At 53.6% G+C, this 57671-nt stretch carries 47 protein-coding genes (1 of these 47 only partly in view); 25 read left to right on the top strand and 22 right to left on the bottom strand.

Annotation, left to right across the window (positions count from 1 at the left end):
- Positions 1-10, top strand: the final stretch of a protein-coding gene (locus DTL42_RS16420; protein WP_114369899.1) for a 3-keto-disaccharide hydrolase. 632 nt of this gene lie to the left of the window's left edge; the window shows 10 of its 642 coding nt (coding positions 633-642); the start codon falls outside the window, past its left edge; its stop codon occupies positions 8-10.
- 27 nt (positions 11-37) lie between these two features.
- Here the strand turns inward: DTL42_RS16420 and DTL42_RS16425 are convergent, their stop codons facing one another.
- Entirely contained in the window at positions 38-1573 is a 1536-nt protein-coding gene (locus DTL42_RS16425; protein WP_114369901.1) for a YifB family Mg chelatase-like AAA ATPase, read from the bottom strand.
- A 252-nt stretch (positions 1574-1825) separates the two neighbouring features.
- Here DTL42_RS16425 and DTL42_RS16430 point away from each other — a divergent pair, with 252 nt between their 5' ends.
- On the top strand, positions 1826-3307 hold the full coding sequence (locus DTL42_RS16430) for a DoxX family protein (RefSeq protein ID WP_114369903.1): 1482 nt from the start codon (positions 1826-1828) through the stop codon (positions 3305-3307).
- Here the strand turns inward: DTL42_RS16430 and DTL42_RS16435 are convergent.
- Together DTL42_RS16435 and DTL42_RS16440 are read right to left on the bottom strand one after the other, a co-directional pair.
- Positions 3293-4609, bottom strand: coding sequence for a DUF1501 domain-containing protein (locus tag DTL42_RS16435; RefSeq protein ID WP_114369905.1), 1317 nt, complete (start codon positions 4607-4609; stop codon positions 3293-3295). The genes DTL42_RS16430 and DTL42_RS16435 overlap by 15 nt on opposite strands.
- 16 nt (positions 4610-4625) lie before the next feature.
- On the bottom strand, positions 4626-6260 hold the full coding sequence (locus DTL42_RS16440) for a DUF1553 domain-containing protein (RefSeq protein ID WP_114369907.1): 1635 nt from the start codon (positions 6258-6260) through the stop codon (positions 4626-4628).
- Between the two features lie 201 nt (positions 6261-6461).
- Here DTL42_RS16440 and DTL42_RS16445 point away from each other — a divergent pair, with 201 nt between their 5' ends.
- Positions 6462-7697, top strand: a complete 1236-nt coding sequence (locus tag DTL42_RS16445) for a hypothetical protein (RefSeq protein ID WP_147274308.1) — start codon at positions 6462-6464, stop codon at positions 7695-7697.
- A 137-nt stretch (positions 7698-7834) separates the two neighbouring features.
- Positions 7835-9157, top strand: coding sequence for a S41 family peptidase (locus DTL42_RS16450; protein WP_114369911.1), 1323 nt, complete (start codon positions 7835-7837; stop codon positions 9155-9157).
- A gap of 430 nt (positions 9158-9587) precedes the next feature.
- Here DTL42_RS16450 and DTL42_RS16460 read toward each other — a convergent pair whose 3' ends face one another.
- Entirely contained in the window at positions 9588-10529 is a 942-nt protein-coding gene (locus DTL42_RS16460) for a histone deacetylase family protein (RefSeq protein WP_114369915.1), read from the bottom strand.
- Positions 10530-10758: 229 nt separating this feature from the next.
- Between DTL42_RS16460 and DTL42_RS26955 the strand changes: the two genes are divergently transcribed.
- The 9 genes from DTL42_RS26955 (at position 10759) to DTL42_RS16505 (ending at position 25271) form a co-directional block, all read left to right on the top strand.
- Positions 10759-12591 (top strand): hypothetical protein, encoded by a 1833-nt coding sequence (locus DTL42_RS26955; protein ID WP_114369917.1) that lies wholly within the window; start codon positions 10759-10761, stop codon positions 12589-12591.
- Positions 12592-12721: 130 nt separating this feature from the next.
- Positions 12722-14920: a HEAT repeat domain-containing protein gene (locus DTL42_RS16470; RefSeq protein ID WP_158545426.1), complete on the top strand. Its 2199-nt coding sequence runs from the start codon at positions 12722-12724 to the stop codon at positions 14918-14920.
- 163 nt (positions 14921-15083) lie between these two features.
- The gene (locus tag DTL42_RS16475) at positions 15084-17240 is read left to right on the top strand and encodes a 3-hydroxyacyl-CoA dehydrogenase NAD-binding domain-containing protein (protein WP_114370053.1); all 2157 of its coding nucleotides are present in this window, start codon (positions 15084-15086) and stop codon (positions 17238-17240) included.
- A 66-nt stretch (positions 17241-17306) separates the two neighbouring features.
- Entirely contained in the window at positions 17307-18467 is a 1161-nt protein-coding gene (gene fadA, locus DTL42_RS16480) for an acetyl-CoA C-acyltransferase FadA (protein WP_114369921.1), read from the top strand.
- A gap of 19 nt (positions 18468-18486) precedes the next feature.
- Positions 18487-20190, top strand: coding sequence for an AMP-dependent synthetase/ligase (locus tag DTL42_RS16485; protein ID WP_114369923.1), 1704 nt, complete (start codon positions 18487-18489; stop codon positions 20188-20190).
- Between the two features lie 153 nt (positions 20191-20343).
- The gene (locus tag DTL42_RS16490) at positions 20344-22275 is read left to right on the top strand and encodes an acyl-CoA dehydrogenase family protein (RefSeq protein WP_234824236.1); all 1932 of its coding nucleotides are present in this window, start codon (positions 20344-20346) and stop codon (positions 22273-22275) included.
- A 36-nt stretch (positions 22276-22311) separates the two neighbouring features.
- Positions 22312-22998, top strand: a complete 687-nt coding sequence (gene ispD, locus DTL42_RS16495; protein WP_114369925.1) for a 2-C-methyl-D-erythritol 4-phosphate cytidylyltransferase — start codon at positions 22312-22314, stop codon at positions 22996-22998.
- Between the two features lie 106 nt (positions 22999-23104).
- Positions 23105-24397, top strand: coding sequence for a tyrosine--tRNA ligase (tyrS, locus tag DTL42_RS16500; protein ID WP_114369927.1), 1293 nt, complete (start codon positions 23105-23107; stop codon positions 24395-24397).
- 115 nt (positions 24398-24512) lie between these two features.
- Positions 24513-25271: a hypothetical protein gene (locus DTL42_RS16505; protein ID WP_114369929.1), complete on the top strand. Its 759-nt coding sequence runs from the start codon at positions 24513-24515 to the stop codon at positions 25269-25271.
- Here DTL42_RS16505 and DTL42_RS16510 read toward each other — a convergent pair.
- From DTL42_RS16510 to DTL42_RS16520, 3 genes are all read right to left on the bottom strand, one after another.
- Positions 25220-25591, bottom strand: a complete 372-nt coding sequence (locus DTL42_RS16510) for a DNA polymerase ligase N-terminal domain-containing protein (protein ID WP_114369931.1) — start codon at positions 25589-25591, stop codon at positions 25220-25222. The two genes, DTL42_RS16505 and DTL42_RS16510, sit on opposite strands and share 52 nt — an antisense overlap.
- Before the next feature lie 4 nt (positions 25592-25595).
- Positions 25596-28103: a DUF11 domain-containing protein gene (locus tag DTL42_RS16515; RefSeq protein WP_114369933.1), complete on the bottom strand. Its 2508-nt coding sequence runs from the start codon at positions 28101-28103 to the stop codon at positions 25596-25598.
- A gap of 200 nt (positions 28104-28303) precedes the next feature.
- Positions 28304-29056, bottom strand: coding sequence for a hypothetical protein (locus DTL42_RS16520; RefSeq protein WP_147274309.1), 753 nt, complete (start codon positions 29054-29056; stop codon positions 28304-28306).
- Positions 29057-29546: 490 nt separating this feature from the next.
- Between DTL42_RS16520 and DTL42_RS16525 the strand changes: the two genes are divergently transcribed.
- Together DTL42_RS16525 and DTL42_RS16530 are read left to right on the top strand one after the other, a co-directional pair.
- Entirely contained in the window at positions 29547-31436 is a 1890-nt protein-coding gene (locus DTL42_RS16525; RefSeq protein ID WP_114369937.1) for a hypothetical protein, read from the top strand.
- Positions 31437-31605: 169 nt separating this feature from the next.
- Positions 31606-32082, top strand: a complete 477-nt coding sequence (locus DTL42_RS16530) for a hypothetical protein (protein ID WP_338065628.1) — start codon at positions 31606-31608, stop codon at positions 32080-32082.
- Here the strand turns inward: DTL42_RS16530 and DTL42_RS16535 are convergent.
- Both DTL42_RS16535 and DTL42_RS16540 read right to left on the bottom strand, forming a co-directional pair.
- Complete coding sequence (locus tag DTL42_RS16535; protein WP_114369942.1) at positions 32079-32609, bottom strand: hypothetical protein; 531 nt, start codon at positions 32607-32609, stop codon at positions 32079-32081. The two genes, DTL42_RS16530 and DTL42_RS16535, sit on opposite strands and share 4 nt — an antisense overlap.
- Positions 32610-32626: 17 nt before the next feature.
- Entirely contained in the window at positions 32627-33961 is a 1335-nt protein-coding gene (locus DTL42_RS16540; protein WP_114369944.1) for a dihydroorotase, read from the bottom strand.
- 463 nt (positions 33962-34424) lie between these two features.
- On the opposite strand from DTL42_RS16540, the gene DTL42_RS16545 reads away from it, so the two are divergent.
- Entirely contained in the window at positions 34425-35321 is an 897-nt protein-coding gene (locus DTL42_RS16545) for an RAP domain-containing protein (protein WP_114369946.1), read from the top strand.
- Entirely contained in the window at positions 35318-36592 is a 1275-nt protein-coding gene (gene hemA / locus DTL42_RS16550; RefSeq protein WP_114369948.1) for a glutamyl-tRNA reductase, read from the top strand. The genes DTL42_RS16545 and hemA overlap by 4 nt, the downstream gene beginning before the upstream one ends.
- Before the next feature lie 89 nt (positions 36593-36681).
- Here the strand turns inward: hemA and DTL42_RS16555 are convergent, their stop codons facing one another.
- From DTL42_RS16555 to ehuB, 9 genes are all read right to left on the bottom strand, one after another.
- On the bottom strand, positions 36682-37755 hold the full coding sequence (locus DTL42_RS16555) for a DUF932 domain-containing protein (RefSeq protein ID WP_114369950.1): 1074 nt from the start codon (positions 37753-37755) through the stop codon (positions 36682-36684).
- An 83-nt stretch (positions 37756-37838) separates the two neighbouring features.
- Positions 37839-39053 (bottom strand): DEAD/DEAH box helicase, encoded by a 1215-nt coding sequence (locus tag DTL42_RS16560; RefSeq protein ID WP_114370056.1) that lies wholly within the window; start codon positions 39051-39053, stop codon positions 37839-37841.
- A gap of 198 nt (positions 39054-39251) precedes the next feature.
- Positions 39252-39674 (bottom strand): YraN family protein, encoded by a 423-nt coding sequence (locus tag DTL42_RS16565; protein ID WP_114369952.1) that lies wholly within the window; start codon positions 39672-39674, stop codon positions 39252-39254.
- A complete protein-coding gene (locus DTL42_RS16570; protein ID WP_114369954.1) occupies positions 39671-41269 on the bottom strand; it encodes an amidase in 1599 nt (532 codons plus the stop codon). The genes DTL42_RS16565 and DTL42_RS16570 overlap by 4 nt, the downstream gene beginning before the upstream one ends.
- A gap of 127 nt (positions 41270-41396) precedes the next feature.
- The gene (locus DTL42_RS16575; protein ID WP_114369956.1) at positions 41397-42020 is read right to left on the bottom strand and encodes a MarC family protein; all 624 of its coding nucleotides are present in this window, start codon (positions 42018-42020) and stop codon (positions 41397-41399) included.
- Positions 42021-42036: 16 nt separating this feature from the next.
- Positions 42037-42816, bottom strand: coding sequence for an ectoine/hydroxyectoine ABC transporter ATP-binding protein EhuA (gene ehuA / locus DTL42_RS16580; protein WP_114369958.1), 780 nt, complete (start codon positions 42814-42816; stop codon positions 42037-42039).
- Entirely contained in the window at positions 42813-43472 is a 660-nt protein-coding gene (gene ehuD / locus DTL42_RS16585; RefSeq protein WP_114369960.1) for an ectoine/hydroxyectoine ABC transporter permease subunit EhuD, read from the bottom strand. The genes ehuA and ehuD overlap by 4 nt, the downstream gene beginning before the upstream one ends.
- A 2-nt stretch (positions 43473-43474) precedes the next feature.
- A complete protein-coding gene (gene ehuC / locus DTL42_RS16590; RefSeq protein ID WP_234824237.1) occupies positions 43475-44149 on the bottom strand; it encodes an ectoine/hydroxyectoine ABC transporter permease subunit EhuC in 675 nt (224 codons plus the stop codon).
- A complete protein-coding gene (gene ehuB / locus DTL42_RS16595; RefSeq protein WP_234824238.1) occupies positions 44146-44997 on the bottom strand; it encodes an ectoine/hydroxyectoine ABC transporter substrate-binding protein EhuB in 852 nt (283 codons plus the stop codon). Before ehuB ends, ehuC begins: the two co-directional genes overlap by 4 nt.
- A gap of 297 nt (positions 44998-45294) precedes the next feature.
- Here ehuB and ectA point away from each other — a divergent pair, with 297 nt between their 5' ends.
- The 3 genes from ectA (at position 45295) to DTL42_RS16610 (ending at position 47620) form a co-directional block, all read left to right on the top strand.
- Positions 45295-45789 carry a diaminobutyrate acetyltransferase gene (gene ectA / locus DTL42_RS16600; RefSeq protein WP_114369962.1) on the top strand — a complete coding sequence of 165 codons (495 nt, stop codon included), beginning with the start codon at positions 45295-45297 and terminating at the stop codon, positions 45787-45789.
- A complete protein-coding gene (ectB, locus tag DTL42_RS16605; protein ID WP_114369964.1) occupies positions 45786-47072 on the top strand; it encodes a diaminobutyrate--2-oxoglutarate transaminase in 1287 nt (428 codons plus the stop codon). Before ectA ends, ectB begins: the two co-directional genes overlap by 4 nt.
- A gap of 152 nt (positions 47073-47224) precedes the next feature.
- The gene (locus tag DTL42_RS16610) at positions 47225-47620 is read left to right on the top strand and encodes an ectoine synthase (RefSeq protein ID WP_114369966.1); all 396 of its coding nucleotides are present in this window, start codon (positions 47225-47227) and stop codon (positions 47618-47620) included.
- Between the two features lie 146 nt (positions 47621-47766).
- On the opposite strand, the gene DTL42_RS16615 is transcribed toward DTL42_RS16610, so the two are convergent.
- On the bottom strand, positions 47767-48276 hold the full coding sequence (locus DTL42_RS16615; protein ID WP_114369969.1) for a MarR family winged helix-turn-helix transcriptional regulator: 510 nt from the start codon (positions 48274-48276) through the stop codon (positions 47767-47769).
- Between the two features lie 293 nt (positions 48277-48569).
- Here DTL42_RS16615 and DTL42_RS16620 point away from each other — a divergent pair, with 293 nt between their 5' ends.
- From DTL42_RS16620 to DTL42_RS16630, 3 genes are all read left to right on the top strand, one after another.
- Positions 48570-49157 carry a TetR/AcrR family transcriptional regulator gene (locus DTL42_RS16620; protein WP_114369971.1) on the top strand — a complete coding sequence of 196 codons (588 nt, stop codon included), beginning with the start codon at positions 48570-48572 and terminating at the stop codon, positions 49155-49157.
- Between the two features lie 84 nt (positions 49158-49241).
- Positions 49242-50399 carry an efflux RND transporter periplasmic adaptor subunit gene (locus DTL42_RS16625; protein WP_158545427.1) on the top strand — a complete coding sequence of 386 codons (1158 nt, stop codon included), beginning with the start codon at positions 49242-49244 and terminating at the stop codon, positions 50397-50399.
- Positions 50400-50466: 67 nt separating this feature from the next.
- Entirely contained in the window at positions 50467-53841 is a 3375-nt protein-coding gene (locus DTL42_RS16630; RefSeq protein ID WP_114369975.1) for an efflux RND transporter permease subunit, read from the top strand.
- Between the two features lie 82 nt (positions 53842-53923).
- On the opposite strand, the gene DTL42_RS16635 is transcribed toward DTL42_RS16630, so the two are convergent.
- Both DTL42_RS16635 and DTL42_RS16640 read right to left on the bottom strand, forming a co-directional pair.
- Positions 53924-54499 carry a DJ-1/PfpI family protein gene (locus DTL42_RS16635; RefSeq protein WP_114369977.1) on the bottom strand — a complete coding sequence of 192 codons (576 nt, stop codon included), beginning with the start codon at positions 54497-54499 and terminating at the stop codon, positions 53924-53926.
- A 125-nt stretch (positions 54500-54624) separates the two neighbouring features.
- Positions 54625-54822: a CPXCG motif-containing cysteine-rich protein gene (locus DTL42_RS16640; protein WP_234824239.1), complete on the bottom strand. Its 198-nt coding sequence runs from the start codon at positions 54820-54822 to the stop codon at positions 54625-54627.
- A gap of 293 nt (positions 54823-55115) precedes the next feature.
- On the opposite strand from DTL42_RS16640, the gene DTL42_RS16645 reads away from it, so the two are divergent.
- Both DTL42_RS16645 and DTL42_RS16650 read left to right on the top strand, forming a co-directional pair.
- The gene (locus DTL42_RS16645) at positions 55116-56573 is read left to right on the top strand and encodes an alkaline phosphatase D family protein (protein ID WP_114369979.1); all 1458 of its coding nucleotides are present in this window, start codon (positions 55116-55118) and stop codon (positions 56571-56573) included.
- Entirely contained in the window at positions 56573-56926 is a 354-nt protein-coding gene (locus DTL42_RS16650) for a VOC family protein (RefSeq protein WP_114369981.1), read from the top strand. Before DTL42_RS16645 ends, DTL42_RS16650 begins: the two co-directional genes overlap by 1 nt.
- Here DTL42_RS16650 and DTL42_RS16655 read toward each other — a convergent pair.
- The gene (locus DTL42_RS16655; RefSeq protein WP_234824240.1) at positions 56923-57519 is read right to left on the bottom strand and encodes a thioredoxin family protein; all 597 of its coding nucleotides are present in this window, start codon (positions 57517-57519) and stop codon (positions 56923-56925) included. The genes DTL42_RS16650 and DTL42_RS16655 overlap by 4 nt on opposite strands.
- Positions 57520-57671 lie beyond the last annotated feature (152 nt).

The raw sequence follows: 57671 nt of genomic DNA on the forward strand, positions 1-57671 counted from the left end.
CGAAAAATAAGCAACTCGTGGCAAACCACTCCGCTGCTTACCCCACCAAGCTCCGATCGAGCATCCGGTAGTTAATCGCCTCGCACACATGATCGGCTGAGATCATGGTGTCTGCTTCCAGGTCGGCGATCGTTCTGGCTAACCGTAAGATTTTGTCGTAAGCCCGGGCCGAGAGGCCGAAATTCGAGATGCTTTGCTTCATCAACGCAGCAGCGTCGTCTTCCACATGACAAAACTTGCGAACTTCGCGGCTGCTCATCTGGCCGTTGTAGCGTGTTTTGCTACCTACGAAACGGCGGGTTTGGATTTTCCGGGCTTCAATTACTGTTGCCCGCAACACTTCGCTGCTGGTTCCGTCGGTAGTGCTCGCCAGTTCCTGATAGGGGACCGCTGGGACTTCGATTTGAATATCGATTCGATCAAGCAAAGGCCCTGAGATTTTTCCGACGTACTTTTCCACTTGCGGCGTGGTGCAGCGGCAATCGCGACGAGGGTCGTTGCGGTAGCCGCAAGGACACGGGTTCATCGCTGCCACTAACATGAAGTCTGCCGGAAAGGTAACACTTCGCAAAGCACGCGAGATCGTCACCATGCGGTCTTCTAGCGGTTGCCGCATCAATTCAAGCGTGCGACGATTGAACTCCGGCAACTCGTCTAGAAAGAGAATACCGTTGTGACTGAGCGAAATTTCGCCGGGAGCCGGATTACTGCCACCACCGACGAGGCCAGCTTCGGAAATCGTATGATGAGGCGAACGAAACGGACGCGTGGCTAACAGTGGCTGATCGCTCGCCAGACGACCGGTGGCACTGTAAATACGTGTTGTCTCGACCGATTCGCTCGGCGTTAGCCCTGGCAGAATCGTCCGTACACGCTTGGCCAGCATTGTCTTGCCAGAGCCCGGCGGTCCGACGAAAAGTAGATTGTGCATGCCAGCTGCGGCAATTGTTGTTGCACGCTTGGCAAGTTCTTGACCGCGGACGTCGGCGAAATCGACATCGTAGTTCGAATGCTCTTCAAGCAGTGTCTGAATTTGAGGCGGGACCGGTTCGATATCGAGTTGCCCTGCCAAGTAGCCGACCGCTTCGGTAAGGCTGGCGACCGGAATAACTTCAATCCCCTCTACCACAGCGGCCTCCCTGGCGTTCTCTGCTGGAACAATAATTCCGGCCAGTCCTTGCTTCTCGGCTGCCATCGCCATCGAAAGCACACCTCGGATCGGGCGTGTGATTCCTTCAAGAGCTAACTCTCCCACAATCGCATATTGCCCTAGAAGATCACTTTGCAGTTGTCCGCTACCAGCAAGAATGCCTAGCGTGATAGGCAGGTCAAACGACGCGGCATTTTTTGGCAGCTCAGCCGGGGCAAGATTTATCACGACACGATCGCGTGGGCAAAAGAAGCCGGAATTCACCAAGGCGCGTTCAATGCGATGAACGCTTTCCCGCACGGCCGCTTCCGGCAACCCAACGAGGACGGTCTTGGGCAAAGCAGTTGGGGAAACGTCTACTTCCACATCGACAGGAAGGGCTTCGATGCCGGCCATCGAGTAAGTCCGCAGTTGTGCCAGCATGGTTGCCTCGATCTCTGGGTGTTCGCTCTCTGATTACAGTGCCCCCATTGTGAGTCAACCTAGTCCCCTCTTTCAAGCCGCTCAGCGAAATTTCGAAATTTACCTACCCCTTAAAGAAGGCATTTTCCCGCCCAATCAGGCCACGAATCCTCCTAACCAGGAGCGGATTCTCGCAATCCTCTCCACGAATTTTAGGCAGTGTGTTACGGTTGAACTGCGCGGCATACTTAACCCCACTCAAGTTTCCGCTTCATGGCCAACCTAGCAACTTCTTTTCACAAGAAGGTCGATCGGTTGTTGCATCGTATGCAACAACCGCTTTCCACGCTGCGCTACCGCCTGCTGATCTTGGTGGTAATCGCCCAAGCCGCCACGCTGCTCATTACGTGGCCGCTATGGCAAGTGCGCGACTTTCCGGTGCACATGCCTGCGTTCGAGCTATCGCAAATTCCTTTTGGCGGGTGGTTGCTGCTGACGTTGCTTTACATGCTAATCCAGCCACGCTGGGGCTTGGTGCTGCATGCTACCTCCTTGCTCATTTCATTCGTTTTCGATCAGTATCGAACGCAGCCTCAATTCATCGCCCTAGCGGTCTTGATGTTGGCTTTGATCGAGGACAACGGAGTGATCCTCGTCCGCTGGTTCTTAGCCACGTTATGGCTGTGGGCCGGCTTGCACAAATTGCTCTCGCCTGATTGGTTTACTCATGCCGCTTGGGATTTAGTGGGAGGAATCGTCACCGATCGAGCAGCCTATTTTCAACCGTTTGCCTGGGGCGTAGGCATTGGCGAAGTAATTGTCGGATTGCTGGCCATTTTGCAACCTCGCTGGGCCGCGATTCCTTGTTTGCTGATGCACGTTGGAATCGCGATCTTTCTATCTCCCTTGTTTTACGACCACAACATCAGTGTTATTCCTTGGAACCTCGCCACCGGAATCGTGGGTTGCTGGGTGATGCTGAACGCGCCGAGTGTCCGCCCGCGTTTTACTTGGGAATGGGGAATAGCTGCCGTTTTGCTGCTTTACCCTGCTGGTTTCTATGTGGGCTGGGTCGACCATGGGGTGGCGAGCGTACTCTACTCGAACCATCTACCCGAAGGCTTGATCACCACGCCGGAAGGAACCGAGGTAGTTCAAGGTTGGGGTGCTCTCAAGGTTCCGTTTCCTAACGAGCGTCGTCTCCTGAGAATCTATTTCGAGCAGTCCGCGTCGCCTGGCTCAAAGCTACATATTGACGAACAGCGTTCGTTATTGCCGGATCAGTATTTTGTGAAGCGAGCAGACCATCGCGTAGAAGAGATTTCCCGGCAAGAGTTCCACAATAAATTAGCGGGAGAGGTGGCTGGCATCGAAAATGATCGCCGCCGCAATCGCTTTCTATTGGCCAGGGCCGGCGTCAAGATGTTGAAACGGGACCAAACAGGCCCAATTTACGCCGTCGAGATGGATCCCAGCCGTTTTCGCCCAGAACTGCTTAGGCTACTCAATAGAATTCCCAACATCGAGCAATTGAACTTAGCCGGCTGCCAAGTCACCAACGAAGACTTGAAACATTTACCGATCCTGCCGAAGCTTGAAGGAATTGGCTTGGCCGATACCCAAGTCACCGACGAGGCAATCAGCCTACTTCGACGGCAGCCACAACTCAAATACATCGAGCACAAAGGTTCACGCATGACCCGAGAAGCGGTCCTCGAGTTCGAGCGCCAACGCAAAGAATTAGATTTCGGCTAGTACCTGTGGGATAGGCGTCCCCTGGCAAATCGCCATCGGTCGGCCAATGGGCGTTTGATAGTCTTTTTGAAAATCGATCCCCAGTGCCGAGTGAATAGTTGCATGAATGTCTTCCACACGCACCGCACCAGCCGTTTCTGACGTGATCTTAGTACCCATGGGATCGGTTTCGCCGAGTACGACACCTTTCTGAATACCCCCTCCCGCCAAAACCACACTAAATCCGTGAGGCCAATGATCGCGGCCTGCAGCAGGGTTGATGTTAGGCGTGCGGCCAAATTCTCCGCCGCACAAAATGATCGTATCTTCCCATTGCTCACTTTCTTGCAGACGCTTGATCGTGGCGGAAAGCCCTGCATCTAAGACCGCAGCCCGGGCAGATTGCAAATCGTGATTGTTCGCATGCGTATCCCAGCCTCCCAATGTGACTTGCACACAACGAACCCCTGTGGCGATTAGCTGCGTCGCGCAAAGGCAACCACGTCCGAAAGGGGTGTCGCCAAACTGTTTTTTGGTTTCTTCTGGGACATTGTTGATATTGAATGCCGCTATTTGCTCGGAACTCATCATCGTTCTGGCACGCTGGACCATCTCTCGATGCAGTGTTTTGTTCGCTTCTAAATCAGCTCGGCGGCCTTTGGCAAAAGAAGCCTCTAGAACATTCAGATCGTTCATACGAGCCTCGAAGCGTGCCTCGGAAACCCGCTTCGGCAAGTCAGGCAAAGGGCCAGCCGGATCGTACATTTTGAATGCGTTGTACTTATTCCCCAGAAAACCACCGCGGGCAGGCCAAGCTTCCGGAAAGATCGACACGTGCCGTGGAATCTCGACGCCTTCGGCAGACAATTCATGACAAAGCACCGCCCCAATTGCTGGATGAATAAGCGTTGGATCTGGCCGGTAGCCTGTTTGCATGTTGTAAGTAGCCCGCTCGTGGTCCCCTTCCTTGCTAGTAACGCACCGCAAGAGCGAGACCTGATCCATGCATTCCGCCGAGAGAGGCATCGTGTCCGCGATCTTCAAGCCTTTCACCGAAGTGCTAATGGCCTTAGTATCACCGCCGATCTTCTTCCCAGGATGCGGATCCCAGGTTTCCAGTTGGCTCGGCCCTCCTTGCATCCACAGCACGATTACCGATTTCGGTCGCGACGAGCTTCCCTTGCGATCGGCAGATACCGCCAGCAATTGCGAGAGCGGGGTGAGCCAAGCCAGCCCTGCTCCCGCTCCTAGTAGTGTGCGTCGGCGGAAGTGAGCCGATGTACCACAACCTTCAGGTCCTAGGATCGATGAAAAACGGTTCATAATGCGATCGTTTCTGTTAGTGATTCCAGGCAAACTCGGTGCAATTCATCAAAGCCCAGTAGATGTCCTCGAAGTCTTGCGAACGGCGTGTTTGTAAGGCTTCGTTGTTTAGCTTCGCCAGAAAGTGCTCGCTCTCCTGCGATGTAGGGCGGCGGGTAAGCACGCACAAGAAAGCGGTTTCGATCGCCGTCTGGTTGTCTGGCGCCAACTGCGAAACCTTGGTTGCCGCATTGCGGATAAAATTGTCTTTGGTCCGTTCTTTCACCAAGTTACCATTCATCAGCAACAACCGCTGCGGAATGGTTCCGGCATCTTGGCTAAATTCGTCTTCGCCGGCATCACCGTAACGCTTCAGGAAATCGTTCGTTTCGCCGAAGGTCACCAAACGAGTCAGAATGTGGCTTTCGGCGTTCAAGGTGTGCAAGGAAGATGCCTGATTGATGCTGCCGATGACTTGCTCTGGCCGCAACCGATTCACAGGAAACACTGCCCAAAGCTTTTCGTGCTGGGGGGTCACTTCATGTTCTGCACGGCTATCTAGCTGAAATGCTTCCGTAGCTGCGATCAAGCGAACCAAGCGTTTCATGTCAAAGTTGTGGTCAATAAAGTCCTCGACCAGGGGTTCCATTCCAGCAGGCAACGTTCTTTCCGCAAAACTTCCATCCAAAGGGATATCGTCGACCGGTTCGACCAACGGGCGTCCAGTCATAATCGCCCACATCCGATTGACGATCGCTCGGGCAAACGGCCGGTTCTCTGGGTGCGTAACCCAATTGGCAAGCCGCTCTCGCAACGTCCCCCCTTCTTCGTCCATCAACTGCTGATTGAAAGGAACTTGGGCCGGTACCGTGACTGTTTCATTCGCATAAAGATATTGAAACTCGTAAGGACGCCCTTTTTTGTCGGTGATACCAACAAACGAGTTCTCTGCTTCGCGAAAAAAGGAAGCTAATTCGTGAAAGTCGCTCTGCTTCAAATCTCCCCCGAGATTGTCGTCGTGACACTGAACGCAATCGATTCGCGTGGCTAAGAAGGCCCGCGTTAGTCGACCCGCCAAGCGTGCAACATCGGGTTCCTTCGTACCATCTTGATCGACCGTTGCCGTCACAAAGTTGACGGCTGGGTGATCGGTCCAAAGTCCCGTCTCGGCAATTAGATCGTGTGTCAATTCGTTGTAAGGACGATTTGCCATCAATTGGTCACTAAGCCAAGTGACAAATCGTCTTTTACGAAAAATCAGAAATGGGCCACCCTCGGTCCCCACATATGCACGCGAAAGACGTTCAGCGATGTAGTCGCCATAGCGGCGATCGTTGAGAAGGTAATCGACCCACCACTGTAAACGGTCCGCCTCCGGACGCTGCTCTAGCATGCGGATCTCTGCCAGCGAAGGAATCGTTCCTACCAATCCCAACGAAAGACGGCGAGCCACCGTTAAGTCCTCCGCTTTGTGGGCAGGCTGCAAGTTCTCTTCAGCCCACGCCGCGTGAAACTGGCGATCGACCGCTTGGCGGGCAGAATCAAAATCGTTTGAACGCAATACAACCGGCTGATCGAGGGCTTGCACCTTGGGGGGCATCAACAACCAGTTGGCTAACGAGGCCAGCCCGATCGTTACTAGCGAGAGAAACGCAATGTTCTTTAACCACATTGTCTTTAGACCCAAAAGAAACAGGGGCGGCGCCGATGAGGCCAACACCCATTCTTACTGCCAAGCAGAAGGGGTTGTTTCTCTATTGCAGACAAAAGTTTGCTTTTTCTTGATTTTTACAAAACTCAACGCGAGGCATCCCGAGTAGAAAAGGGAAGGCAGCAAGCAATGCGCGTTTGTTCACAGGATGTCACCAATCTCATGTCGACAGCGAATTCAGCCTGGGATACGAAAGAGCGGCTCCTTTCTCAGCCACGCATGAGCCCTGGCGGAATTGTTTCGGCCGAGCCTGTTTGGGCAACCGAGGCAACCGTTTGTCCGCCTCAAGCAAGTTTGCTGGTCCGGGCAGCTACCGGCTTTATGAGCTTGTGGGAGTGGTGTTTCGGGGCGATTTCGATGATCGTGATCCTTGCCTTTCTGGCGACGGTCCCTATTCTAAATTTAATGAGCCTCGGGTATTTGCTGGAGGTTGGAGGACGAATTGCTCGAACCGGCCAGTTCACCCAGGGCTTTATCGGCATTCGCAAGGCAGCTCGGATTGGCAGCATCGTAGCCGGAACGTGGCTCATGTTCCTGCCACTTCGTTTGCTTTCCGATGCTTGGCAAAGTGCTTGGTTAATTGATCCTGATAGCCGATCAACCAAGATACTGTGGTTGGTTACGATTGTTGCGACCGGGCTGGTTGGATTGCATGTGGCCTGGGCTTGTTACCGGGGCGGTCGTCTCCATCATTTCATCTGGCCCGCCCCCATTCGTTTTTTCAAGACAATCTTTCACGGTGGCATGTATGCGTATGCCCGTGAAGGAACGCTGGCATTTATCAAGGAATTGCATCTATGGCATTATTTCTCGCTGGGAGCACGCGGATTCTTCGGTACTTTGGCCTGGCTGTTGGTGCCGGTGTTATGGATGATTGGTGCTCGACAAATTACCGAGCCGGGAATCGCGTTTTTGGTCAGCCTGCCCGGTATGGTCGTCTTCGCCTTTGTCCTGTTGTACTTACCGTTCCTGCAGGCTCACTTCGCCGCTGAGAATCGCTTGCGAGCGTTATTTGAAGTGGGAAGGGTGCGGCGCATGTTTCGTCAGGCGCCGCTGGCTTGGTGGTCGGCCTTATTAATCACGTTGCTATTCGCCCTGCCGCTCTATTTGCTCAAAGTCGAGATGATCGACCGCGAGATTGCCTGGCTCCCCAGCTTGTTCTTTGTCGTGTTTATCTTTCCGGCACGCGTACTCGCTGGTTGGGCTTTGGCTCGAGCAAAAAAGCGAGAAAAGCCCGCCCACTTCCTCTTTCGTTGGCTCAGCCGTCTGGCCACGGTCCCCGTCGTTGTCTCTTATATCTTCTTTATGTACTTGTTCCTGTACATTTCCTGGCGTGGGGCAGATAGCCTGCTGGAACAACATGCTTTTTTGGTTCCTGTGCCGTTTCTGGGGGCATAGGTTCTCCAGCAATACCTGCTTGAAACCCGTACGGCAGTAACGCGATATCTGCCCTGGCACTAGGACCGCTTCCCCTGAGCAGGTAATATTGAAGGTCTGCCTTATCTCCTGGTTCCTGCAAATAGGCACGCAATATTATGCCGCGTGGAAATCTGATCGCGATCTGTCTGGCCTTTGTCGTGTCGCTCATCTGCTATCAATCTACGACACACTCGCGCTATGCGTTGATGTTTCAGCAGGGCATGCAAACGATTTCCGATTACTATGTGCGTCCCGTCGGCGAGGAAGAGCTATTCAATGCCGCCATGGCAGGGCTGACCTCGCCTCTAGATCAGAACTCGGTTTATATCGCTCCCTCGCACTACCCCGACTTTAGGCGAGAATTAGGTCAAGAATTTGGCGGCATCGGCGTTCAGGTCGAATTCAATGAAGACAAACGACAGATGATCATCATCACTCCGCTTGCTGGGGCACCTGCCTATCAAGCAGGAGTCCAAGCCGGCGATATCGTGCTGGCGATCGATGGTGTTGAACTCAACGGCGAAGATTTCAAAACTTCGCTTGAACGACTCCATGGCACTCGTGGCACCCCGGTCACCCTAACCGTTCAACATATCGGCGAAGAAAAACCGGTCGACATCACCGTGACACGAGCCAACATCATGGTCGAATCGGTGCTGGGAGACAGCCATGGCGAAGGTGGCAAATGGAATTTTTATCTAACCAATCACCCAAACATTGGTTACATCCGCGTCGATTCGTTTGGAGATCATACGGCTGATGATTTTCAAGCGGCACTAGAACAGATTCCCAAAAATGCAGAAGGCCTGATCGTGGACATGCGGGGCAACCCTGGCGGTTATCTGACGGCGGCCGTGGAAATGGTTGATATGTTTATCGATTCCGGTGTGATCGTTACCACGCGTAGTCGCGATAACGAAATCCGTGAAATCGCCAAAGCGACAAACGGCAACACCATTGTGCCGAAAGACATGCCCGTCGTTGTCCTGGTGAATCGCTTTAGCGCCAGTGCGAGTGAGATTTTCGCTGCTGCCCTGCAAGATCATCACCGTGCGACGGTAATCGGTGAACGATCGTTCGGGAAAGGGACCGTCCAAAGCATTTTCCCCTTCCCCTTGGATAGTGACCGCCGAGCTTTGAAGATCACGACGGCAACCTATTGGCGTCCCAACGAAACCAACATCCACCGCTTTCCCGACGCCACGGAAGAAGATGACTGGGGCGTTCGTCCTGACGAGGGGTGGGAGTTGGATCTGGAAGACGAGATGTTGAAGAAAGTCAACCAAGCCCGGCGATTACACGATGTCGATCGAACGAACTTCTCCGATCCAGCCCTCGCCGAGAGTCGCGAGATCTCTGAAGAAGAGCAATCGCTACTAGATTTCGAAGATCCCCAAATTCAAATGGCAATAGAGGCGATCCAAGAGGCCCATAAGTAGCCTTTTCGTAGGTTTTGCAAAGGGCTTTTGCAAATTCTACGATCGAGTCAAACGGTAAATCGCACTACGAAATTGGGGCAAACTTTGCCGTTGCCCTCTCTCTTTTCAAAAACCCTTGATCTAGCGTACTTGAAGAAAACTGACCACTTTAGCCAACATTTGGCACTCTTGTTGCTAATTACAACGGCGAATCTCTCTCCTCCCCCGGTTTGTTGAAAGACGCATCGATGGTTTGCAACGTTAACCACTTTTATTGGCCTACCAACAAGACTTCGACTATCGTCGAAATCGAATCCATTTCGCGTCCCCTATCCGTTCAACCTCACGCCAACACACCTTACGTGGTGGTCTTGTTGAAAATGCTTAGCAAGGCGGATGAGAAGTCGGATGAAGACAATATCCGAAGGTAGTGCGGCCTCAGCAGAAGGAACTATGCATCGTCCTTAAGTTCACGTAAGTGCATTTCGATGCACTCTGCCAACCTTGGCGGGTTATAGCCACCTTCTAACAGGCTGACAATTCGCCCGTGACTCCACGTGTCGGCTATTTCCTTGACGGTTTGAGTCGTGGCCAGAAAATCCTCCGCCTCTAAGCCGAGATCTCCGACAGGGTCATCCTTGTGGGCGTCGAACCCAGCACTGATCAGTACCAGTTCAGGGCGAACTTTATCCGCGAAATCCTGTAAGCGGTGGGCAAACTCGTTCAAAATCGTCTGGCGATCGGTTCCGTAGGTGATCGGTAAATTGAGCGTATATCCCAACCCAGGCCCCTCGCCACGCGCATCACGATCACCGCTATCAGGATAAAATGGGTACCGGTGCATCGAGAAAAAACCGACGTTTTCGCTTCGCCAGAATATGTCCTGGGTTCCGTTGCCATGATGCACGTCCCAATCGACGATCAACACCCGGCTAAGCTCTAGTTCCTCAATCGCCGTAGCCGCTGCCACCGCGACATTGTTAAACAGACAGAAACCCATCGCCTGATCACGTGTTGCGTGATGCCCAGGGGGGCGAGAAAGGCAAAAAGCACGCTTCGCTTTCCCGCTGATCACTTGTCGAGTCGCATCGCTGGCCGCACCAGCGGTAAGTAACGCTACCTTGTAGGAATCGGCTGAGGCGAACGTATCTTCGTCGATTTGCCCCCCTCCGTGGGAGGTCATGTCACGCAAATACTTAATCAACCCTGGGTCGTGTACCAACTCTAATTGTTCTTCGTTTGCCGCAGAGAAGTCGGGATGTTGCCACTGATCCCAGATCCCACAAGCCAGCAAGTGATCTTTGGCCGTGGTCAATCTAACCGGTACCTCTGGGTGGCAAGATCCTGTTAAGTGCTTCAGAAAGCGGTCGTGATAATAAAGTAGATTGGACATACGCCTCGCCAGTCCTTATTAGGGGTTTGTACCAATTCGTTGACACAGGTTCACGAGAGCAACTATTCTTAACCTTAGTGATCTTTGACGGTATGATTAAATTACTCGTCGATTGGGGAACGAATCTCCCCTAGAATACATTCGGATTACGATCTCATCTCGTCCCAACCGTCCATTGCTTCCGCTGGTAGCGGTGGGTAGGTCTTAAATTGCATAGGAATTTTGTGGCATGAAATGGCTTGCTTGTTGTACGCTCGCTCTGGCGACGATTGCCATGGGGACTCAAGTCGCTCGGGCGCAAAATTACCGAGAGATTCCAGTAACCGCCACCGATATCGATCCTGATGCCACCGACTTACAAGGCAAACTCCGCTTTCAACAAACCCAGGCCAATGTGGCCGAATACCTTCGCTCCAAACCATTGGATGACCAAGGGCAACAACTGATCCGCAGATTCTTCGGTGAGGCCTACCTTAAGAGTTGGACCAAACGTTCTAACTGGCAACACGCTGGTGCCAATCGCCAAGAATTTCTGAAGCGATATTATGGTCCGCAAAATTCCCAGCGAGATGCTCGTCGGCTAGTCAACGAAATCATGCTGAGGTATATGCAGGAATACGTTAAACCGGAGTATCACCCGGTCTTGCGCTACAACGCCGCTTTGCTGATCGGCGACCTGCGTTCCCAAGATATGGACGCGTTTAGCCAAACTCCTGAAGTCCCTTATGCTCCTTCGTTGCCTGTTCTTTTGAGCTTGATTGAAGACAAACAACAAAGCGACGCAGTGAAAGTAGCCGCCTGGGTGGGTCTCCTCGAACAGTGCGAATTGCACGGTGTTAATTTGGGGAATATTCCGCCTGAAGAAAAAAATCGTATTTTGACCTTAGTTATCAACACCTTGAAGCAGGAAGAAGCTTCCGAAGGGCAGAGCGAAGACGCTCATATTTGGATTCGTAAACGGGCGATCGACCTTGCCTCAGTCATTGGTAATGCCGGACGCGATGGCACTCTGGCTGCCGCTTTAGACTCGATCATCCTCAACCCAAACCTGCCAATCGAAATGCGTTGCTCGGCCATCGCCGCCAAGGGGAACTTAGCCTTCGACGACGAAACCGCCAACAAAATGGATGTGGTCCGTCAATCGACGGATATTGGCAAGATTGCCCTAGAAGCAGTCGCAGACGACGTCACCTGGTTTGATGAGTCCCTCAAAGAATATCAAAAGAAGATGCTTGGAGGTGGTGGGGCCTATGGAGGAGGCTATGGCGGTGAATATGGTGGTTACGGCGAAGCAGGTGGGGGCGGTTACGCTCCAACCCCCTCAGCAGGCCCCTCGTCTAAATCAAGCTCTGGATCTTCCAGCCGTGGTCGCCGTAGCAACCGAGGCCGTGGTCGCGGCAACTCGAGTGGTTACGACATGTATGAGGATAGCAGCATGGAAATGTCTGCTCCCCCTGAAATCGTCCGCGACCCTGTTCTCGTGCGGATGGAAAACAACTATCGTCGCCGCGTTAAGACACACCTCGACTTTGCCAAGCAAGGACTAGCTGGCCAGATCACCCAGGTTCCTAGCGACCTGGGCGCCATGAAGGAAGGCCTCATTCAGTATGCCAAGAATGACGAAGAACGTGAGGCGATTGCCAACCTAACAAAATCGATGATCGCGATGCTCAACGCGGTCGACGATGAAGATTCCGAGGAAAAAGAACTGCTGAAAGCATCCAAGAAACGTCTGGAAGCGATGACCACTGCAGCTCAGAAGCTGGCGGTCAAAGCAGCGGTTGAGATCGATGTTCCCGATGCAGTCCACGACACACCGGATGATCTACCAGGTGCAGACATGCCCGGGGCAGGTCGTCGTGGTGGCACGCCAGTGGACGGGCCTGGTGGTGAAGCAATGCCAGCAGATGGCCCGGGCGGAATGCCTGTGGACGGGCCAGGAGGAGCAGCTCCGGTTGACGGCCCAGGGGGTAGCCCCGAGCCGGTTGCAGATGATGGGCCAGGTGCGATGCCTCCGGCAGATGGCCCAGGGGGAGAAGGACCAATTCCCGATTCTCCATAATCCCCGGGGCAATTCCCCACTTGGAATGATCTTGTCTTAGCGGTCGCTGCTCGTTAAAAGCGACCGCATGTTGAATGTTTATCCTCGCAACCGATCATCTTTCATTGCGTTGCTAGCATTCCTCGCGATAATGCTCGGAGGGATCACTGGCTGCCGCACGGTTGTTGATGCGCAGCAGGAGCTTGCGGAATTAACCGATTTATCCCCGTTGCAGGTTCAATCCACGGCTCCTGCGGCGGAAGTTCGTCCTAAGTCTTCAGCCAGCCCCAAGACAATAGAAGCTGCCGAGGCTGCTCTTTCTTCCTCAGTGATCCAGAACGATCCCAAAGCGATTCGCCCTCAGCGGGTTGATTCGCGGGGTTGGTATCTCGATAGTAGCGTGCCCCTCTATCTTGCATTCCACTTGCGAGAACCTCGTTGGCATCACCGGGCGTTAGAGAGTTTGCTCGACCAACCGATCTCTTCCCAAGAAGTTCTAGAGGCTGGCACCGAATCACTCGATCCCGAAATCAAAGCCACGGCATGGATCGGCCTGGTACGCAGTGGGGCCGAAGTCCAAGATGCTGACCTAGCCGAACTAATCCAAAATCCTCAAGTCACAGCCACCACTAAGGGTGCATTACTTGAAGCGATTACCGACACCACAATCATAAGTCAATTGTTCGCCGAACGGGACAACCTGATTGCTGATACCGAGTTGAAAGACGATTTTTCAGGACAACAGCTTCAAGAGCAGTTTTGGTACAGCTTGGCAACGACGGTTCCCAGCGTCCGTTCCGACGAACGTTTCACGGCTGATTTCATCGAGCAACCAGCGGAAATTCAGCAGACGCTGCTCGACTTAATGCTGACCGATTCGACCAGTGAAGTTCCGGCCAGTGTCACGCAGCGTTTCGAGAATCTCTCGCCAGAAGTCTTGCGACGAGTCAATTTGTGGCACAGTTATTTGCGGACAGTAGCTCCGATTGATGTTCTATCAGATGCCAGCCGTTCGCCCAATTTTTCGACCCGAGAAAACGCTACGATTGGGCTCGGTCGCGAAGGTTCTCATGCGGCGGAGGCTCTTTTATTAGATGTCTCTGATAGTGCCCCCACGCTTCTTCAAACGGCGGCCATCGTGGCTTGGGGCCTGATGCCTCAACACGAGGAATGGCCACGCTTGGCGGAAACCACCTCTTGGCGCGTCCGCTTGGCGATTGCTCAATGGATCCCTTTAACTTCACGCAACTTGGAAACCATCCAGAAACTAAAAGAAGACAACAGCCACTTGGTGCGTCAGGCCATGCTCGCCCGAAGCACGACTCCAGCAGAACCTGTCGTCGAGCGCAAGCCTCCTGCCAAACCAAAACCACTCCTCAAGAAAGAGATGGATCTCTCGCCGGAGGAAGTCGTCGGCTTGCTCGATCAAATCGACCAAGCCGAGCATGCCACAGATGCTGCGGCCCGCACCACTGCACGCGAACAATTACTACTTGCTCCGGACAAAGTCCTGGCTGCGGTCGATCAGGTCGCCCGAACTTTGGTCCAGTATGAGAACGACTATTTGTTCGAAGTCCTTCTTCCCCAGTGCGATCCTGCTTTCCTGCGGTTACAGGAAGCGACGCAAGGGAGTTCGCAAATGACTTTGATTGCTTTGCGAGACCTGGAGCTTCGAAGCGAACAAGCACCGCTGCCCGAGTTGATTCTCTGGCGGTTGGGCCAGCACACCCATCGATTCAATTCGCTCGATTGGCAAACAATCATGGGCATCGTCAAACAGGACAAACGCCCCGCTACGGAATCCCTCGTTCGCCAAGCGATTGGGCATGACGATCCCCTGGTTCGCATGCGGGCCTGCGAGCACGTTACTCAATTTCCTCTGCCCGATGTTGTTCATCCTTTAGAAGACAGTCTCGAGCATGAATCACCGGACGTCCGTTGCGCGGCGATTCGTGCGCTTTCCAAGCTTGATGGTCCTAACCATCGAGAAATGTTCGTGACGATGCTGCTTGATCGAGAAGTCGACGTCCAACTTGCTGCTGCTCAAGCACTGGACGAGGCCAACGATCCACGTGGTGTCCAGCATATCTACCGCATGACCTATTCCTCTTCGCGCGAAACGCGATTGAAAGGGGCACGAGCGATTGCCGCTCGCCAGAACCAAGTTGACCTTCCTGAATTGATCCGTCTGCTTGACGATGAAACGTCAATTCGCAAAGCCGCCCTCGAAGGACTGTCCAGCTTAGTCCCTGCAGAAAACAACCCACCGCCCAAAAATACGGTAATATCGCTTGAGGCCCAGTCAATCGCCTGGAAAAACTGGTTCGACCGGCAGTCGCTGAAGCGGTAATCCCTTTTCCCCACCACTTCTTCTTCGCCTACTCAACCCGAGATAGGTCAGCGCGTTATAATTCCCATGGTAGGGAGCACCCCACATGTAACGCTCCCCAAACAAGTTACGTGGCACAAGCGATTTACCATAAATTTGCCGCCCGGACGAAATGGACGGAGACATGGCCTCGACCCCCAGCATCAAGCTCAGCTTCCCCGCACAGGACATCGCCCAGCTAACGTTCGACCTACCGGACAAAGGAGCGAACATCCTGAGTCATCCGGTCATGGAAGAGTTGGCGAGTCATCTCGATACGCTTTCACAGCGGGACGACATCGTCGGTGTCATTCTCGATTCGGCCAAGCCAACCATCTTTATTGCTGGTGCCGATATCAACGAGTTTGCCGCTTCGATGGAGGTCGACACCAAGCGTACCTACGAGATGTCTCGTTGGGGGCAAAAGCTATTTGGCCGTTTACATGCCAACAAGTGGGTGACCGTGGCCGCAATCAACGGCACGTGTGTTGGTGGCGGAACGGAACTGGCGTTGGGTTGCGATCGCCGAATCGTTTCAACGCATGAGAAAACCGAGATCGGCCTTCCTGAAGTGAAGCTGGGAATCTACCCTGGCTGGGGCGGAACGGTTCGTCTTTCGCGGCTGGTTGGGCTGGGCAATGCTGTCAAAATGATTACCTCAGGCGAAAGTGTCTCGCCCCAGAAAGCTCTTGAACTCGGATTTGCCGATGACTTAGTTCCTCCAGATCAACTGGTCTCTGCCGCGATTGCTCTGATACGAGAAGAGCAAAAAACCGAGCAGTACTTGGCCGATCGAACCGAGGGTCAACAACGGATCACGATTAGCGATACCGAGCTTGGTTTCCTGGGGGCAACCGCTTCCGCTTACATCCAGCAACAAACCAAGGGACAATATCCCGCTCCGCTGGCAGCTCTCGAAACGCTTCTTGGCGGGGCAATGGTCTCTGCCGAAGAGGCCTTAGAGCTGGAAGCCCAGGGGATGGCCGAGCTTTTTGGCACGCCCGTAAATGCGGCTTTGATCAATGTCTTTTTACTAACCGATCGCAACAAGAAAGACAGTGGCGTCGAAGGAGAAGGTCCCAAGCCGCGCAAACTGCAATCGGCCAGCGTCATTGGGGCTGGCATCATGGGCAGTGGAATTGCAGCGGCCAATCTTAAGCGAGGCATATCGGTCAAGCTGAACGACGCCAACCCAGAAGCCCTCCAGCGTGGCTCAACGGCGGTTCTGGACGAAGTGTCTTTCGACAAAGCGACACGCAGCAAGAACGTCGAACGAGCAATCGAGTTCGCTGGTCGCCTCCGCACCACAACCAACAGTGATGAACTGCTCGATACCGAAATCATCATCGAAGCGGTAGTCGAAAACCTGGAATTAAAACGGAAGATCTTCGCCGGGCTCGAAGAAAAGCTTCCCGAATCAACCATCTTGGCCAGCAATACCTCGACACTGCCCATCACCAAGCTGGCCGAAAACCTCCAGCATCCAGAGCGTTTCGTCGGCATTCACTTTTTCAACCCCGTTCGCATGATGAAGCTGGTGGAAGTGATTCGGGGTGAGAAAACCTCAGATGAAACGGCCGCAACCGCCGTTGCCTATGCCAAGGGGCTCGGCAAATTCCCGATTGTGGTCAACGACGGCCCAGGCTTCCTGGTGAATCGCCTGCTTTTTCCCTACATGAACGAAGCCACGCAGTTGCTGCAAGATGGCGTCGACATGAAGCGAATCGACAAGGTCGCCCGGAAGTTCGGCATGCCGATGGGCCCGATTGCTTTGTACGACATGGTCGGCATCGACACGTCCTTCTACGCCGGTCGCACCATGTACGACGCGTTCCCTTCGCGTACGCTGGTTTCCCCGATTTTGCCTGCCCTGATCAAACGAGACATGCTTGGCAAGAAGAAGGGAGTTGGTTTCTTCAACTACCAAAACAAGAAGGGCAAGCCGGAAGTCAATGCCGAGACCGTTGAATTGATTCAAAAGTACGTCGATGCTCCTAATCGTGAGATCACCGACACCGAAATCGAGCATCGTTTAATTCTCCCAATGCTGCTCGAAGCGACGCGTGCCCTTACAGAAGAGATCGTCCGAGATCCACGTGACGTCGATCTCGGTTTGATCTTTGGAATCGGTTTTCCGCCGTTCAAGGGTGGGCTGCTCTTTTGGGCAGATACCGTTGGGGCGAAGACGCTGATCGAGTGGCTCAAGCCGTTAGAAGAATTGGGGCAACGATTCGTCGCGACGGAAATGCTGCAAGAGATGGCCCAGCAGGACAGTAAGTTTTACGATCTCACTTCGGCCTAGACTTCCTTGGTTTGCCCCACACAAATCACGAAGCAGAACCGAAGTCACCATAGAGAAAGTCTCACCATGAATCAGGCGGTAATCATTGATTGCGTGCGAACGCCCATCGGTCGAGCCCATCCCGAGCGGGGCTACTACCGCGATGTGCGTAGCGACGACCTGGCAGTTCACTGCGTCGAAGCGTTGCTCCAACGAACCGGCATCGATCCCGCAGAGATCGAAGACGTTCTGTTCGGCAATACCCAGCAAACGCTCGAGCAAGGTCTGAACGTTGCCCGGATCATCGGTCTAACCTCAGGTGTTGCGGCCACAGCGGGCGGCACCACCATTAACCGGCTTTGTGGCAGTAGTCTGCAGGCGTTGAACCAAGCAGCACACAGCATCATTGCTGGTGCCGAAGACGTGCAGATTGTGGGAGGGCTCGAGCACATGACCCATGTGCCAATGGATTATGCCCTGAATATCAACCCCAAGCTGTACCATCACACTTCGGAAGCGGCCTTGCACATGGGGATTACCGCTGAATTCCTGGCCCAAACGCAAGGAATCTCGCGTAAAGCTCAAGATGAGTTCGCCCTGGCAAGTCATCAGAAAGCAAGCGCCGCGTTCGACGCAGGCAAGTTCTCTAACGAAGTCATTCCCACCCATGGCCGAGACGAAGAAGGTGCACGCCAACTTCTCATTCGTGACCAATGCGTGCGGGCAGATACCAGTTTAGAGGCTCTTGCCGCTCTGAAGCCGGTCTTCATGCCCGATGGCGGAACGGTCACGGCTGGTAACGCCTCGCCTATCAACGACGGCGCGGCGGCCATGCTAATGATGTCAGAGGCCTCGGCCAAACGCCTGGGGCTCAAACCAATGGCCAAAGTCGTTGCCACGGCAGTTGCGGGAGTTGATCCTTCGGTGATGGGCACCGGCCCAATTCCAGCCACACAGAAGGTCTTGAAGCGAGCAGGCATGACGCTTGATCAAATCGATTTGATCGAACTGAACGAAGCGTTCGCCTCGCAGTCGTTGGCCTGCATCGGCGGCCTAGGCTTCGATCCTACAAAGGTCAACGTGCATGGTGGGGCGATTGCAATTGGGCACCCCCTGGGCTGTTCCGGGGCTCGAATCAGCACCACACTTTTGCATGCCATGAGAGACCGGGGCGCACGCTATGGCTTGGCCACCATGTGCATTGGTGTCGGGCAAGGCATAGCCACCATCTTCGAGTCCATCGACTAACGAAGCCGGAGCCTCTCGGATGGAGACGGGACAACCGTGCCCCCAGCACGACTCAATCGCTGGGCTATTCGTTGAACGGGTCGAGGCCGATCGGTCTCAAGTCGCTTTGTGGACTCGTTCCGAGAATCCGGAAGCTTCGTTCGAGCCCTCGACCTGGCAAGACTTGCTGCAAGATGTGTGGCAAATGGTTGCCTGCCTGCAGCAAGTTGGCGTGCAGCCGACCTCCCGCGTGGTTCACTATGCCGAGAATTGTCGGCATTGGATCGTGGTTGACTTGGCGTTACATCTGCTCGGTGCGTGGCATGTCCCGGTCGGACTGCATGGCTCGCAAGAGTTGCGAGACACCATCCACAACAACTGCCAGCCTGACTTCTCGATCTTCGCCGACGAAGATCGAGCCGATTCTCTGCGCTGGCGGATTCGCCGAGAAGACGGCCCCCAACCTGGCGAAGTCTTTTCGCTTCAGGAACGAATCCAAGAGCTTTCCCCTGCCGCGCCCGATACCATGCTGGCCGAACTACGTCAGCGATGGTCCGCTTTGGATCCCGATGCCGTTTGTTCCCTCGTATACACTTCCGGCACCACTGGTGGTCCCAAGGGCGTGATGCTAACCCACCGGAACCTGGCTTCCAACGCTATGGCTCTGGTAAAAACCTACGAGGAAAAACCGGTCGACCGGCGGCTGAGCTTTCTTCCCTTTAGTCATTTGTACGCAAGAACGTGCGATCTTTACACCTGGATCGCTCGTGGGTCGCAACTAGTTTTAGCTGCCTCGCGCGAAACGATCCTGGCCGATTGCCAAGCCATGCAGCCAACGCTAATCAACGGCGTCCCCTACTTCTATCAGAAGGTTGTGGAAGGCTTGCAGCGGAAGGGGAAGTTAAGCGAACCGGGTGCCCTGAAGGCTGCTTTGGGGGGTGAAATTCGGATGTGTACCAGTGGTGGTGCCCCCCTCCCCCAACTGGTCATCGATACTTTTACGCAGCAGAACATTCTTCTCTGCGAAGGCTACGGGCTAACCGAGACCTCACCGGTGATCACCGTTTCGACCGAGCAAGCACACCAACCTGGCAGCGTGGGCAAGCCCCTTCCAGAGGTTGAAATTCGAATCTCAGAGACCGGCGAAATCGAAACCCGTGGTCCCCACGTGATGGCAGGCTACTATCGAGATGACGACGCCACACGCCAAATCATGAATGGCAATTGGCTGTGCACCGGAGACCAGGGGCTTATCGATCCTGAAGGCTTTTTGTGGATAACCGGGCGACAAAAAGAAGTCCTGGTTCTATCGACCGGACGCAAAGTTAGTCCTGCCGCCCTAGAACTTGCTATCGGCAGTGATCCGCTAGTCGCTCAGGTGGTTGTTTGTGGCGAAGGGCAAAAGTGCTTGTCCGCTTTGATCGTTCCCGATCCTGATCATCTCCGCCGTCGCATTCAAGAGGCGAAGTTGTGGGTATTTTCCAAACATCAAGCCCTCAAGCATCCCACCGTTCGGATGTGGTTTCGAGAAGTGCTTGAATGCCGCTTGGCCAATCGAGCCGACTACGAACAGGTGGGCCCGTTCACCATCCTGGGACAAGGCTTCACCCCGTCCAGCGGCGAAATGACCTCGAAATTAAGCCTCCGAAGGGAACAGATTTTGAAAAATTACCAGGGTACTATCGAGCAAATGTACCTAGGCAACGAAGTGTCGCCGTCCTGGTGGCGATCGTTGTTACCGTAACCGTATAACAGATAGCAAGTTATCGCAAATTACTGTTTTCCGCAGCGATACCCTAGCGGAATAGTAAGGTACAATTAATTTGCCTGGAAGCATTGCTAATGGGGACTTGTGTCTCATTACGCGAACCATTCACCCCTGGCAGGAGCAGCAACGATGAGTAGTGACACGTCGAATCAAATGCCTCCGGAAACGAAGCCGGAGCCGCAGGAAACCTCTTTCGCCGAAACCGCACTTACCTTGGGTGGCAAAAGTGCCGACGAAGCTCGCCGCACAGGGGCAATCGATACGGCGGACGACCAAGTCGAGAAGTTGTTCCAGCCGCAATACCAAACGGCCAATAGCCCAGCGCATCGCGCGGTGTGGGATCGTGGTATTCCGGTCGAATTATTCGAATCGACGCCACTTAATACGCCTACCGAAATTCGCCAGGTGATGGACGATAGCCTGGAAGTGGTTCGCGGCTTCAAAAAGAATAACGCCGTTACTGACGACAAAGGCAAGATCCGCGACGAGGTTTTAAACGGCTTGGGCGAAGCTGGTTATTGGGGTCTCTTGGTCGATAAGAAGTACGGCGGCAGTAGTACCCCGTTTCGGTCGTTCGCCCCGTTCTTAACGGAAATGGCAATGGTCGACCCAACACTGGCTGGGCTGGCCTCGGTGCATGGCTGTATCGGTGCCGTCGATCCGGTTAGTACGTTCGGCAACGAAGAACAGAAACAACGCTATCTACCAAAGCTTGCCAGTGGAGAACGCCTCTCCGCGTTCGCGCTGACTGAACCGTGTGCAGGTTCCGACCTGACCGCCCTCCGAACGACCGCCAAGCTCGATGGCGATCACTATGTGCTTAACGGTGAAAAATTGTTTATCACCAACGTTGTGCCTGGCCGCACGATTGGTGTGGTCTGCCTGATCGACGAAGTGCCTGCCGTGCTGGTGGTCGATTTACCACCGGAAGAAAACGAGAACTTTCAGCTCCGCAAGTATGGCATTTGGGCCCTGAAACACACCTACAACCAGGGCATCATCTTCAATAACTTGCGGGTGCCGAAAGAAAACCTTTTGAATCCTGGCAAGGGAACCGGCCTGACGATTGCCTACCATGGCTTGAACCTAGGCCGAATCGCACTTTGTGCCAACGCCGCAGGAACGATGCGGCTGATGATGGCCAGCATGATCCCTTGGGTTCACTTCCGCGAGACCTATGGCGAACCCATTTCCAAACGCGAACTGGTGCAGCGTCGCCTCGGCAAAATGGCCGGAATGATTGTCGCTGCCGACGCCCTGGTTGCCTGGTGTTCGACCTTAATCGACGCCGGATATCGTGGCGAAATGGAATGTATTATTGCGAAGATCTTTGGGAGCGAATCGCAAAAGACCGCCGCGATTGAACTGTTCATGAAGACCCACGGTGGCCGCTCGTTCCTGCATGGGCACATGTTCGGCGATAACGTGCACGAGTATCTCGCTCCTTGTATTTACGAAGGAGAAGGAGAAATGCTCGGCATGGCGTTCTTCAAATCGCTGGTGAAGAAACATGGCACGCAGTTCTTCGAGCCCATCGGCAAAGCCCTGCATGCGGCAGGAATCAAGAAGCCGAATCCATTCAACCCAGCCCATGCCTGGGCCCTCAAAGGGGCATTGGGTCCGTATGCTGGTTGGATGATGAAGGAATACATGGGGGGCAAACCTCGTCCCAAGTTGCCGCAAATGCCAGACGATCTCAAAGCGCATGCCCAATGGGCAGCCGATCATCTGCAAGACATGCCACTGAAAATCTCTGGCACAATGCGCAAGCATCAACTGAAATTGGCAGACCGCCAATGTCGGATGTCGTACCTCTCGCAGAACGTGCAAGACCTAATGACTATCCTCTGCACGGCTTTGTACGCTGCGAAGCAAGATAACGAAACCGTCCGAGCGGCTGCGGATATCGCCTGTCGCGATCTGAAACGTGGCATTCTGTTGACGCGCCCCAGTGATCGCTACTTCCGCCGTGTGACCGAAGTGGGGGCGATGGTCGCTGAGGGGAATTTCCCCGGGGTCGGTGTGCCTCCCGATGAAATCATGATGCGGTATGATAAGTAACTCCACGTTACTTACCCAGCGAGAAGGACTGCCGCATTGATTCATTTCAGTGTTATCTTGCCTGCCGCCGGACGCAGCACGCGTTTCGGCGGAGGCGAACTGAAGAAAGTTTTTGTTTCGCTACTCGGCCAGCCCATCTGGCTGCACAGTGCCAAACGTTTCGCAGCGCGACCCGATGTGAACGAAGTGGTAGTCGTTATTTCAGCTGATGACGAGCCGTATTTCCGCGAGCAGTTTGCCGAGGTTTGCCAGGAAAATAACATTCGCTTCGTCTTAGGGGGCGAAACACGGACCGATTCGATTGCCAATGGGATTGATGCGTTAACCAACCCAGGCGACTTCATTGCGATTCACGATGCGGCTCGGCCAGGAATCGACGATGCAATGATCGACGAAGTCTTTAGTACGGCGGCGGCAAGTGGTGCTGCCATCTTGGCCTTGCCGGTTCCTGGCACGCTGAAACGAAGTGCCGCCGATGGGACCATTCAAGCGACCGTTCCTCGTGAGGGAATCTGGGAGGCCCAAACCCCCCAGGTTTTTCGTCGCGCGCTCATTCTGGAGGCTTACGAAAAGTTCCGCCACGAGCCTGCCACGGATGATGCCAGCTTGGTTGAACGTTTAGGGCACCCCATTCAACTGGTGAAGGGAGCTTTGCGAAATCTCAAGATCACCACGAAAGAAGACCTCGAAGTGGCTCAGAAGCTTCTTTCTCCGGAAGTTTGAACCAGGCTCGCAGCTTTCGTGTCGTCCCGTAGTGACCTGGGGCATTTTTTCTTAGAATGCCCGTTTCACTCTTAATTATTCCTCGAACGGCGGCGATTCTCGGCTGATGAAAGATATTTACGCAGAACTGTCTTGGCGGGGCCTAATCAACCAAACCACCGGCGACGACAAGTTCGCCTCTTGGCTGAACGAAAAGTCGCGTACCGTCTATGCCGGGTTCGACCCTACGGCCGAAAGTCTGCACGTCGGCCACATGTTGCCGCTTATGCTGTTGCGGCGTTTTCAAGCAGCCGGGCACAAACCGATTGCCCTGGTGGGTGGTGCCACTGGGATGATTGGCGACCCCAGCGGTAAAAGTGCCGAGCGAAACTTGCTGTCGGTCGATCAACTTCGCGCCAATGTCGACGCCATCAAAGTGCAGATGCGAAACTTCCTCGACTTCGACGAAGCAGGCAGTGGCGCCGTTCTGGTCAACAATTTCGACTGGATGCAAAGTTTCAGCTACCTCGACTTCCTGCGCGACATTGGCAAGAACTTCCCGGTCAACGTGATGATGGCCAAAGACTCGGTCAAAGGCCGTTTAGAACGCGACGATGCCGGGCTGAGCTACACCGAGTTCAGCTACATGCTGCTGCAAGCTTACGATTTCGTCCATTTGTTCGATAAACATGGCTGTCAGCTTCAAATTGGCGGTAGCGATCAGTGGGGCAACATCACCGCTGGGATCGATCTAGGGCGGCGGATGCGTTCGGCTCAGCTATTCGGCATGACTTGCCCGCTGCTAACCAAAAGCGACGGCACGAAGATGGGCAAAACTGAATCGGGTGCCGTCTGGCTTTCCGCAGACCGCACCAGCCCTTACGCGTTCTATCAGTATTGGATTAACGTTGCCGACGAAGATGCCGGAAAATGCTTGCGTTTCTTAACAGAACTCGAGCAGGAAGAAGTCGAATCGCTCGATAAATCCCGCGAGGAAGAACCGCACAAACGCCAAAGCCAAAAGCGGTTAGCGGAATCGTTGACGGAATTGGTTCACGGCCCAGAAGGCTTGACCAGCGCCGAGCGAGCCACACAGATTTTCTTTGGTGGAGAAATCGATAACCTGAACGATAGTCAGCTGTTAGAGATCTTCGCAGACGTTCCCAGCCAAGAACTTAACCGCGATCGCCTCATTGGTGATGGCGGGTTAAATGTGATCGACGCCTTAGTCGAAGCAGGCCTCTGCAAGAGCAAAGGGGAAGCCCGACGGGTTATCTCGCAAGGCGGAGCCTACGTCAACAATCGCCGCGTTGACGATACAGAAACATCACTAGGAGCAGAGCAGCTGGCTAGCGAAACCGTGATGGTTCTTCGTAGTGGCAAAAAGAAATATGCCCTGCTTCGGTTTACTGGGAAATAGGATTAATCCTGCTAGCGGTCCCGATTCAAATTGACGTCCGGCCTGCAAACTCCTACGATTCCTCCAGACGTATAAGTTTAGGGGCGAGGTGTTTTCCCTCACGGTCAGGTCTTCGGTGGCGCGTAAAAAGACGTTTATCGTTGTGTTCTCTCTGGTCGTCGCACTTATTGCGGCGATCACAGGGACTGTTTACAACGCCACTCAGCAAGTCCCTGAGTTCTACACAGCAGCCCTTGAATTCGAGCCTGCTGAGGCCAGCGAAACAGGCGAGATCCTAGAAGAACAGGTTTTTGCGTTCTCGAACCAAGTTAAAAAGCCGCGTCGCTGGTCGTTGCATTTAACCGATCGCCAAATTAACGGCTGGCTGGCCTCTGACTTGAAAGAGAAGTTCCCCAGTCTGCTACCAGAGACCATTGAAGAACCTCGCGTTGCCGTGCGGGGCAAAACGCTTTTGGTTGGTTGCAAATACAAAGGCCAGTCGCTCAATTCGATTTTGGCAGTCTCGCTCGACTGCTTCCTGGTGGAAGGCCAGCCGAATGTGGTTGGAATTCAGTTGCACAACGTCACCGCAGGCTCGTTACCAATTCCGATCGGCAAGCTGGTTGACGAGATCAATACTTACGCCGAAAAGGCCAATCTCCCACTCCGCTGGCAACAACGCGATGGCGACCCAGTTGCCTTGATTACCATTCCGAGCGAAGGGTCTGAGATTGAAGGGGTGATTCGAATCGACGCACTAGAACTTAAAGATGGCGAGATTCTGCTCTCTGGCCAAACCCTGAAGACGGAAGCCGAAAAGCAAAAAGAAGCAGTTCTAGAAACTCAAGAGGAAGTTGTTGAAGCCGAGCCTGTCTTGCCCGTCGAATCGTCCTGAAGTTCCAGCGAAAGCACACCTTGCCAACGCAGGCCAGCAAGTTGCACCTCGATTCGGTTAGCTTCTCTTAAAATCCAGGCAAACGTTCCGGCATCGGCCTGAGTAACATGGCCTCGATCGTTTGAGACCGGCCCTTCGTATTCGAGGTATTCGCGGCGGTGGTCGAAGTCGGCCAAAGCAGCTACCGGACCACTAAGATCAGGTAACTGCCACAGCGTGAAGGTCTTCAACACTTCCCCATCTTCCAGCATCAAATCGTAGTGATCAGGCTTGGCAGCGTGAGAAGGCGTTTGATGGTGCAAAATTACAAAACGAGGCATGTCGTTAGTATACCGTCGTGTCAGCTTGGCCTGAAACACCTTGGGGCGACTGGCTACTTTGCACGTCGGCTCGGATCACCTTTTTGCCCGCTGATGACATTTGCACTTCAAGATTGAACCGCAGCGTTTCTCCAGGTTTCACGTACTGAATAGGTTGCACTTGAACCGTGAGACGATCGTTCGAGAGACGCGGCTGTTGAGTAACCGGCCCAGATAAGTCGGTCAGGTTCATCCCTTCGGAAAGTCGTAGTGTGACCTGGACGTTCTCGTCCGCGATGTTTCGACCATTGCGAATCGTCAGAACGTATTTCACCTTCGTGCCAACCGGCACCACATCGTTTAGGTCATTCAGCGAGACTTCTAGGTCGCCGGTAACTTGCTGACCACCGAGATTGCCCTGGCCAACCGTGGGTGGAGGCTCCGGAGGGGGTGTCGCCCCGGCTACAATTTCGACACACGTTTCCGCTCGTCGAGAGATTCCTTCGTCGCACGTGGCTTCAACGATGTTACAGGCACGCTGCACCGGACGTTCGGCCACGCATTCAAGCTCCAAAACCGCTTCTTGGTTTGGCAGAATTCGGGGAAACGTCCAGATGATACGGTTACCTTCCCTTACGGCAGGACTTGTGGCCTGCAGTACCTGGAACTCAGGATCGACCGACTCGACAACGCGTACATTGCTTAACGGTGAAGGCCCGTTGTTGTACAGTCTCGCCCGGAACAATACTCTTTGCCCAACCACTTCTCGCTCAATTGAGCGAAGTTCCAGCGTAAACGTTGGTTCCGGTGGCGGAGGATTGACCGTTACCCAGGCCGTCTTCGATTTTCCGGCAACACCATCAGCAGCCACCGTCAGTGTGTGATGGAAACGACCAGGCACTTTCGTTTGCAGTTCGAGTTGCAGTGTCTTCTCTTCGCCAATGGCCAAGCTTCCTAGCTGATCGTTCACGATTCGACCATCAACACCTAGGGGGTGGCTGAGACCGTTATCGAAGACATCTTCAAGCCGTAAACCCACCAACGGACGATCGCCGGTGTTGCGAATTGCGATGTTATAAATTACCGGTTGACCCACGATCACGGCTTCCGGGCCTTGCATGGAAAGCTGAATCGCGTCGACGTTGATTTGGGTTTCAACACAATCTTCACTTCGCAGCCCTGCTTCAGCCGTCGCTAAGGCACAATTGCGGAGAACGCCTGATTGCTGAACGCGTGTCGTCACCGATATCTGACGGAAACCACGGGCCTCAAGTTCGCCAATGGACCACACCAACTGATTCCCGATTTGCTGGGCAGCCGGGACGCTACTTTCATAAGCTAAACCGCCAGGCAGGATGCAACTGACTTCCGTTCCCCGTGCCGCCACATCGCCGCCGTTTTGCACGTTGATATTGTAAACGGCCTGGGCTCCGTACTCGGCAACCTGTGGGCCTGTCATTTTAAGAGCAAGCTGAGGGGCACTCCATGTGACGGTAGTAACTCCAGAACCTAGCGTTAAGTTTTCAGCATTGCTTTGTGGATCGAGATTCGGCTGAATGATGGTTACGCGAACCTGGGAAGTGCCTGATTGATTACTAGTAAGGGGCACGAGTTCGACCGTGGCGAACCCATTGGAATCGGTCCGCGTTTTGATGCCTGCCCCTTGCTCGGCGGGACGTCCATTCACCAGGAACGCAGCCGGCGGACCATCTAAGATTTCGTATTGAACCTCCCAGTCAGCCACCGGCTGACGGTTGGTTTGTCGTAAAACAGTTGTGGACAGCACGGCTTTATCTCCAGCCGGCACGACCATGGGGGCCGGGAATTGCCACTGCGCATCGACCCAGTAGATCGTAGCCGTTTGTTGCCGGGCAGGCCAATTTTCAAAGGTCGGCGCCAACGCAGTAATACGGCTAACCCCTGGCGAAGCGGAACTCACGGCCATCCATGTTTGGCCGCGCAGCACGCGCACGTCATCGCCAGGCAGATCGGTTCCACGATCGATGGTTTTATCGCACATCAGAGTGCTGCTGGTGGCATAGTCTGGGCCTTGGACGCCGTAATTTCGACTCGAAACTAGATCGAAGTAGTTGTAGTCTCTCCCGACTTCGGTGATATAACCCACACTTTCACGAGACAGAATCCAGTTCACCGGACGTCCTGATTCATGCAGATGCCGCTTGCGATTTAAGCCCGCAACGAGAACCACTTCCGTCCCGACCGGGGCCACTACTCGCGAGGGCGAAAGCTGTAAAGCTTGGGGATCGGCAACGTCTTTCGGAGCCTCAGGAAGCGGAGTTAGCGGCGTCACCCCAGGAGCCGGGCAAGGCGAAAGCGGGGCAGGCTGCTGGAAAGCAGGCTGTTGATTGAAACAGCCGATGCTGCATTCCACTGGTTCCGCATCGCGGGCAAAAATATGTCGTCCCGTTGGATCGATTCGTGGCACACGCAACGGAGCGCAGCCTGATCCGACGAACGCAAATCCTAGCGTCGTAAGGAGCAATAATCGCTTCGTGCTTGCTGACCACCACATGGCTGATTCCGTACCTCGGGCGTAGTTTCCATGTCATAGCTTGCCCAGAATGACAAGCCATGCAAAGTTAGCACGCGGTTAGGCAACATGCGGTGTTTTTTCAACGTGGGATGTTGGAAAAAAGCAACGCGACCCGTGCGGTTGGATAAATCGCACGGGTCGCGTCAATATTTCAGAATTTTAGGGCAAGGCCCCAGCGTTTAGCGGTTACGAGCGAAAATGCCGGTGGCATACCACACACCATTGCGGCCTCGCTTCATATCGTAGCCGTAGTAGACGTTGTCGGCACTGACAGCCGACCAATGCCCTGACGAGTGACGCCAACTGCGAACACACTCAATCGCAGCATCTTCCAGGCGTTGACCTGGCCAGCTTTCCGCACAAACTTCCGTTGGCAACAAGTTGCCAGGAAGCTGCGCTTTGATCTGATGGAAACGAGATTCCCATTGATGATGTCCTTGCAACTGCATGCTGGCCTGATTACGGCTGTGGCGAAACGTTTCCAAAGCGAGCAAGCGGCGGAAGACCCCCTTGGTGCTCTTGGGTTTCTCTGGGTGCATTCGCACGGCATAGATCAATGTTCGCTGTGTTAACGAACCTGGCGGAAGCGTCAAGATAACTTGCATCTGCTCAACCGTCCGTCCCTGTGGACCACGCAAGTTGAACTGACTAACCACCTGACCAAAATCGGCAGGCGTATTGTTGGTGTAATCAACAATCGCAATACCAGCGGCGCCGTACATGTAACCAAAAGCCGCATGGTTCAAAATCCGCGTTGGCTTCTCTTCGATGGTGACATTGGCATCCACCGAAAGCTTGGCCAAGGTGTAATTGCCCAACAACTCTTGAACGTTACGATCGGTCAACACCTCGTTTTCAAAGCGAGACGCAGCTTCTGACTCGTCGTAGAAATAGATCACCAACATCTTCTTGTCGGCGGTTGCGGCCTTCACGGCACTCGAGTAATTATCGTGCCACGTAAGCTCCGAATTTTCTGCATTAGCAATGCTTGCCCATCCCATGAGCAACATGAGGTTGGCAAATAAGCAAAGACTGCGAAAGGAGATGATCATGGGCCCTATAGACGGTTTCCAGGAAGGGGAATGGCAAGCATCGTTTGCGGCACTTATACCAACAAAACGAACTATACCGGTTAATTCAATTACGTAAGCCTAAAACTGGCGGATGTATCAGTCAATCTACTAATAGTGACAAGGTGGCAGTTCTCCTTGAATTTCCTCGTATCTTTGCCCGGCGAACAAAACAGTTAAAATGCGAGATATAAACAAGGGGAACTATCTCGGAATTGTTCGGGTTTTGGGTGTCTTTTCCCAGGAATGGCGGCAATGAAAGCTTCACGAGATCGCCTAGACGGTATATCTTGTGTACTGCCCAATCCCTCACAGACCGTAAACTGCCCCTCCACCACGGATGAGGAACATCATGAACTGGAATCCACGGCGTGCTGCGGTGCACTCGCTTCTGGCATGTCTTACTGGGCTACTAGTCCTTCCTGGGCTCACTTCAGCTCAAGCCCCCCCTGCAGAGCCAGACCTCTCGGCAATCGTCGCAGAAGCAAAATCAGGCTTCCAGCCGGTAACCGGTGCCGATGTTGCTGCGGCCAAGAAGAAGCTCGAGGGCAAACTAGCCAAGCTGGAAAGCCTGCTTTCCAACGGAAGTACCGAAAACAAGCATGCTTGGCAGGAATACCTGCGTTGGAACGACCTACAAACCCAGCTTACGGCTGAACAGCCTGATTTGCGGACTCTCGAAGAAATCTATTTGAAGTACCGTGGCTCTTACGCAGGCCTAGATAAAAAGCAGCTGGTCGAGGCACGGCAAGCATTACGACACTACATCAACTTGGCCTATTTCGCTCAAGTTGATCAGTACTCCAAGCAGTTTGACATCCAGCTAAAAACCCTGGAAGAGGCCGTCAAACGTTACTCTCAGACCTCGGCCGATGCCGACAGCAAGATCATCGGGGCGATCCTGGGCTGGCTCGAACAGGGCAACCAAGTTCCCGATCTCGTTACCAAGCTTCGCCAAGAATTTAATTCCCCCAATCTTTATGCTTCGGTTTCCCGTGAATTCATCGCGGCAGGCATTCGTCGCAAGGTAGATCAAACCTCTCCGGTTCATGAAGTGATCTTGGGCACGAACGTCCGAGGAACCGCCCACATGGTGGGTGAAGTCGACGTGAATCTCCTGCCGAGCAAAACCAGTGCGATCATCGAACTCTCGCTGACTGGCGAGGTGACCTCAAACAATGTCGGTGTAAATGGGCCGGCTACAATCTATTCCACCGGATTCAGCACGATCTCGGCCAGTAAAATCTTGGAGTTCACCAAAGAGGGTCTGCTGGGTAAGCCAACCACCGCCAACGCGACGACTTCGACGACCTTCAACGCGATTTGTGCGAAGCTGAAGCTGATCCAAAAAATCGCGACCAAACGTGCCTATCAACAAAAGCACCAGGCCGAAGCGATTGCTTCCGATCGCACCGAATTAAAAATCGAACAGCGATTCAATGACGAGTCGATAGACCTGATTGCCGATGCCAATACGCGTCTGCATGAAAAGCTGTTCCGTCCGTTGAATGGTCGAGACGAGTTCCCTGATACGCTCAAGTTCTCGACGACCAAAGACAAGCTGAACTTAGAAGTCATGCATACGAGCCAGTCGCAGTTAGCAGCTCCTGGCCCTGCTCCTGATTCGGATGCGCAAGATGCCGATTTGACGCTCAAGTTGCACGAATCGATTATCAACAACTACGGCGAAACGTTCCTGGCTGGCGTTGTCCTCACCGATGAGAAGCTGATCGATATTCTCAAGCAACGCGATGCCGAAATCCCCGAAGAACTGAAGATCACCCCCGATTCCGATCCGTGGTCGATTACCTTTGACTACAAGAGCCCGATTCAGGTGATCTTCGATAACGACACCGTTAAGATCGGTGTCCGTGGTCGGCAGTTTACCCGTGGCAATACCGAGGTCAATCGCACCATTTCGATCAGTGCTGATTACAAGATCGAAAAAGGGGAAGCAGGCACGCTGCTCACGCGAACAGGTGAAGTCATCGTCGATTTCCCCACCCAAGAACGTCTCGGCCCCTTGGATCTGACTGCCAAAACGTTTCTCCGTAAGAAGTTCGAGGCGGTCTTCAAGCAAGAGATCGTCGGCGAGGGCATCAAGCTGGAAGGCCAATGGGAGAAAGCGGGCACCCTCCGCATTTCTTCCCTATCCGTTACACCTGGCTGGTTTGTCGCAAGCTGGAAGCTTGAAGCCCCTGCCAAAGCCGATGCGGCGAAAGAAACTTCTGTGGTAGAATAAACCACGTCGCTAGTTTTCAGCTTGAAGCTATTAGTTTTCAGCAAGAAGAGGCTGCTTCGTCAGTATGCAGACGAAGCAAGCCCAGCATTGCAGGACAGCTGATTTCTTTCTACCTCTTCGCTGAAAACGGTACACGGAAAACTTCAAACCGCTCCGAAGGAGCCCCATAATGTCTCGCTGGGTTGAGATTCAGTTCGATTGCCTTCCGCTGCGTTCCATTGATCGGATGGACATTCCGCTGGACGCTTCCCCCAAGTTTCAGCAACATTGCTTACGGGTCAAAGCGGCCATGGAGAAACATGGTTCGCACAACACCTATTACTTGCACAACGCCATGTGCACCTATCACTTGCTGAACGATCCTGTCGACGGAATGATTCAGTTCCGTTTTCATGGAACCGTCATTACCGACGAGTCAGACATGACCACCCGGGGCACCGATCTGCAAGTGGAACTGGTCAAGGAAACCTGCACTTGGCTGTCCGAACCGATTGTCCATTGGTTCCAAGAAACCGTCCAACGCAGCGTTGCCTACGAGTTCAACCACTATATCCAAGCAGGCGACCTGAAGAAGACTGAAGAGCGAATCGCCAAAATTAAAGCCGAGAGTGAATCTGGCGAGAGCTTTCTGGGGATGTACCTCTAGCATTCATTCCACCAAGCTGGAATCTGATTTAGCGAATTCGCGACATCCTGATCTTGCCACAGCCCTCCCAAGATTTCGCGCACCAGAACAATCACGCGTCCTGGCGAAAAATCAGCCCACGCGGTGAGTGCTTCGGTCAGATGTTGCTCTAGCCAACGATATTCGTCCGAATCATTTACATTTCGCTGGACCGAATCTTCGGCGCTGACACGCCACAAGTACACTTCGTATTGCACGGTAAGAAGTTGGAGGTTCGGCGTTGCCCCCATCGCGTTCTGAAAGAGATCTCCGCGAGACCACAGAGCGACATGCTGCGATCGATAAAGAACCGGCGGAGTAAATGCCGCATTTAGCAAACAAACAGCGAAAGCGTTAACCTCTGCCGTAGTTTTTGCTGGCCATTGCTCGGGTGCCCATTCGCTAGGATCACTACATGAGCGTTGGCTGCTCCAACGCTCGGCTTTATTCCAAATCGCGTCGGCCAATTTTCCGCCGATCGCGAAGATGGTTACCCTTTGGCTCGCCATGGAAACAGACCGAGAAACTAATCCTCGACCCCTTCCCAGTACCCGCCACGCTTGTGGTCGAACATGACTTCGACGCCCATGCGGGATTCGTCGAACTTGCCATCGTGGTAAACTTCTTTACCACAAACCCACGTGCGTACGGGCCATCCGGTAACCTCACGGCCCTCGAAAGGTGTCCAGCGGCACTTGGTTTCCATATTAGGGCTGCGGATAACCTGGGTCTTGTTCATGTCGACTAGGACCAAGTCGGCATCGTAGCCAACTTCAATCCGCCCTTTTTCCATGATGTCCCAAATCAGGGCCGGACCTTCACACATCCAATGCACGACGTCTTCGATCGTACACTTGTCCTTCGCTACTAGGTCAAGCATCAACGGAAGAGCCGTATCAACGCCAGGGACACCGCTAGGGGTGTCAGGGTAACGACCACACTTCTCTTCAAATTCATGAGGGGCATGATCGGTGGCGACGATTTGAATTTTGTCGTCCAGCAACGCCTGCAGCAAAGCTTCGTTATCTTCCGCTGTTTTGAGCGAAGGATTCATCTGAGCCAACGTGCCCAGGTTCATGTAGCTGTCAATATTCAAAAACAGGTGATGCGGCGTTACTTCTGCCGTGATCACGTCGGCATGATCCTCAAACACCTCGACCGAGGCACCAGCACTTACGTGGCAGATATGAAGCCGATGCTTGTATTCGCGGGCTAAAGCACATGCTCGCTTCACAGCGGCGACTTCCGCTTCGACACTGCGAATCCGGGAGTGGTCGACTACGTTGCGGGTGCCAGCCAGTTCCAACTTCATCTTGTCGATGATCGACTCGTCTTCGGCATGCACGGCGATCGGCAGCTTCGTTTCGGCAAAAATGGCTTCCAGCAAGCCGGGATCGGTCAGGGCCATATCGCCGGTGCTGCTACCCATGTAGATCTTAATGCCAGGTGTCCGCTTGGCATTTTTAAGTTCTTCCATGTTGGTGAGGGTAGCCCCCATGAAGAACCCATAATTGACGATGCTTTTGTTAGCCGCCAGCGTCAACTTCTCTTCCAGCAACTTTTGGGAAATGGTCGCCGGGTTGGTATTGGGCATGTCCAGAAAGGTGGTGATTCCCCCTTTGGCACACGCTCGGCTGCCAGAACGAAGGTCCTCTTTACTGGTTAGGCCTGGATCTCGCATATGGACGTGGGCATCGATTACCCCAGGAATCAGCGTCATTCCGTACGCGTAGACCGTTTCGTCCACCTGCACCGATTCGGCCGGATCGATATCGGCAATCTGAGCACCATCGATCAGCACGGAGGTCTTCTGAGGGCCATCCGGCAAAATCACCGTAGCGTTCTTAATTAGCGTTTTCATTCAATATCCTGCGGTCGAAAACGAGGGACCCACGCGAAAGTAGGGGGTGACCGACTCGAAAGAAGACGTCGGCGATGTACGTGGGGCGCTAGATTGTGTTCGATACGGCCTAGGCGTGGGGCGCATAGCAGACCCCCGAATCCAGAACGTAAACGACTACTATAAGAAGTTTCGCCCCCCTATGAAAGCGGCCTGACCTACGTAGCAGGGTCGCCGGTGGGGTGAAAATAGGCGATTTTACCCGATCGTTCCGTACCAACCGCGATTCACTTAGCCGATTCTGCCTAAAGCCGCGATCAAGGGGAGTTACCCAGGGCTTGCCTTCGCAACTACAATGAAGAGTTCACTTTACCAACCATTACAGGCCAATCGCTCGTTTGTTTGCCCGTGACGATGACACGAGCGATTCGCTAAATCATTAGACGAGCCCTTTTCGTCAACAAAAGACCTGATAAGTACGGTCATGCTGTCTGGGATTACTCTGTTTATAATTGCCGCCTGCTACCTTGTTACGCTCGGGCTAGAGATTGCGCGGATCTTTGTCAGAGCTCGTACGCGGGCCGTATTCTCGCTCGGCTTTGCCGTGCTTGGGCTGATTACCCATACCCTCTATCTGATTGGCGAACAGCGGGGATTAATTGAATCGGGGCCGATCTCCTCTTGGCATCAATGGTGCCTAATGGCGGCCTGGGTTTTGGTTTCTCTGTATGTCATTGCGGCGTTTGCTCAACCAGGTACATCGCTGGGCTTGTTCTTGCTGCCGCTGGTTCTGTTGCTGGTTGGTGTTGCCTATTTGTTGGATCGCGTTGCTCCGTTTGCCACGACCACCTCGACCGAGACCTGGGGAGTCATCCATGGCACGGCTCTCTTAGCCGGAACCGTCGTCGTGATGCTGGGCTTTGTGACCGGGATCATGTATCTGATCCAGTCATACCGTCTGAAGCACAAGATGCTCTCCAACGAAGGATTCAAGCTGCCGAGCTTGGAGTGGCTGGAGATCACCAATCGACGGGCTCTCATCGTTTCAACAGGACTTCTAGCAGGCGGTTTGTTTGCCGGGATCTTGCTAAAAATCAACCACAACAGCTTTCCGTGGACTGATCCAGTCATTTGGAGCTCGGCAATTCTGTTTCTGTGGTTGGTTGCCTCCATGATCTTCGAGTTGGCATACCGTCCGGCCCGCCGTGGCCAGAAAGTTGCTTACCTGACCCTGGCGAACTTTGCGTTCTTGGCCTTTGTGCTCGGGTTGGTCCTATTTGGCCCTTCTCAGCATGCTCGCAATACGCCGTCGAGTGTGGAAGGGACACCGGCGGCGGAAAACTCCGAGCCTGCTACCACCGATAGGAGCGTCGCCCGATGAAGCTCCACATGATCGGCTGTAGCCACCACAACGCGAATGTCGAAGTCCGCGAGCGATTGGCATTCACGCCAGAGCAAGCACGACGGGCCATGCTCATGTTGCGGGACAACTTCCCCGATATGGAATCGGTCATCCTATCCACGTGCAACCGAACCGAGCTTTACACCGCTTCCGTCGATTCAACCAGCTTTCCCACCCATCATGACATTGTCGATTTTCTCGCCCAGTTTCATCAGCTGGAATCTGAAGCGATCTTCGACAACGTACTGGAACGAACCGGCGAAGATGTCGTGCGTCACTTGTTCACCGTGGCTGCCAGTCTCGACAGTATGGTGGTCGGTGAAGCCCAGATTCTTTCCCAAGTAAAACAAGCCTACGAGATGGCGACCGATGCGGACTGTGCCGGTACGCTCACGCACAGCGTATTTCAAGCGGCCATCCACGTCGCTAAACGGGTTCACAACGAAACGAACATCCATCAAAAACGCGTCAGCATTCCCAGCGTTGCCGTCGGCGAATTTGCCTCCAGCATTTTCGATCGCTTCGACGACAAAAAGGTGCTGATCATCGGTGCTGGCGAAATGGGGGAAGAAACCCTCAACTATCTGCGAGACTTAGGCGTTCACGATTTCAGCGTTGTGAATCGTAACCTCGAACGGGCCGAAAAGTTGGCCGTCAAGTTCGACGCCAAAGCGTACCCATGGACGGAACTAGTCCCCCAGTTGGTCCGCGCCGATGTGGTGATCAGCACTACCGGCGCGTCCGAACCGATCGTCACTTACGATCAGTTTCAAGAAGTCGAAACGAAGCGGTTTCAAAGAACCCTTTTTGTTCTCGACCTGGCGATTCCCCGCGACTTCGATCCTAAAATTGGCAGTTGCGTTGGTGTGTATCTTTTCTCGATCGACGACCTGCAAAAGGCCTGCGAGAAAAACCGCAAGGCCCGCGAACTGGAATGGCCCAAGGCGGAAAAGATCGTCGAAAAAGAAACTTTACGTTTCATGACCGACCTGCACCATCGTGCTACCGGTCCGACCATCAAGCGTTTAAAACAAGCTGCCGACGAGTTAAAGCAAGACGAACTCCGCCGCTTACTTAACAAGCTATCCGATCTCGATCCCAAACTGCAAAACGAGATTGAACGCTCGTTCGATCGCTTGGTGAACAAGATTCTGCATCCGCCACTCGAATCGCTGCGAGACGACATGGAAAGCGGTGCCCCAGGCGGCTTACTCGACGCCCTTAAGCGTCTATTCCGCTTGTACGACTAGAGAGCGAATCGGCACCAAATATTCGTCCCCTCTCCCTTGAAGGGTGAGGGATTAAAGTCCAACCCCGCCAACGGATGCGATCTTGAACCCTAATTCATCAGCACCGAAGACGTCTCATCTTTCGATACAAAGAAGTCCGCGAACTCAGGAGCATCGACCGCAGTTCCTTCCATATCGTATTCGTCGGAGATGAGACTGCCGATATAGGCTTGCAGTGTGCGAGAAGAAGCTTCGTCGGCGTGATGGGTGGCAATCTCGCTGGCGAAGTTAACCAGATCATAGACGCGGCATTTGGCTGGTAGCACCCGAAGGCGTTTCTCGCTCAGTGCGTCCAGGTTCGTAAGTCCATACAGCTGATTCATCTGCCCGGTCAGGCGATGGAAGTCGGTCAGCACGGTCGGTCGGTTAAACCCTTTTGCCCGATCTGACTTAAACAGCAGCTTATACAGCTTGTTGCACTCGTTCAGCGAAGCCCACGAAGTTTGCGAACTGGCAAATCGCTGCCGGAGTCCGGCGTACCCTTCTCCATTGTCATAGCTTTCTAACGCCCGCGAGATACAGTGCCCCATGTCCTTGCCGAGGCTGATATCGCTACGAAAAGCCCGGCTGTAACCGATCGCCCCGTTGCTGCATAGCATTCGCAGAAACGAAAGATAAATCTTCGGCTGACTGAAACCATCAATTGGTGTTTCCATCACAAAGCGATGCTTGAATTTGTCGCCACCAATTTCAAAATCACAATCGCCACTTCGAGGGCGATGGGTGCTGGTGATCACACCTTCTGTGTACTTAATATCCTTTCCACCATAATGTTCCAGCAGACCTTGTACTTCTTCGTGCGTGATCACAGGGCGTTTTGGGTTACTAACCGAAAGCAGACGCGTGCCCTTTGCCCCTCCTCGTTCTAAGCAGAAACGAACCGTATCGTTGGGAGCCTTCTCCGAAATTCGCTGAAAGACTTCACCATGATCGAAGTAACGAAACACGCTCTCCGAAAATCCAAACCGCATGAACATCGATTTCCAGAATCGACGGGTTGGTCGCATCGTTTCGCCGTTGAGTTGAATGCCGGTCACGGCAACGCGGCCTGACTTGTCATCGCGCTGGGCTTCGACGCGAAAATCACTGACGCGGGCATATCCGTATTCAAAATTCCATCGCATTTTTCAGACTCCAAGACTTAGTGGCTATTCGGTTCAAGCTGCAAAGAAATGGGGGGAGGAGAATGTTCGGCTGCATGGTTTGCTTAGAAGCGACTTCTTGATTGTTCCCACATCGGACGAGTTTCCTTGAGGGCAGCGACCAGCTTAGGTAATTGCACCTGAGTTCCGGCTATCAGACGACGCGAGCGTTGGCTGATCTCTTCGATCTGTCGATTCATCTTCAAACTGTTCCACTGCTCGCCCGACCACACATACTGTTCGTTTGCAGCGGCCGTTTTCAAAATTGGGTGTGGAGTTGCTTGGCACTGGACAACTTGTTTGAAAGGAATGTCTGCATGGCGTCGAAAGACGCGTCCACACATTTGAATGGTGCAGGCCTTACTCGAAGGGCGGCAGAAAACCGTTTTCAGGTCGGGGCAATCAAATCCTTCGGTGAGGATATTCATATTGATTAGCACCTGAATCTTTCCGGCCAGAAAGTCGGCTAACTGCCGGTCGCGGTCACTTTTGGCGGTGACAATCTCGCTGCGAATACCACGTACTGCGAGCTGCTCCTGGCATTCGACACATTGATCGTGGCGATGGAAGAAGACGATCGCCTTCCCCCATCGCTCGGTATCCATCGCATAGGTTTCAGCGACGGCACCCGGGGTATATTCAGGAATGGTGTAATGATGGTACTGGCTGAGATAGCCGTCTTGAATCAGTTGGTGAATGCCTGCATCGCGGATGACATGATCGAAGCAAAGCTTTACCCGGTCGCAGCGAAACGGAGTCGCCGTCAGGCCAAGGATATACTGCGGGCGAATATTGCAGTGCAAATTGGCCATGCTCATCGCGGCATCGTGCTGGGCTTCGTCGACAATCAGCATGTCGACCTTCGGGGGATCTTTATCGAACATCGAAATCAGTTCGAGCTTCACATCAAAGCCCCGAGCAATGTTTTCTTCTTGGGCTTGCTTCAACAGATTGCGTCGCATTGCCACCCAACCGATCGACAGCCCGTAGTGTTTTTGCATCCACTGGGCAATCGCCAGCCCCATGACCGTTTTGCCGCTGCCGGTTGGGCTTTCGATCAACACCGAAGCACTTGATCCGGCAAATTCATCAAATGGATCAGCGTGGTGATTCAACAGTGCCTTGACCGCTTTGGTCGCGATCCGCTGTTGATAAGGACGCGGCTGGGCATCGACTCCCTCGAACAAATCGTCCAGCAGATTCAGTTCGGCGAAAGCGGTCTTCGATTCGGTCGCTTCTTCGATCCAATCACACGTTTGCAGGCCAGTTCCCAAAGCCATGATCGACTTCTCCATATCTCAGCAAAGTGATTTATTCGTGTCGTGTGCAGCCCGGCGGAAGACATTCCTAACCGCGACACATGTACTATCGATTAGGGCGATGACACGTTGGGTCACACGACTTGAGCTGACGGAAAAGATTTTGAGAAAAGGGGCACCATCCACCGCAAACAAAGCTACTACAACAGGTTACAGCAATCAGGAAAACATCTGAAATTGCCCGGTCGGTTCGAAGGCATTTTCAATATGGCGAACTTCCGGCCGCTTTGCCCCTTCTGGCCAAACCAAAGAAATAACATCGAATCGGGCTTGGCAGTTGCCTAGTAGATCATGCTTGCGCATGTAGCCCAAAGCGGCCCTGGTAAGTCGCTGCTGCTTGTCACGATTCACTGCCTCGTCCGGGGAGCCCTTCTCTTCTGCGGTTCGGGTCTTAACCTCGACAAAGACAATCGTCCGGTCCTGCACCGCGATTAGGTCGATTTCTCCCAGCCGCGATCGATCTTGTCGCGCGACGATGGTGTAGCCCTGCTTTTTCAGATAGTGAGCAGCAAAAGCTTCTCCCCGCTGCCCCAGCGTTTGGGGCTTCCGCCAGCAACGGAACCAAGCAGAAAGCCAACTCACGATGCGGCCTGACCGAGGGCAGGAAGTTGGTTGATATCGGGGTAGTCAGGCAGCGTTCGGTAATGTTCTTCCAACACCTCCAGAACAGCCAGGACCTGATCCTCTCGCCAGAAACGCCCCGCCACCTGAACGCCAATCGGTAATCCGGTGCTGCCAAATTCCATTTGCTGGGCCAACGCGTACGCAGCATCCGACTTGATTTCACGGTCGGTTTCTTCGTCTGAGCGAACTCGTGTGGCTGGCACGGTCCCACACGGAACCCCCAGCAAGTTCATCACCACGCTATAGCTTGCTGCAGGAAGCATATCAACCGCGCAGTTGGGCTTCAGTGCAGGGGTCGCATGGGCAGGACAAAGAACCACGTCGACTTTGGCTTTGTCCCAATCTTCGAACACCTGCTTAACTTGGCAGATCGCCTCCCAGGTCACTTCCCACAATGAACTCGCTGAGCGAGGCCCCGAAGCTTTGAAGATCGCTGCCATCTTATGCTTGCCCCACGACGATAAGGCCAGCTGCGATACCAACGGACGCAGCCAGCGAGGCATTGCCGCCAAGCGAACTAAACGCCCAACCTCCGGTTCTAACTGGCTCCCTTCCAGTAGCCTGCGAAAGTCCTTTCCTCCGTCGGCACTGGCAATCGCGAAGTACGATTTCAACAAGGCCAAAGTCGGTGGCGGATCGAGCTCAACAAGGGTGGCCCCGCGTGCCCGCAGCCCTTCTGCCCCCTCCGCAATGGCCCTACGTACTGCAGGGCAAGGCGAGAAGAAACCATCGTCGGCATAAACGCCCACTCGCAGTTTACTGATATCGATCGGCTGGGAGTCGTCGAACCCAAGCGATGGGTCGTCCGCCGCGTTCCAACTGCTGGAATAGCAATCGCGGGCAAGCACTTTCATCGCCAAACGCAAGTCCGCGACATGTCGGGCCATAGGGCCTGGCTGGAACTCAAGCCACGACATTCCTCGCAGGTTAGCTGCCGTTCCTCCTCGGGAAAGACGCCGGGAAGTCGGTTTCAGCCCGGCAACTCCACAAAAGTGAGCAGGCAGGCGAATACTACCGCCTAGGTCGCTCCCCAGACCAAGAGCTGTGCCTCCTGCGGCCAGAATCGCTGCCTCTCCGCCACTGCTTCCCCCAACACTGCGTGTCAGGTTCCAAGGATTTTGCGTGGTTCCGTAAGCCGGGTTGCGTGTCTCGTGAATGATCATCAGCTGAGGAATATTGCTGATCCCCAGAATGACTCCACCTGCTTGGCGCAACTTCGCGATAAGGGGACCGTCGGAAGGAGCAATCTTCGGGGGCGATGTCATCCCCAGCGTCATCTTGCCGCCGACGACATGGAAACATTCTTTGATCGAAAGGGGAACGCCCCGCAACAGCCCCCCTTCCGCCAAGTGGGAGTCGTCGTCGAGTCGTTTCGCAGTGGCAATTGCTTCGTCAAAGAACGTTTGAACGATCGCATTCAGCTGCGGATTAACTGCCTCGATCCGTTCGATGTGCGCAGCGATGACCTCGCTGGCTGAGACTTCTCGGCTGACAACTAAATGGGCCAACTGCGCAGCGCCGTGCTGCCAGAGCTTAGGGGATGTGCGTTGCATCGCATGATTTTAGCGAGAACATCCGTTGCTGTCGCCAACTTTCTAGAATTCTGCCCCAAGAGGGCCTTGGGCATCTCCACCATGCCGAAACATCCTCGCACTTAAGCAGCCGCCCTGCAGCGAGAACTTAGCTAATCCCTGTTTCCAACCACTTCCCCAGGCCGCTCAGGATCATATCGACCGCGATCGTGCCGGTTAGCAGGGCCATAATTCGGCCGATGGTGTCGAGATAACGTTCCATGATCGGTTCGTAACGTCGGCGGATCAGATCGTGAACCCACTTCAAAAGGATCAAGGAGGTGACGCAGATAAAGACGGAAAACCCGATCGCTCCCGCCGCTTCAGGGATGCTGACTCTCGATCCGGTCACGATCGCGGCACTGATGGTGCCTGGGCCAAGCATGAACGGCAACGCGGTCCCCTCGGCCCCTTGCGGCGCATCGCCACGCAGGCCCCTCAATGCCGAGCTGCCAACCATCACCAAGCGAATCGAGACCAACAGAAAGACGATTCCACCGAAGATCAAGAACGATTCGTAGCGAACCTTAAATGCGTAGGTGAACAGCCGATCGCCAGCAACGGCGAAACCAAAGTAGACCGCAGCACTCATCAGCCCGGCCCGAGTCATCGTCTTGGCGAATGCTTTTGTATCTAATCCCTGGATTAAATCGAGCAGATAGATACAGAGTAAAAACGGGTTTAAGAGAACTAAGAGCAAGATCGTCGAGTCGATCAATTCCTGACTCAGCATCGTTGGTATTCGCTTCCTATGCTTCGAGAACAGTCTTCAAAAATTCCTGGGTGCGTGCTTCTTGGGGAGCGGTAAAGATCTGACTCGGTGGTCCTTCTTCTAAGATGACACCACCATCGAAGAAAAGAATTCGATCCGCAATCTCGCGGGCGAAGTTCATCTCGTGCGTGACTAGCAGCATGGTCATATCTGACTTTGCGGCTAACTTTCTTAAAACGCTGAGCACTTCATGAACCAACTCGGGGTCGAGCGCGGAGGTGACTTCGTCGAATAGCATTATCTCGGGCTGCATCGCCATCGCCCGGGCAATCGCGACCCGCTGCTTCTGGCCGCCTGAAAGCTGGGCCGGATAGGCATCTGCCTTTTCATCCATGCCCACCATCGCCAACAGCTCCATAGCTCGCTCTTGAGCTTCGCTGGGGGACACATGATTCACCAGCATCGGTGCTAGGGTTAAATTCTGCTGAACCGAGAGATGCGGAAAGAGAAAGAAGTGCTGAAACACCATCCCCAGTTTGGCACGCATTCGATGTAAATGAGCTTCGCTTGCCTTCTGCTCGTTAGCCCCATCGGTCATCGTCCATACCGATTCCCCCTCTAGAAACACTTCGCCTCCGTTGGGGGCTTCCAAGGTCATGAGAATCCGCAGCAGGGTCGACTTGCCAGAGCCGCTCGGCCCGATAATAGCGATCTTTTCGCCTGCTTGAATATCTAAGTTCAGCCCTCGCAAAACCTGGTTCTCACCGTAGATCTTCTTCAAGTTGCGAATGCGAAGTTGCGGTAGGGATTCGTTCATGAGGTCATCGCCGCAGTACGTTTGCGAAGCCATTCGACCGATAGACCAGCCAAGAGGCTCAAGAGAATAAACAGAACGCCAACAATTGTCAGCGGTTCCAGATAACGATAATGTTCGTTGCCAAACACCTGGGCAGCACGCAACACTTCCAGCACCGTAATCACCGAAAGCAGGGGAGCCTCTTTCAGCATCGCGATGAGATAGTTGCCTAAGTTCGGCAGAATAGGCGGCACAGCCTGGGGCAGGATGACATACCGGTACGTTTGATAGCCATTCAAATTCAGAGCTTTGGCCGCATTCCACTGCCCTTTGGCAACCGCGTCGAGTCCGGCTCGATAAACTTCCGCCGTGTAACAGCTGTAATGCAAACCCAAGACAAGGATTCCAGTTAACAGCGGCGAGAGGCCTCGTCCCACAACATCGGTCATCACGTAGTAGACGAAAAACAACTGAACCAGCAGTGGTGTACTACGAATGAACTCGACGAAGGCCCATGTAGGCCAACTGACGAACTTGACCTTCGTGCGACGCAGCATGGCCCACAGCAACCCCAAGATCAAAGCGATTGCCATTCCGCCAGCCACTGCTTCGAGCGTCACGACCAAGCCTTCTAAGATTTTCGGCATCACCTGCCAGGCAAATTCCCAATTCCACATTGCTACCGCCCTCCTCCATAATCGCGACCATGCGAAAGACGACGTTCCAGCACGCGAAAGCCAAATGTAATTAAGCTCGACAGCAGAAAATAAATCACCAACAACAAGCCGAAGATTTCTAACGATCGATGGGTATCGGCCCGTAGATACATACCCTGCATCGTCAGATCCGTAACCGTGATGGTCGAGACCAGAGCGGTCCCCTTGAGTAGCTCGATCATGAGATTACCAAACGGCGGAATCATGCTGAGTATGGCTTGTGGAAAGATCACGTGCCGCATCGTTTGCCAGCGGCTAAGGTTCAGCGCGGCGGCAGCTTGATACTGACCTTTGGGGACCGATTGAATACTGGTCCGTACAACCTCTGCCCCATAAGCCCCTACATTCGCCCCCAACACGAAAATGCCGGTAGTGATCGCATCGAGCCCGAAGCCGGTAAGCTCCGGCATCACAAAGTAAAACCAATACAACAGAATCAACGCGCTCGCACCACGAAAAACGGTGATGTAGGCGGCACTGAACCAGCGCAGGATGGGATCAGAAGACTTGCTCCACAGGCCAAACAGAACCGACATGAATACCGCCACGGCGGAACCGCCCAACGCGATAATGACAGTAATGTGCAGCCCTTGCAGCAAAAAAGGGAGCAGATCAAAAGGTCGGGGGAGGTCGCTCACGGTGCTTTCGTCAATTCCTTGGCAGTTACCTCGCCAGGTAGGGTTGATTCGTCAAAGCCAAACGGCTGGATCAGCGTCAAATGTTCTGGCGAACCAATGAACTTCGCCAGTTCTTCGTTAAAACGTTCTCGCAGGGCTACATCTTGTTTTCGAAAGCCAAACGCTCCGTAGCCGCGTGTCTCCTTCCCATCGATGACGGGATCTCGAAAATCTTGGACCTGCTCGATATCAGAGCTATCTTGCTTTCTCAGGAGGTCTTTCACCGTTAAATAGGTGGCAGCTACCGCATCGATTTGATCTCCCTTTAAGCCCTGCAAAGCACTGGCATAATCCGCAAATACCGAGATCTTGCTTTCATCGATCCCCAGCTTCTTGGCGTAAACCAGCTCGATACTCCCCCCCATCACCCCTAGCCTGGCCTCGGGGTTGTCGCGAACGTCTTCGTAACTGTGCAGGCCCAGCGGATTACCCGCCAAGACAATAAAGGACTCGCCAATAGCGTAAGTGGGATTGGAAAAAGCTATTTCCTTGCCGCGATCCGGCGTGATGTACATTCCGGCGGCAATCATGTCGAAACGCTTCGCTTTCAGTCCAGGAATCAACGAACCAAAATCGGCCACGACCGGTTCGATATGATCTACCCCCATCTTTTTCAAAATGTAGCGAGCAATCTCAGGAGCTTCCCCGGTCACCTTCTGGGCCTTGGTGTCGAGATACCCGTAAGGGTTTTCATTAGCAAAACCGATGCGGATGGTACCGGTCCTCTGAATCCGCTCTAAGGTCGTCTCTGTATTAACGTTGGGACGGTTTGCTTGCCACACAATTACGCCAGCAACTGCCACAAACATTAGCAAAACTAATACACCCGTTAGTGATATTTGCGTTTTATCTTCATTTATCATTGACGAGAAATAACCGTAATTAGTTACACCAAAATGAGTTGCGTGTTACTGCAAATCCTTTTGAAAAGACGTGATCGCACGTTGATCACCTGAACCAAATGTGCTAAATTGTAAAGCCAATTAGTTGCAGCAGCAACCATTGCTGCAGTAATTTTCGCAATTCCCATATACGGGAACTCTTTCGGCTCTTGTTGACCTGAGAGATGCGATTCAGAGGAACTCCAGCGGAGGAATCAGGCCCGGATGAACTTCCGGAAACCACGCGTCGAAGATGGCGCGAAGCTACGTGAATTGGTTGCTAACAGCCAAGAGATGGACGACAACTCGTGCTATCTGTATTTGCTGTTATGCCAAGACTTTGCCGATACCTGCGTGGTGGCGGAGTCTAACGAAACCATTGTTGGCTTTGTGACCGGTTACACTCCGCCACAAAGGCCTACGTCGCTGTTTGTTTGGCAAGTTGTTGTCGCCCCTGAAGCGCGAAGACAAGGATTAGCCAAACGAATGCTGGACGTCCTGATTCAGCAGTTCCCCGGCGAGAAGCTGGAATTTGTCGAGGCCACAATTACGCCTGACAACGTGCCTTCTCGCAGTCTTTTTAACGCCCTGGCACGTTCCTTACACACGGAAATCAACTACACCCCGTATTTCCGTGCAGATCATTTTGGAAACTTTGCCCATGACCCGGAAGAACTTTGCCGGGTCGGCCCGATAGGCCCCAAACGAGAAAAAGCATGAATATTGTTGACCGAATGGAATCAAACGTACGCAGCTATTGCCGGTCGTTCCCTACGACATTTAGGACGGCAAAAGACCACTTAATGATCGATGAAAGCGGGAAGGCATACATCGACTTCTTCGCTGGCGCTGGTTCGCTAAACTACGGACATAACAACGAGACCCTCAAGCGCGCCTTGCTCGAATACATTGAAGGCGACGGCATCACTCACGCGTTGGACATGACCACCGTAGCCAAGAAGCGGCTCTTGCAATCGATGCAAGACGTCCTTTTTGCACCACGCGGCATGGACTACAAGGTTTTGTTCCCTGGTCCAACGGGAACCAATTCCGTTGAAACCGCGCTAAAACTGGCCCGCAAGGTTACCGGTCGTCGCAATGTGATCTCCTTCACCAACGGCTTCCATGGCATGACGCTTGGTTCGCTGGCGATCACCGGCAACGCTGGCAAACGAGCTGGGGCTGGTGTTTCGTTGCACGATACTACGCACATGCCGTTCTGCGATTACTTCGATGCCGAGACCGATACGATCTCGATGATCGAAAACTACTTGGCCGACAATAGCAGCGGTATCGATAAACCAGCTGCTTTCATCCTGGAGACCGTCCAGGCCGAAGGGGGCGTGAACGTCGCCTCGAAGACTTGGCTCCGCCGAATTGCGGAACTTGCCAAGGCATCGGGTGCGTTGCTGATTCTGGACGACATCCAGGTCGGCTGCGGTCGCACCGGCCCATTCTTCAGCTTCGAGTTTGCGGACATTCAACCAGATATCGTTTGTTTGTCGAAATCGTTCTCAGGCTATGGTCTGCCTTTGGCGGTAACGCTACTCAAGCCAGAATTCGACGCCTTTAAACCGGGTGAGCATAACGGTACCTTCCGGGGGCATAATCCATCGTTCGTCACCGCAGCGACGGCAATCGAAGCTTACTGGCGTGATGATCGGCTCTCGAAGGAAGTTCATGAGAAAGCCCGGATCATCAAGGATGCTTTCTTGGAAATGGCCGACCGCTACGATGGTAGCGTGCGTGGCCGCGGCATGATCCAAGGAATTGAATTCCCTGACCATACGTTGGCCAATAAGATCTCGAAAACCGCTTTTGGCCGTGGCCTAATCGTGGAAACAGCTGGTCCAAACGACGAGGTCCTTAAGGTCTTGCCACCTCTGACCATCGAGTACGACGCCCTCAAGGAAGGCCTACGGATCATCACCGAAGCTATCCACGAAAACCTGCGTTCCGAGGTGAGCACCAAGACTACGGTTGCCGCCAAACAAACGCAATAAATCTACCTGCCCGTCAGCGTCACCATTTCGTGACGCTCCGGATGGATTTACCGGGGGCCTCTACCAAAGTAGAGTGCCCCTGCTTTTTTTGACCCAACCAGCAATGGCCAAAGAACGCGAAATCAATTGCGTTCTCAGTGGAGAATCGAACAATGCTAGTACGCAGTTTAGAGGAAATCTTAGGTACCGATCGCGATGTCGAAGGAGGCAACTGGAATAGCCGCCGCTTGCTTCTAGCCGGCGATGGTATGGGTTTCTCACTGCATGACACGATCTTGCGAGCCGGCACCACCACACCGATCCATTACCAAAATCACCTGGAAGCCGTTTATTGCATCGAAGGCCATGCCACGGTCGAACTCGTTCCCAGTGGCGAGAAATTCGAAATCAAGCCAGGCACCGTTTATGCCCTTGATCTGAACGACAAGCATTTGCTGACCGCTCATGTCGATACCCGCATGGTCTGTGTCTTCAACCCGGCAGTTGTCGGCAATGAAGTCCATGACGAGAACGGTGTCTACCCTGCTGCGGCCAACACCACCAAGTAAACTCCCTCGACGCATCATGCCACGCTCAGCGGCTTCCGAACGTCGCTGAGCTTGCGTCGTGAGTCGTGACGGCCCCTGAAACGGTCGCGAATTAATTTCCCCCTTAACCGAATTGAACCCAAGACCGCTTCGGTATAGCAGGGATGTTAAGAAAGCTTGCGATCTTCGCGGGCCTCGAATTCTGCGGAGATCACTGGCTCGGCATCGAGATCCGCGGCTTCCATCAATTCGACGACCTTTTCCAAGGAAGCCACTAAATTCCACTGCTCCTCTTGGGCGAGCGAAGTCACTCGGTCGACGAATTGTTCTTGGAGTGGCGTTGGAATACCAGCAAGACGCTGCTTGCCGGTCTCGGTCAGATGTATCAATACGCGACGTCGATCAGGGCTATTCCGAATCCGTTCGATCAACTGAGCGCGTTCCATGCGTTCGAGGATGCGTGAGACGGTAGCAGCGGCCAGTCCAACTCGGCTGGAAACCTGGGCTGCGGTCACTTCATCTTGTACTTGAGCCAAGTCGCGTATCGCACGCAGACAAAGAAGCTGCGGGAGAGTAAGTCCAGAACTTCGCGACAGACTTCGCGAATAATGAGACGTCTTCAGAATCACCCGGCGAATTGCTCGCAGCATTCGCTCGACTAGGTCCTGTTCTTCCATCGAGTTAAGGCGATTTTTCCCAAGCGTCGGATCATTGAAAATACAAACCTCAATCTAGCCCCGATCCCCAAGAGTGTCGATACCGTAACCCCTTTGATATTACAGCCATTTTGGATCATTCCACCCTATCGAGTTGATACCGTGGCCGTCTTCACGCTTCCCGCTCTAAGAAAACCCCACCTAAACCCCACTCAGCAAGTGTTTCTTGCTTTCCCAATGCGATAGCTTGCCTTCACTAGACGACTGGTCTAATATGAAATCACCCTCTCACTTTTTTGACGGCGAAGTAGCACGTGGCCCACGAAACCAAGACGCAGATCATCGAAGCTGGCCGCAAGGCCATGATTGCGAAGAGCTACAATGGGGCTGGACTTAACGAGATCCTAAACGAAGCCGGTGTCCCCAAAGGCTCGTTTTACCACTTCTTCAAATCGAAGGAGGAACTCGGAGTCGCCGTAATTCAGAACTCTTTTGTGGAAAATACGGAAAAACTTCGCCTCGCTCTCGAATCCCCTCAGCTAAGCCCTTTAGCTCGCCTGGAGGACTACTTTGTACGGGCTCGAGACGAAATCAACTCGCGTGAATTACGGCAAGAATGCCTCATTTGCAAGCTAGCTTTGGAGCTATCTTCCCTCAGTGAGCCATTAAGGCAGGCCGTTCGCGATGGCTGGGAAGAATGGCGTTCGATCATCTCGGACTGCCTTCGATCCGCCCAAAAAGAGGGGGAAATCAACCCCGATCATGACCCAGAAAGCTTGGCATCTTTTATCATTTACTCCTTTGAGGGGGCGATGATTAGGGTGCAAGTGAATAATAATATTCTACCAGTGAACCACTTCCTGCACTTTGTCTTCCATGTATTACTGAAGGCAAACGCATGAATCCTTTTGATGTTTCTAGGCATCCCAGCCCAAGACGACCGGTCTACTACATCAAGGGGGGGATTTAATCGGATGGAGAAGACGATGCGATTCGCGAGCTTAGTATTGGCTGGCCTAGTTTTGATGACTTCGCCACTTGCTGCCCAAATGCCCCCCACAGCAGTACGTGCTGTCGCGGTAAAGCAGCAACAAGTCGAGCCTCACCATCGCTTCACCGGCAGCCTCAAAGCCGTAGCACGTGGGAGCGTGGCCGCCTTGGAGGATGGCCGTGTCATGGAAGTCACGGTAAAGGAAGGGGCTACGGTTAAAAAAGGGGATGTGATTGCCCGTATCGATGCACGTCGTTTGATCGCCCAAAAAGGCGAACTAGAAGCTGCCCTTGAAACCGCCGAGGCTTTAATCGCTCAGCGTAACGCAGAACTTCGCCAAGCGAATCTCGATATGGAGCGATCGTCTTCCTTAATCCGCAACAACGCAATCTCGCAACAACAATTCGAGCGAACGGAAACGGAACTTACGATCGCCCAGGCCAAACTGGAAACCGATCGTCGCCGCGTTGATGAAATCCGCCGGCAACTAGATCTTATCAACGTGCGTCTAGCCGATACAGAAGTTCACGCTCCCTACGATGGCCAAGTCATCATGCGGCATACGGAACCAGGTGAGTGGATTCGTGCTGGTGAACCGTTTGTCACGCTCGTTTCGATCGGACAGATCGAAGCGTGGCTCGAAATCCCCGAACGCTATGCCGGTACCGTTAGCAAGTACGCTCAAAACGTCTCGATTGATATCGTGGGGACCGATCGTAAATTCGAATCGGCTTCCGCCAAGCGAATTCATGATGTTCACGCTCGGACTCGCACGTTCCAATACGTGCTAACCCTGAACTCCGACGATGCCATTCTGACTCCCGGGATGTCGGTAGTCGCCTGGCTTCCGACCGGTCCTGCTGAGAATCGATTGACCGTCCCCAAGGATGCGGTGATTCGTTCCGCAGGTATCTCTTACGTCTACAAAGCCGTTCCAGGCGAGAAGGGTGCCACCACGGCCGTGCGGACCCCGGTCACAGTTAAATTCGAGACCAACAAACTGATTGTCATTGAATCGCCGCAACTGGCCGACGGCGACCTCGTAGTCGTCGAAGGCAACGAACGCTTGATGCCGGGAATGCCGATCGCCGTAACCGTTGAATCTGGCAAGACTTCTCAAACAGCAGCCAATATGGCCGTTCAACCTCGTTAACTCCAAAGTTCACGCTAAGTAAGCCGGCGAACAGCAGAGATTCGGAACAGAGCAATAGGACTTCTTCATGAACTTCATCCAACTTGCCGTTAGGCAGCCCATCACCGTCGCGGTGGGTGTGATCTTGAGCATCATGGCCGGCGTGCTGGCCTTTACGAAGATGCCCATCCGGATGACGCCAGAAGTCCAATCGGTCGTTATTTCGGTGATGACCTACTGGGAAAACGCTTCGGCCCAGGAAATCGAATCCGACGTGATCGAAGAACAAGAGCAGCGTCTAGGCGATCTATCCGGGCTTGTCTCAATGACCAGCATTTCTCAGGCCGGCTCAGGGCAAATTCGCCTCGAGTTCATGACCGGAACCGACATCGACGACGCAATGGCCGAAGTCGATCAGAAGCTGTCCGAAGTCTCTGGCTATCCTGCCGAAGTCGATCAGCCGCAAGTGGAAGACTTCGACCCAGAATCGGTCGACTACATTGCCTGGATCGGGCTTGCTTCGACCGATCCCAACTTCGATGCGACCACGCTCTACGACTTCATGGAACGCCGCCTGCGTCCGCGGTTTGAACGAATACCAGGCGTTTCCCAGGTCGGCATTCGGGGAGCTCGCGAGAAAGAAGTTCAGATCAAAGTCGATCCCGTTGCCCTTTCGCAGCGTGGCATTACCTACCAGGAACTTGTTAACGCCCTGCAATACAACAACGGAAACTTCTCTGGCGGAAAACTACCAGAAGGTAAAAGCGATATTCGGGTACGAAGCGTTGGTCGTTTCCGCGATGCCCAGTGGGTAGAAAGCTTGGTCATTCGCCGTGAAGCGACCGGCCCGATTTACCTGCGCGATGTCGCCACCGTGGAAGAAGCCCACAAAGAGATGACCGAATGGGTTCGTGCTCGCGGCCAAACGATGCCGTTTTTCAGTTTCATGCTGGAAAGCGGCGGTAATCTCTTGCAAACCATGGATGGCATCAAGCAGGAGTTGGCCGATTTGAACCAGCCCGGCGGCGTGCTCGAGCAAGAGGCTAGGCGGCTTGGCATTAATGGAACGCTGGAACTGGTTCAAACCTATGACGCCACTTCGTACGTGGTCGACGCGATCGCCCTGGTGGAAAGCAACATCATCATGGGCGGTATCCTCGCCATTCTCACGTTGCTGTTGTTCCTCCGTTCACTGCGTACCATCGGGATTATTGCGATCGCTATTCCCATATCGACAGTCGTTGCCGTGGTGGTGATGGTGGCCATGGGACGTTCAATGAATATTATTTCATTGGCCGGCATGGCGTTCGCCGTGGGGATGGTGGTGGACAATGCAATCGTGGTGATCGAAAACATTTTCCGGCACATCGAAATGGGCAAGTCAGCGACTCGCGCGGCCGTAGACGGCACCCAGGAAGTTTCTGGAGCGGTGCTTGCCTCGACACTTACCACCCTGGTTGTGTTCTTTCCCATCTTACTTATTCAAGAACAAGCCGGACAACTTTTCCGTGACATTGCCTTGGCCATTATGGCGGCTGTGGGTGTCAGCTATATCGTTTCGACAACGGTCATTCCTTCCGCCGCCGGACAGTGGCTGAAGGCGAAGAACATTCAAGAGCATGCCCACGAGCCAAAGCCTTCGCCGCAGCCAGGCAAAAAGAAAACGGTGTTCCAAAAGGTTTGGGGATTCCTTCTAAAGCTAACCGATATGCCGACGCTGGTTGGCAACACGGTCTACGCGTTGATCGGCAATTGGACGACTCGCTTGGCGGTTATCGGTGGCTTCGGCGTGCTGACGATTGTCGGCATCGTGCTTCTTATCCCTCCGCTAGACTATCTTCCGACAGGGAATCGCAACATCGTGATCGGCATTTTAATGCCACCCCCTGGCTATAACGTCGAGCAGTTGACCGAGATCGGCGAGCGCATGGAGTCGAAAATCAAACCTGCCTGGGAAGCCGCCGGCGATAAGTTTGGTGCCGAAGCGGTCGTCCGTGGCGAAGAATGGGATGGTGAAGACCATCGCGTTCCGGTCCCTTTGTTCGGGACAGACCAAACCATCATGCCGCCACCTTTGGATCATTACTTCCTGGTGGCCTGGGATGGCCGGGTTCTTCAGGTAGGCATCTCGAAAGACAAGAAGCGGGTCGCCGATACGCCGTCGCTGTTTAGCTATGCAGCTGGCGGAGATCAAGCTCCAGGAGTGATTAACTTCGCATTCCAGATGCCCCTGTTCCGAACGGGTGGTACAACCGGTTCTGCCATCAAGATCGACTTGGTCGGTGACGATCTTGATCGGGTCAGCGGGGCGGCTGGGGCGCTACTGGGAACCTTGATGGAAAAGTACGGACCGATGGCCGTTACTCCTGAACCGGTTAACTTTGCCTTGCCAACGCGAGAAATTCGTATCACCCCAAATGACGAGCGTCTACAAGATGTCAACATGACCAGGCGAGACATCGGCTTGGCCGTGGCGGCAAATGGGGATGGTATTTTGCTGCCACGTTCCTTCGATGTTGGTGGGGAATTAAAAGACTTGAAAATTGTTAATGTCGAAGCCCTGCAGTCCGACCCCACCTACTCGATGCTGAACTCACCAATCGCTACGCCGGTTGGTTCCGTTGTCGACCTCGAGCATCTCGCACACGTTGAAAACGTCGAGGCTGCCGACCAGATCAAACACGTCGACCGTCAACGTGCCGTCACCTTGCAGTTTACGCCTCCGCCAGGGTTACCACTGCAAGCTGCAATTGACGATGTCAATGAAACCGTCGCCGGGCTTCGCGAAGCAGGCGTGATCGCGCCTGACGTGGAAATGCGTCTGGCGGGCTCGGCAGGTCAGCTCTCGCAGATTCGCGAGGCATTGATGGGAGATGGTTCGCTCGTGGGAACCTTGGGGAGTTCGCTCTTCTTGGCCTTAGCGATCGTCTACCTACTGATGGTCGTGCTGTTCCAGAGCTGGACTTACCCACTGGTGATCATGGTGAGCGTGCCGCTGGCACTCTTGGGTGGCTTTGCTGGCTTGGCTTTGGTTCACTACTGGAGCGTTGTCGACCGTTACATGCCGGTACAAAACATGGATGTGTTAACAATTCTCGGCTTTGTGATTTTGGCCGGGGTGGTGGTGAACAATGCGATTCTCATCGTTTACCAAACCATCAACTTCCTGCAAGGCACAAGCGAAGAAGGGGAAGATGTGAGCAACTTGACGCCGCGCGAGGCGATTGCCAAAAGCGTGGAGAGCCGCGTACGCCCCATTTTGATGAGCACGTTGACCTCGGTCGGCGGCATGTTGCCGTTGGTGCTGATGCCTGGTTCCGGCAGCGAACTTTACCGCGGCCTAGGTGCCGTGGTGGTGGGCGGTCTGGTCGTTTCGACGGTGTTCACGATGTTCCTCGTACCGGTGCTGCTCAGCGTTCTGTTTGATATCTGGAAGCCTACCCAGGTTGAACTCGACGTATAACGCTTTGCAAGCCCCCGCGAAAACAGCTAATTCGCCAAGGCTGCTCATCCACCAGATGGGCAGCCTTTTTTCGTGGAATGATTTAGGCTTCGCCCAGCTTGGCCTGTTCTTCCAAAAGCTTGATCCACGGTCCAACAAAATGACCGTTATCATGAAAGGTACGCCCGCTGACAAGATTGCCATCGATCACACACGGCTCGTTCACGAACGTTCCACCACAAATTTCCAGATCAAATTTACACTTAGGAACCGTTGCCATCCGGCGGCCTTTCACACAGTCGGCATAAGCTGGGATTTCTACCCCGTGACACACACTGGCAATCGGTTTATTTGCCGCGAAGAATGCCTGAGTCGCCGCCACGAGGTCTTTATCGTATCGAATGTATTCCGGGGCTCGCCCCCCGCTGAAGAAGATCCCCAGATAGTCATCGGGCTTGATTTCGCTAAACGGAATGTCCGCTTGAATTGTGTACCCTTCCCACTCTTTGGTAATTGTCCAACCAGGTTTCACTTCGTGAAGTACCATCTGGTACAGCCTTTTCTCCGGAGCTGCCACAACCGGCGTGAATCCTGCTTCTACCAAGCGATAGTACGGGTACATCGTATCGAGGGTCTCAGCAGCATCCCCAATAACAATCAAGACTTTTCCCTCAGGCATCTTGGTCCTTTCCCAAGCAGAAGGTAGGTGGCACGCTCAAGCGAAACCAAGTACAGCGTTTCTCAGCGAGAACATCATCGCGTTCATTGGCCGCACCTGACCAGGCAGTTCTTAACACAACGATTTTAGTCGTAGTCTTGCTCTGGTTCGGCCCAGGCACGAGGATGCCCCTCGTCGTCGATTTCGACATGAATCACATGCGGGCGACAACACACAGGGCAGTCTTCCACAAATTCCTGCATGCTTCCTTGAGAAGGATCGAGAGGAATCACGATGTCTTCCCCGCACGCATTGCAGACGTAGGTAATCTCGGTTTCCATCATGGCAAGTTCCTTGTCACCGGCAGTTGAGCGTTTCCCATGTTTAATAGACATCTGCCCACGCAATCTATACCTGAATGGGCATTCGTTGTTTGCCCTGGCTAGATTGGCTGCGTGGTTCTTAATTTTCGGTTCCCCCAGCGAGATGTTGTTCCGCTACCCGTCTCCCTCTATTCTAAAGATAAGCTTACCTCGCACGCGAGCGGTAACCGACCACTTCCCCCCAATACAACGATTGGCGGGAAAATTCGCTTTGTACCTCCTGCCAAAGTCCTCTCTTCTTAGGATCCAGACCGATGCAAACATCACGCCGAAACTTCCTGCAAGGAACCGTGGCAACAGCCGCCATGCTGGGCAATGTCGAGAGCTTCGCCGCAGAGACTAACACCCCGCCAATCTATCAAGCTACCGGCCTCCGTATTGGTGAGGTCACCTCGGACAGTGCGATTGTCTGGACACGCCTTACCCAACAAGCGACGAGAAACAACAAGGGAGTCGTCTTTACGAAGCGGGGTAAATCGGAGGAAGCAAAAAACACGCCGATTGCATCGATTGAAGGTGCTTGCCCTGGACAGCCGGGCAAGATCCGAATTGTCTATTGGCCGGAAGCAGAAACACACCAGGCGATATCCACCGCTTGGGAAAACGTTGATGAAACAGGTGACTTCATTCACCAGTTTCCGCTGAAGGGGTTACGACCGCAAACAACGTATCACTTGCGGAGTGAAACCTCAGTGACAGACCAACCGCCACATGGCGCATTAACTGGTTCGTTCCGTACAGCCCCCACACCTGAAACGCCGAGCCCCGTTCGCTTCTGCGTAATGACCTGCCAAGGCTACCCCGACCGCGACCACCCAGATGGACATCCGATTTATCCCGCAATGCAAGCCAAAGACCCCGACTTTATTTCGCTAACGGGAGATCTCGTCTACTACGATAACGACGCTCCCAGCGCGATGACCGCCGACTTGGCCCGCCTGCACTGGCAACGCATGTTCAGTTTGCCCCGCCTAGTCGAAACGCTGCGAAACACCTCCACTTATTGGCTAAAAGACGACCACGACACACTCGACGACGACGCATGGCCAGGCCAGAAGTATGGAGAGTTTACTTTTGCAGAAGGGCAAAAGATCTATCAGCAGCAGGCACCATCAGGTAGTCAATCGTACCGCACGTTTCGCTGGGGGCAGGATCTACAAATTTGGCTTACCGATGGCCGTGACTTCCGATCTCCTAACAAAATGAAAGACGGCCCCAGCAAAACCATTTGGGGGAGCGAGCAAAAAGCTTGGTTCAAACGTACGGTTGCCGCGAGTGATGCCACATGGAAAGTGCTGATCAGCCCCACGCCGCTGGTTGGACCAGACCGCCCAAGCAAAAACGACAATCACTCCAACGCTGGCTTCAGTCACGAAGGAAATGAGATCCGTCAGTGGCTCCAGAAAAATGTGCCGAACAACTTTTTTGTGGTATGTGGCGATCGGCATTGGCAGTACCACTCGGTCCATCCAGAAACCGGCGTCAATGAATTCAGTGTCGGAGCCGCAAGTAATTCGCATGCCGGTGGCACGCCAGGCAGGAACCCCCAATATCATCGTTTCCATAAAGTCCAAGGTGGTTTCCTAAACGTGCTTGTCGCTGACCATGCCGACCGTTCGTCAATTACTTTTCAACTTTGCGACGTTGACGGCAAGGTGTCGTACGAGCGGCAGTTTGAGACCGATCGCACGATACCGAAGGGAAGAGCTTGATGGAACTTTTCGCAATTGAAATTCGCACCACCCAGTGGCAGCCGATGCTCCAGTGGTACAAGTCGGCACTGCAACTCGACTCAAGACTACGACGTGATGAAGATGGCTACGCACTGCTGACGGGCGATGGCTGGAGAATTTCTTTAATTCAACGGCAAGACGATAAGCCACGCGACCGTTCTGCGATTAGCCTGGCAATCGAGGTGGAAGACCTGAAGTCAGTGCAGCGTCACGTGCAGAATTTCTTAACCGAGCCAACGGGTCCGATTATGAAAAGTGACGAAGGCTTTCTTCAATGGACGATTACCGATCCAGATGGCAACCGGATCAAGCTATTTCAGTTTGTGCATTAACGTCGCCGACTTCGCTTGTAGCGAATATTGCAACCGATGGGCACCGTTTCCTGCACCGCTGGCTGCTTACCAGCCAGGGTGGCTTCCACCGCCGCGTCAACATAGTTGATTGTCGCCTTTTCGGCGTCGGTGTCGTTATCGAGTGCCCCCATATAAACCACTTTGCGTTCTTGATTCAAGACAAAGAACTCAGGCGTACGAGTCGCACCCCAGGATTTGCCTAGCTCTTGTTTCTCATCTTTGAGGTAAGGAAACGTAAACTTGGCCTCCTTCGCCTTCTCGCTCATTGCTTCGAGCGAATCATCATCGATCAAGTTGGAATTAATCGCCACCAGCGCCACCCGGTCGTCCTTTGCCCAATGAGCAGCCAGTTTGTTTATGCGTGATTCGTATTCGACGGCATAGGGACACGTGTTGCATGTAAATACAACAATGACCACCGGCTTTTCTTTTAAATCTTCCCAAGCATGCGACTTCCCATCGGTCCCTGGTAAATCCTGCCAAGGCGAAAGAACTTCACCAACATCAACAACGGGATTGTACTCACCAGCCACCAGCGGGAAGGCAAAACACATCAAGAACAGGGAAAGCATCGACTTCATTTTTAACGTCCAATCGATGAAAACTGGGGATTCAAAGAAAAACCGTCGAACCTTAAATGACTGCCTGGGTACGACTAATAGTGCGGAACGTTTCCCAGGATTTTCGAGCGTTTGGGTAGCTCCCACTGTTAGATTATTGACGG

Source organism: Bremerella cremea (assembly GCF_003335505.1).
GTDB classification, from domain to species: domain Bacteria; phylum Planctomycetota; class Planctomycetia; order Pirellulales; family Pirellulaceae; genus Bremerella; species Bremerella cremea_A.

Coding starts and splice junctions, on each gene's coding strand:
- DTL42_RS16635 (WP_114369977.1), bottom strand. CDS start 54,499: ATGCCTGAGGGAAAAGTCTTGATTGTTATTGGGGATGCTGCTGAGACC.
- DTL42_RS16650 (WP_114369981.1), top strand. CDS start 56,573: ATGGAACTTTTCGCAATTGAAATTCGCACCACCCAGTGGCAGCCGATG.
- DTL42_RS16625 (WP_158545427.1), top strand. CDS start 49,242: ATGCGATTCGCGAGCTTAGTATTGGCTGGCCTAGTTTTGATGACTTCG.
- DTL42_RS16615 (WP_114369969.1), bottom strand. CDS start 48,276: ATGGAAGAACAGGACCTAGTCGAGCGAATGCTGCGAGCAATTCGCCGG.
- hemA (WP_114369948.1), top strand. CDS start 35,318: ATGAAGCTCCACATGATCGGCTGTAGCCACCACAACGCGAATGTCGAA.
- ehuD (WP_114369960.1), bottom strand. CDS start 43,472: ATGTGGAATTGGGAATTTGCCTGGCAGGTGATGCCGAAAATCTTAGAA.
- fadA (WP_114369921.1), top strand. CDS start 17,307: ATGAATCAGGCGGTAATCATTGATTGCGTGCGAACGCCCATCGGTCGA.
- DTL42_RS16515 (WP_114369933.1), bottom strand. CDS start 28,103: ATGTGGTGGTCAGCAAGCACGAAGCGATTATTGCTCCTTACGACGCTA.
- DTL42_RS16575 (WP_114369956.1), bottom strand. CDS start 42,020: ATGCTGAGTCAGGAATTGATCGACTCGACGATCTTGCTCTTAGTTCTC.
- DTL42_RS16645 (WP_114369979.1), top strand. CDS start 55,116: ATGCAAACATCACGCCGAAACTTCCTGCAAGGAACCGTGGCAACAGCC.
- DTL42_RS26955 (WP_114369917.1), top strand. CDS start 10,759: ATGAAATGGCTTGCTTGTTGTACGCTCGCTCTGGCGACGATTGCCATG.
- DTL42_RS16545 (WP_114369946.1), top strand. CDS start 34,425: ATGCTGTCTGGGATTACTCTGTTTATAATTGCCGCCTGCTACCTTGTT.
- DTL42_RS16440 (WP_114369907.1), bottom strand. CDS start 6,260: ATGTGGTTAAAGAACATTGCGTTTCTCTCGCTAGTAACGATCGGGCTG.
- tyrS (WP_114369927.1), top strand. CDS start 23,105: ATGAAAGATATTTACGCAGAACTGTCTTGGCGGGGCCTAATCAACCAA.
- DTL42_RS16555 (WP_114369950.1), bottom strand. CDS start 37,755: ATGCGATGGAATTTTGAATACGGATATGCCCGCGTCAGTGATTTTCGC.
- DTL42_RS16640 (WP_234824239.1), bottom strand. CDS start 54,822: ATGATGGAAACCGAGATTACCTACGTCTGCAATGCGTGCGGGGAAGAC.
- DTL42_RS16430 (WP_114369903.1), top strand. CDS start 1,826: ATGGCCAACCTAGCAACTTCTTTTCACAAGAAGGTCGATCGGTTGTTG.
- DTL42_RS16570 (WP_114369954.1), bottom strand. CDS start 41,269: ATGCAACGCACATCCCCTAAGCTCTGGCAGCACGGCGCTGCGCAGTTG.
- ectA (WP_114369962.1), top strand. CDS start 45,295: ATGAACTTCCGGAAACCACGCGTCGAAGATGGCGCGAAGCTACGTGAA.
- DTL42_RS16525 (WP_114369937.1), top strand. CDS start 29,547: ATGAACTGGAATCCACGGCGTGCTGCGGTGCACTCGCTTCTGGCATGT.
- DTL42_RS16450 (WP_114369911.1), top strand. CDS start 7,835: ATGCCGCGTGGAAATCTGATCGCGATCTGTCTGGCCTTTGTCGTGTCG.
- DTL42_RS16460 (WP_114369915.1), bottom strand. CDS start 10,529: ATGTCCAATCTACTTTATTATCACGACCGCTTTCTGAAGCACTTAACA.
- ehuA (WP_114369958.1), bottom strand. CDS start 42,816: ATGAACGAATCCCTACCGCAACTTCGCATTCGCAACTTGAAGAAGATC.
- DTL42_RS16475 (WP_114370053.1), top strand. CDS start 15,084: ATGGCCTCGACCCCCAGCATCAAGCTCAGCTTCCCCGCACAGGACATC.
- DTL42_RS16560 (WP_114370056.1), bottom strand. CDS start 39,053: ATGGCTTTGGGAACTGGCCTGCAAACGTGTGATTGGATCGAAGAAGCG.
- ectB (WP_114369964.1), top strand. CDS start 45,786: ATGAATATTGTTGACCGAATGGAATCAAACGTACGCAGCTATTGCCGG.
- DTL42_RS16490 (WP_234824236.1), top strand. CDS start 20,344: ATGAGTAGTGACACGTCGAATCAAATGCCTCCGGAAACGAAGCCGGAG.
- DTL42_RS16470 (WP_158545426.1), top strand. CDS start 12,722: ATGCTCGGAGGGATCACTGGCTGCCGCACGGTTGTTGATGCGCAGCAG.
- DTL42_RS16530 (WP_338065628.1), top strand. CDS start 31,606: ATGTCTCGCTGGGTTGAGATTCAGTTCGATTGCCTTCCGCTGCGTTCC.
- DTL42_RS16425 (WP_114369901.1), bottom strand. CDS start 1,573: ATGCTGGCACAACTGCGGACTTACTCGATGGCCGGCATCGAAGCCCTT.
- ehuB (WP_234824238.1), bottom strand. CDS start 44,997: ATGTTTGTGGCAGTTGCTGGCGTAATTGTGTGGCAAGCAAACCGTCCC.
- DTL42_RS16445 (WP_147274308.1), top strand. CDS start 6,462: ATGTCGACAGCGAATTCAGCCTGGGATACGAAAGAGCGGCTCCTTTCT.
- DTL42_RS16540 (WP_114369944.1), bottom strand. CDS start 33,961: ATGAAAACGCTAATTAAGAACGCTACGGTGATTTTGCCGGATGGCCCT.
- DTL42_RS16435 (WP_114369905.1), bottom strand. CDS start 4,609: ATGAACCGTTTTTCATCGATCCTAGGACCTGAAGGTTGTGGTACATCG.
- DTL42_RS16655 (WP_234824240.1), bottom strand. CDS start 57,519: ATGCTTTCCCTGTTCTTGATGTGTTTTGCCTTCCCGCTGGTGGCTGGT.
- DTL42_RS16510 (WP_114369931.1), bottom strand. CDS start 25,591: ATGCCTCGTTTTGTAATTTTGCACCATCAAACGCCTTCTCACGCTGCC.
- DTL42_RS16485 (WP_114369923.1), top strand. CDS start 18,487: ATGGAGACGGGACAACCGTGCCCCCAGCACGACTCAATCGCTGGGCTA.
- DTL42_RS16630 (WP_114369975.1), top strand. CDS start 50,467: ATGAACTTCATCCAACTTGCCGTTAGGCAGCCCATCACCGTCGCGGTG.
- DTL42_RS16610 (WP_114369966.1), top strand. CDS start 47,225: ATGCTAGTACGCAGTTTAGAGGAAATCTTAGGTACCGATCGCGATGTC.
- DTL42_RS16535 (WP_114369942.1), bottom strand. CDS start 32,609: ATGGCGAGCCAAAGGGTAACCATCTTCGCGATCGGCGGAAAATTGGCC.